This window comes from Bacteroidota bacterium (assembly GCA_016713925.1).
Taxonomy (GTDB): domain Bacteria; phylum Bacteroidota; class Bacteroidia; order AKYH767-A; family OLB10; genus JAJTFW01.
The window spans coordinates 692,057-749,727 of record JADJOH010000002.1 but is presented as its reverse complement, the minus strand read 5'-3'; the positions used below and the strand labels follow the sequence as shown (position 1 = coordinate 749,727).

Annotated in this window: 45 protein-coding genes and 5 pseudogenes (2 of these 50 running past the window's edge); 40 read left to right on the top strand and 10 right to left on the bottom strand. The window is 43.2% G+C overall.

Going from position 1 to position 57,671, the window contains the following annotated elements:
- From IPJ86_03090 to msrA, 6 genes are all read left to right on the top strand, one after another.
- Positions 1-411, top strand: the 3' portion of a protein-coding gene (locus tag IPJ86_03090) for a sigma-70 family RNA polymerase sigma factor (GenBank protein MBK7886305.1). Its footprint begins 189 nt before the window's first position; the window shows 411 of its 600 coding nt (coding positions 190-600); its start codon lies beyond the left edge, outside the window; its stop codon occupies positions 409-411.
- The gene (locus tag IPJ86_03085; protein MBK7886304.1) at positions 386-1,489 is read left to right on the top strand and encodes a trypsin-like peptidase domain-containing protein; all 1,104 of its coding nucleotides are present in this window, start codon (positions 386-388) and stop codon (positions 1,487-1,489) included. The genes IPJ86_03090 and IPJ86_03085 overlap by 26 nt, the downstream gene beginning before the upstream one ends.
- Positions 1,490-1,606: 117 nt before the next feature.
- A complete protein-coding gene (locus tag IPJ86_03080; GenBank protein MBK7886303.1) occupies positions 1,607-3,043 on the top strand; it encodes a TolC family protein in 1,437 nt (478 codons plus the stop codon).
- Positions 3,044-3,073: 30 nt separating this feature from the next.
- Positions 3,074-4,438: an efflux RND transporter periplasmic adaptor subunit gene (locus IPJ86_03075; protein ID MBK7886302.1), complete on the top strand. Its 1,365-nt coding sequence runs from the start codon at positions 3,074-3,076 to the stop codon at positions 4,436-4,438.
- A gap of 215 nt (positions 4,439-4,653) precedes the next feature.
- Positions 4,654-5,352, top strand: a complete 699-nt coding sequence (gene tsaB / locus IPJ86_03070; protein ID MBK7886301.1) for a tRNA (adenosine(37)-N6)-threonylcarbamoyltransferase complex dimerization subunit type 1 TsaB — start codon at positions 4,654-4,656, stop codon at positions 5,350-5,352.
- A gap of 21 nt (positions 5,353-5,373) precedes the next feature.
- On the top strand, positions 5,374-6,039 hold the full coding sequence (gene msrA / locus IPJ86_03065; GenBank protein ID MBK7886300.1) for a peptide-methionine (S)-S-oxide reductase MsrA: 666 nt from the start codon (positions 5,374-5,376) through the stop codon (positions 6,037-6,039).
- A gap of 173 nt (positions 6,040-6,212) precedes the next feature.
- Here the strand turns inward: msrA and lhgO are convergent, their stop codons facing one another.
- Positions 6,213-7,433, bottom strand: coding sequence for an L-2-hydroxyglutarate oxidase (lhgO, locus tag IPJ86_03060; GenBank protein MBK7886299.1), 1,221 nt, complete (start codon positions 7,431-7,433; stop codon positions 6,213-6,215).
- Between the two features lie 241 nt (positions 7,434-7,674).
- On the opposite strand from lhgO, the gene IPJ86_03055 reads away from it, so the two are divergent.
- From IPJ86_03055 to odhB, 4 genes and pseudogenes are all read left to right on the top strand, one after another.
- Positions 7,675-8,895 (top strand): outer membrane protein transport protein, encoded by a 1,221-nt coding sequence (locus tag IPJ86_03055; GenBank protein ID MBK7886298.1) that lies wholly within the window; start codon positions 7,675-7,677, stop codon positions 8,893-8,895.
- Entirely contained in the window at positions 8,819-10,231 is a 1,413-nt protein-coding gene (locus tag IPJ86_03050) for a hypothetical protein (protein MBK7886297.1), read from the top strand. The genes IPJ86_03055 and IPJ86_03050 overlap by 77 nt, the downstream gene beginning before the upstream one ends.
- Before the next feature lie 252 nt (positions 10,232-10,483).
- Positions 10,484-13,235: pseudogene (locus IPJ86_03045) on the top strand (2-oxoglutarate dehydrogenase E1 component).
- 23 nt (positions 13,236-13,258) lie between these two features.
- A pseudogene (odhB, locus tag IPJ86_03040) lies at positions 13,259-14,533 on the top strand (2-oxoglutarate dehydrogenase complex dihydrolipoyllysine-residue succinyltransferase).
- A 137-nt stretch (positions 14,534-14,670) separates the two neighbouring features.
- On the opposite strand, the gene IPJ86_03035 reads toward odhB, so the two are convergent.
- Entirely contained in the window at positions 14,671-16,203 is a 1,533-nt protein-coding gene (locus tag IPJ86_03035; protein MBK7886296.1) for a T9SS type A sorting domain-containing protein, read from the bottom strand.
- 276 nt (positions 16,204-16,479) lie between these two features.
- Positions 16,480-17,133, bottom strand: coding sequence for a NifU family protein (locus IPJ86_03030; GenBank protein ID MBK7886295.1), 654 nt, complete (start codon positions 17,131-17,133; stop codon positions 16,480-16,482).
- Between the two features lie 119 nt (positions 17,134-17,252).
- On the opposite strand from IPJ86_03030, the gene nadB reads away from it, so the two are divergent.
- The 10 genes and pseudogenes from nadB to IPJ86_02980 all read left to right on the top strand — a co-directional run bounded on the left by nadB (position 17,253) and on the right by IPJ86_02980 (position 26,190).
- Positions 17,253-18,833, top strand: coding sequence for an L-aspartate oxidase (gene nadB / locus IPJ86_03025; protein MBK7886294.1), 1,581 nt, complete (start codon positions 17,253-17,255; stop codon positions 18,831-18,833).
- A complete protein-coding gene (locus IPJ86_03020) occupies positions 18,830-19,810 on the top strand; it encodes an acyl transferase (GenBank protein ID MBK7886293.1) in 981 nt (326 codons plus the stop codon). Before nadB ends, IPJ86_03020 begins: the two co-directional genes overlap by 4 nt.
- Before the next feature lie 497 nt (positions 19,811-20,307).
- Complete coding sequence (locus IPJ86_03015; protein ID MBK7886292.1) at positions 20,308-21,693, top strand: undecaprenyl-phosphate glucose phosphotransferase; 1,386 nt, start codon at positions 20,308-20,310, stop codon at positions 21,691-21,693.
- Positions 21,694-21,887: 194 nt separating this feature from the next.
- Positions 21,888-22,774: pseudogene (gene cyoE, locus IPJ86_03010) on the top strand (protoheme IX farnesyltransferase).
- Positions 22,775-22,778: 4 nt separating this feature from the next.
- The gene (locus IPJ86_03005) at positions 22,779-23,363 is read left to right on the top strand and encodes a cytochrome c oxidase subunit 3 (protein ID MBK7886291.1); all 585 of its coding nucleotides are present in this window, start codon (positions 22,779-22,781) and stop codon (positions 23,361-23,363) included.
- Positions 23,364-23,408: 45 nt separating this feature from the next.
- Entirely contained in the window at positions 23,409-24,233 is an 825-nt protein-coding gene (locus IPJ86_03000; protein MBK7886290.1) for a cytochrome c oxidase subunit 3, read from the top strand.
- Positions 24,234-24,266: 33 nt separating this feature from the next.
- The gene (locus tag IPJ86_02995; GenBank protein MBK7886289.1) at positions 24,267-24,632 is read left to right on the top strand and encodes a cytochrome C oxidase subunit IV family protein; all 366 of its coding nucleotides are present in this window, start codon (positions 24,267-24,269) and stop codon (positions 24,630-24,632) included.
- Between the two features lie 10 nt (positions 24,633-24,642).
- The gene (locus IPJ86_02990) at positions 24,643-25,311 is read left to right on the top strand and encodes an SCO family protein (protein ID MBK7886288.1); all 669 of its coding nucleotides are present in this window, start codon (positions 24,643-24,645) and stop codon (positions 25,309-25,311) included.
- Between the two features lie 61 nt (positions 25,312-25,372).
- The gene (locus IPJ86_02985; GenBank protein ID MBK7886287.1) at positions 25,373-25,903 is read left to right on the top strand and encodes a DUF420 domain-containing protein; all 531 of its coding nucleotides are present in this window, start codon (positions 25,373-25,375) and stop codon (positions 25,901-25,903) included.
- Positions 25,904-25,956: 53 nt separating this feature from the next.
- The gene (locus tag IPJ86_02980) at positions 25,957-26,190 is read left to right on the top strand and encodes a hypothetical protein (protein ID MBK7886286.1); all 234 of its coding nucleotides are present in this window, start codon (positions 25,957-25,959) and stop codon (positions 26,188-26,190) included.
- Positions 26,191-26,809: 619 nt separating this feature from the next.
- Here the strand turns inward: IPJ86_02980 and IPJ86_02975 are convergent.
- A pseudogene (locus IPJ86_02975) lies at positions 26,810-27,462 on the bottom strand (metal-dependent transcriptional regulator).
- A 72-nt stretch (positions 27,463-27,534) separates the two neighbouring features.
- On the opposite strand from IPJ86_02975, the gene IPJ86_02970 reads away from it, so the two are divergent.
- Both IPJ86_02970 and IPJ86_02965 read left to right on the top strand, forming a co-directional pair.
- Complete coding sequence (locus tag IPJ86_02970; protein MBK7886285.1) at positions 27,535-29,775, top strand: TonB-dependent receptor; 2,241 nt, start codon at positions 27,535-27,537, stop codon at positions 29,773-29,775.
- A 63-nt stretch (positions 29,776-29,838) separates the two neighbouring features.
- On the top strand, positions 29,839-31,377 hold the full coding sequence (locus IPJ86_02965) for a hypothetical protein (protein ID MBK7886284.1): 1,539 nt from the start codon (positions 29,839-29,841) through the stop codon (positions 31,375-31,377).
- A gap of 58 nt (positions 31,378-31,435) precedes the next feature.
- Here the strand turns inward: IPJ86_02965 and IPJ86_02960 are convergent, their stop codons facing one another.
- Both IPJ86_02960 and IPJ86_02955 read right to left on the bottom strand, forming a co-directional pair.
- Entirely contained in the window at positions 31,436-31,960 is a 525-nt protein-coding gene (locus tag IPJ86_02960) for a hypothetical protein (GenBank protein ID MBK7886283.1), read from the bottom strand.
- 102 nt (positions 31,961-32,062) lie between these two features.
- On the bottom strand, positions 32,063-32,437 hold the full coding sequence (locus IPJ86_02955) for a hypothetical protein (protein ID MBK7886282.1): 375 nt from the start codon (positions 32,435-32,437) through the stop codon (positions 32,063-32,065).
- Positions 32,438-32,594: 157 nt separating this feature from the next.
- On the opposite strand from IPJ86_02955, the gene IPJ86_02950 reads away from it, so the two are divergent.
- The 3 genes and pseudogenes from IPJ86_02950 (at position 32,595) to recJ (ending at position 36,289) form a co-directional block, all read left to right on the top strand.
- Positions 32,595-33,227 carry a DNA alkylation repair protein gene (locus IPJ86_02950; GenBank protein MBK7886281.1) on the top strand — a complete coding sequence of 211 codons (633 nt, stop codon included), beginning with the start codon at positions 32,595-32,597 and terminating at the stop codon, positions 33,225-33,227.
- Positions 33,228-33,341: 114 nt separating this feature from the next.
- Positions 33,342-34,397: a rhodanese-related sulfurtransferase gene (locus IPJ86_02945; GenBank protein MBK7886280.1), complete on the top strand. Its 1,056-nt coding sequence runs from the start codon at positions 33,342-33,344 to the stop codon at positions 34,395-34,397.
- A 164-nt stretch (positions 34,398-34,561) separates the two neighbouring features.
- A pseudogene (gene recJ / locus IPJ86_02940) lies at positions 34,562-36,289 on the top strand (single-stranded-DNA-specific exonuclease RecJ).
- A gap of 16 nt (positions 36,290-36,305) precedes the next feature.
- Here recJ and IPJ86_02935 read toward each other — a convergent pair.
- The gene (locus IPJ86_02935) at positions 36,306-37,223 is read right to left on the bottom strand and encodes a hypothetical protein (GenBank protein ID MBK7886279.1); all 918 of its coding nucleotides are present in this window, start codon (positions 37,221-37,223) and stop codon (positions 36,306-36,308) included.
- A 73-nt stretch (positions 37,224-37,296) separates the two neighbouring features.
- Between IPJ86_02935 and IPJ86_02930 the strand changes: the two genes are divergently transcribed.
- From IPJ86_02930 to IPJ86_02895, 8 genes are all read left to right on the top strand, one after another.
- The gene (locus IPJ86_02930) at positions 37,297-37,737 is read left to right on the top strand and encodes a hypothetical protein (GenBank protein ID MBK7886278.1); all 441 of its coding nucleotides are present in this window, start codon (positions 37,297-37,299) and stop codon (positions 37,735-37,737) included.
- A 42-nt stretch (positions 37,738-37,779) separates the two neighbouring features.
- Positions 37,780-38,343 (top strand): hypothetical protein, encoded by a 564-nt coding sequence (locus IPJ86_02925; GenBank protein ID MBK7886277.1) that lies wholly within the window; start codon positions 37,780-37,782, stop codon positions 38,341-38,343.
- Between the two features lie 141 nt (positions 38,344-38,484).
- Entirely contained in the window at positions 38,485-39,360 is an 876-nt protein-coding gene (locus IPJ86_02920; protein ID MBK7886276.1) for a DMT family transporter, read from the top strand.
- 606 nt (positions 39,361-39,966) lie between these two features.
- Positions 39,967-40,887 carry a fibronectin type III domain-containing protein gene (locus IPJ86_02915; GenBank protein MBK7886275.1) on the top strand — a complete coding sequence of 307 codons (921 nt, stop codon included), beginning with the start codon at positions 39,967-39,969 and terminating at the stop codon, positions 40,885-40,887.
- Positions 40,888-41,283: 396 nt separating this feature from the next.
- Complete coding sequence (locus IPJ86_02910; GenBank protein ID MBK7886274.1) at positions 41,284-44,685, top strand: isoleucine--tRNA ligase; 3,402 nt, start codon at positions 41,284-41,286, stop codon at positions 44,683-44,685.
- A gap of 471 nt (positions 44,686-45,156) precedes the next feature.
- Positions 45,157-45,576, top strand: coding sequence for a TraR/DksA C4-type zinc finger protein (locus IPJ86_02905; GenBank protein ID MBK7886273.1), 420 nt, complete (start codon positions 45,157-45,159; stop codon positions 45,574-45,576).
- 120 nt (positions 45,577-45,696) lie between these two features.
- Positions 45,697-46,374, top strand: coding sequence for a lipoprotein signal peptidase (locus tag IPJ86_02900; protein MBK7886272.1), 678 nt, complete (start codon positions 45,697-45,699; stop codon positions 46,372-46,374).
- A gap of 108 nt (positions 46,375-46,482) precedes the next feature.
- Positions 46,483-47,913, top strand: coding sequence for a T9SS type A sorting domain-containing protein (locus IPJ86_02895; GenBank protein MBK7886271.1), 1,431 nt, complete (start codon positions 46,483-46,485; stop codon positions 47,911-47,913).
- Between the two features lie 145 nt (positions 47,914-48,058).
- On the opposite strand, the gene IPJ86_02890 is transcribed toward IPJ86_02895, so the two are convergent.
- Entirely contained in the window at positions 48,059-49,858 is a 1,800-nt protein-coding gene (locus IPJ86_02890; protein MBK7886270.1) for a hypothetical protein, read from the bottom strand.
- 187 nt (positions 49,859-50,045) lie between these two features.
- A complete protein-coding gene (locus tag IPJ86_02885; GenBank protein MBK7886269.1) occupies positions 50,046-50,759 on the bottom strand; it encodes a Crp/Fnr family transcriptional regulator in 714 nt (237 codons plus the stop codon).
- Positions 50,760-51,007: 248 nt separating this feature from the next.
- On the opposite strand from IPJ86_02885, the gene IPJ86_02880 reads away from it, so the two are divergent.
- The 5 genes from IPJ86_02880 to IPJ86_02860 all read left to right on the top strand — a co-directional run bounded on the left by IPJ86_02880 (position 51,008) and on the right by IPJ86_02860 (position 55,324).
- A complete protein-coding gene (locus tag IPJ86_02880; GenBank protein ID MBK7886268.1) occupies positions 51,008-51,382 on the top strand; it encodes a group III truncated hemoglobin in 375 nt (124 codons plus the stop codon).
- A gap of 84 nt (positions 51,383-51,466) precedes the next feature.
- Positions 51,467-52,186: an iron-sulfur cluster repair di-iron protein gene (ric, locus tag IPJ86_02875; protein ID MBK7886267.1), complete on the top strand. Its 720-nt coding sequence runs from the start codon at positions 51,467-51,469 to the stop codon at positions 52,184-52,186.
- A 21-nt stretch (positions 52,187-52,207) separates the two neighbouring features.
- Entirely contained in the window at positions 52,208-53,590 is a 1,383-nt protein-coding gene (locus tag IPJ86_02870) for a tyrosine phenol-lyase (GenBank protein MBK7886266.1), read from the top strand.
- 4 nt (positions 53,591-53,594) lie between these two features.
- Positions 53,595-54,011: a cytochrome c gene (locus IPJ86_02865; GenBank protein ID MBK7886265.1), complete on the top strand. Its 417-nt coding sequence runs from the start codon at positions 53,595-53,597 to the stop codon at positions 54,009-54,011.
- Complete coding sequence (locus IPJ86_02860) at positions 54,011-55,324, top strand: cbb3-type cytochrome c oxidase subunit I (GenBank protein ID MBK7886264.1); 1,314 nt, start codon at positions 54,011-54,013, stop codon at positions 55,322-55,324. Before IPJ86_02865 ends, IPJ86_02860 begins: the two co-directional genes overlap by 1 nt.
- A 622-nt stretch (positions 55,325-55,946) precedes the next feature.
- Here IPJ86_02860 and IPJ86_02855 read toward each other — a convergent pair.
- Positions 55,947-56,990: a glycosyltransferase family 9 protein gene (locus IPJ86_02855; protein MBK7886263.1), complete on the bottom strand. Its 1,044-nt coding sequence runs from the start codon at positions 56,988-56,990 to the stop codon at positions 55,947-55,949.
- A gap of 115 nt (positions 56,991-57,105) precedes the next feature.
- Between IPJ86_02855 and IPJ86_02850 the strand changes: the two genes are divergently transcribed.
- The gene (locus IPJ86_02850) at positions 57,106-57,576 is read left to right on the top strand and encodes a hypothetical protein (GenBank protein ID MBK7886262.1); all 471 of its coding nucleotides are present in this window, start codon (positions 57,106-57,108) and stop codon (positions 57,574-57,576) included.
- 5 nt (positions 57,577-57,581) lie between these two features.
- Positions 57,582-57,671, top strand: the 5' end (the start) of a protein-coding gene (nusA, locus tag IPJ86_02845) for a transcription termination/antitermination protein NusA (protein MBK7886261.1). 1,146 nt of this gene lie beyond the right edge of the window; 90 of the gene's 1,236 nt are visible here — the first part of the coding sequence; it begins with the start codon at positions 57,582-57,584; its stop codon lies beyond the right edge, outside the window.

The window sequence follows — 57,671 nt, the reverse complement described above, 5'->3', positions numbered from 1 at the left end:
GTAAAGGAAGTTGATTTCGAATTAAAGTGCAGAATTAAAACGTTCTTGTATTCAGTGGCCAGAAGGATATGGCTAAAACAATTGCAACGAAAGAATCGTTTCACGTCTAACCTAAGTGATACAGAAGAATATCAGGAAGTCGCCTGGGAAGAAGTTGGAAAGAAGGAAGATCAGTTCAATGCCATGCATGCTGCACTGGAAGCCATTGGAGAACCTTGCCGGTCGATCCTGAAAGATTTCTACATGAATAATCAAAGTATGGAAGAAATCACTGAGAAGTTTGGATACACGAATGCCGATAATGCCAAGAATCAAAAGTACAAATGCCTGAAACGTCTGAAGAAAATGTTTTTTGATGTGTACGGTACTAATGGAGGAATAAATTATGATGAGCAGAAGGGAAACGGATGAGTTAATTGAACGCTATTGTCTCGGGCAGCTGACGCCGGAGGAATTGCGGATTTTTGATCAATGGAGAGATAGTGATCCGGAGTTGTTACAGGCTATTGAAGATCATCGATTGGTGAGCAGCTCTTTTGATGTATATGCGGAACGTATGCGCTTGCGTAGTAAAATTGCTTCTATTCATGATGAAATGGAGTCGGAGCAATATCGCTTTAAATCTCCATTGAAAGTTGTTGAACCTGAAACCGGTCGTGTCCGGACATTGTGGCGCCGATATAAAGTGATTGCCGTAGCTGCTGTTGTGGCGGTTGTTGCGGTGAGTGCTACCATTTTTACATTTAATATTACCGGAGTAACAGGAAATAAACAGCATAGCGCTTATCAGGAACTCCGTCGTGAAGTGGAAAGCATCAAGCGAAAGCAAAAGGCCATGATTCATGATATCAATGAAAAGCAGGAGCCTTCAACAGATCCTGAACGTACCTTTACTGCTTCCGGTTTTGCTTTAAATAAAGAGGGTTTTGTTATTACCAGTTATCACGTAATCTCTGACGCTAAAGCGATTTATATCAGTAATGAGAAGTATGAGCAGCTTCGGATGAAAGTGGTGTACACCAACCCGAAACTGGATATGGCTGTACTGAAAGTGACTGAAGATTCTTTTTCCGGATTTGGTGAAATTCCCTATACCATGAGAAAATCAGTGGCCGACCCCGGAGAGAAAGTCTATACATTGGGTTACCCCCGCGAAGATATGGTATTTGGAGAAGGATCGGTGAGTTCTTATACCGGTTACGAGGGTGATACCGCCGCCTATCAAATCAGCATTCCTGTGAATCCCGGAAATTCGGGTGGTCCTCTTTTCGATAACCATGGGAATCTCGTTGGTATTATTTCCGGTCGTAATACCTCTGTAGAAGGAGCTTCCTTTGCTGTAAAATCCAAGTGGATTTCTGACGATATCAAGAATCATTCAGAAGAAAAAATCTCCTTTCCGGGCAAAAGAAACCTCAATAACCTCGATCGTACCGCACAGGTGAAGAAATTGCGGGATTTTGTATTTATTGTTAAGGTAATGAACTGATTACCGTTCACTTGAAACGGTTCTTCAAACGTTTCGTCGCCTTTTCTGCCCACTTTATCGTTTTCAGGTCTCCTATTAAGTCTCCTTTGTTACTTTTGGGAGTCTTTAAATGAAGTTATGTATTGTAAATTTAACATCAGTAAATCCATCTTCGCTTTTGCTATCCTGATGGTGGCTAACGTCGCCGGCTATGCGCAGAAAGCCTGGACATTAAGGGAGTGCGTAGACTACGCCCTCGAAAATAATATTACCGTGAAGCAGAATGAACTGAGTTCAGAGTTAGCGGATTTAGCAGTGGTTCAGAACCGATATGCCCTTTTGCCTTCCCTGAATGCTTCCGCGAACAGAAACTGGAATTTTGGTCGAACCATCGATCCGTTCACCAACCTTTTTACGACTCAGCAAGTACAGTCAGATAATATTTCATTGAATACCAATGTGACCTTGTTTAGTGGTTTTCAATTGCGAAATACCTTAAAGCAAAGTCAGTTGGATTATATGGCCGGTTTGTCAGATCTCCAGAAAATCAGAAACGATATTTCATTGAATGTGATTTCAGCCTATTTACAGGTTTTGTTTGCTAAGGAGCAGTTAAAAGTTGCTGCTGCAAGAGTCACACAATCCACCGAACAACGTGACCGTATAAAGCGCATGGTGGATGCCGGCACAATGGTGCAGGGAAATCTCCTCGACGCTGAATCTCAATTGTCGAATGAAGAGCTTTCAAATATCACTGCAGAGAATCAGTTGGCAAATGCTACTTTAAGTCTGACGCAACTCCTGCAATTGCAGTCGCCGGAAGGTTTTGATGTGCAGGAGCCGGATGTTCCCTTGCCGGATGTGAGTGTAGCCGCATTAACCCCTTCCCAGATTTATGATATCGCCTTAAAAACGCTTCCTGAAGTCAAGGCTGCAGATACAAGAATCTCGAGTGCAGAGAAAGGGATTACCATCGCGAAAGGTGGATATTATCCGCGTATCACGGCATTTGGTTCGGTAAGTTCATTTTATTCTTCCAGCTCGAAAAAGATTAGCGGTGTAGATTTTAACGGATACCAACCGGATGGAAGTATTACCGCAGGAGGAGACACAGTTTTATCTCCGAGCTTTTCTTCCCGTCTGGAGGATAATCCTTATAGTGATCAGTTTGACAATAATCTGAACAGAGCAATAGGGCTCAGTTTGAATATACCCATCTTTAATGGTTTAACAACGCGAATAGGTGTCAAGCGCGCGAAACTGAATTATGAAAATGCCCGATACAGTGCTCAGCAAACGAGAAATCAGGTTTATCAAAGTATTCAGCAAGCACATACAGATGCATTGGCTGCCCGTAAAAGATTTGATGCCACAGAAAGAAACCTAACGGCATTTCAGGAAGCTTATCAGTATGCGGAGAAGAGATTTAATGCAGGACTGTTGAATTCCCTTGAGTTTCTCACTGCTACTAACAACCTCACCCGAACAAAAATTGAACTCCTTCAGGCAAAATATGATTTTATCTTTCGTGTGAAAGTTCTTGATTTTTACGCCGGTAACCCACTTACATTTTAATTTTTATCTTAACGTAGCGCAAAATAGTTTATGGCAAATAAAAAATCAATTCGGATCTGGGTCGGTGTAGCTGCACTGGTTATCCTTATAGGGCTCGTTGTTGCTAAGCGGGCCGGCTGGCTCGGAGAAAGCAATCTTGTTAAGGTAAGTGCGGAAAAGGTGATGCGTCGTGATTTGGTGGAAACCGTTTCGGCTAACGGTAAGGTACAGCCGGAAGTTGAAATAAAAATTTCTGCCGATGTGAGTGGTGAAATCACCGAATTGTATGTGAAGGAAGGAGATGTGGTGAAAAAAGGTACCTTGTTGTGCCGCATCAATCCTGAAGTATATGCCTCTAACTATGATCGCGCAACAGCAGCGGTGAATTCTTCCAAAGCAAATTTTCAGAACAGCAAATCGCGTCTCACACAGGCTCAGGCACAGTTTGAACAATCGGAACTAAACTATAACAGGAATAAAAAACTTTTTGATGAGAAGGTGATCTCTCCATCCGAATTCGAAAATATAAAATCATCCTACGAAGTTTCTAAAGCAGAAGTGGATGCCGCCCGTCAGAGTGTGGCCGCCGCAGGATTTAATGTAAGTAGCGCCGAAGCCGGTTTAAAAGAATCCAAAGAAAACCTGAATCGTACGAGTATCTATGCACCTGTGGATGGTACCGTTTCTAAATTAAGTAAGGAGAAGGGGGAGAGAGTAGTGGGAACAAATATGATGGAGGGAACAGAGATTTTACGTCTTGCGAATCTGAATGAGATGGAGGTGAGTGTGGATGTGAGCGAAACGGATATCGTGAGAGTGAGCAGTGGTGATACCGCCGATATTGAAGTAGATGCCTGGCTGGGTCGCACCTTCAGTGGTGTAGTGACCGAAGTGGCGAACTCTTCCAACCTGAGTGGACTTAATGTAACCGATCAGGTAACCAATTATACAGTGAAAGTCCGCATCTTGCGCGACTCCTATATGGACCTGCTGGAAGGAAAACAGCTTGACTATAGCCCTTTCCGCCCCGGAATGTCAGCAACGGTTGAAATCAGAACACGTCGCACAGCCAATGTGCTTACCATACCGATTCAATCCGTTACAACGAGAGATACTTTGAAAAAATCCGACTCTTCAAAAAAAGATTCAAAGGAAAAAACCGAAGTGAAAACAGAAACAGTGGTTTCAGCAAAAGAGACGCAAGAGTTTGTATTTGTTATTGTAGACGAAAAGGTCAGTCTGAGAGCAGTGAAAACAGGTATTCAGGATAGTCAGCATATTGAGATTCTAAGTGGATTGAAAGAAGGTGAAATGGTGGTCTCTGGTCCCTATAATGCCGTATCAAAAACCCTGAAGGATAAAGCAACGGTGAATGTGGTGCCGAAAGAAGAACTTTTTGATAAAGAAGAGAAGTAGTTCGCTTTGCTGCTGGCTGCTTCCGGCTACCGGCTTCCGGCTACCAGCTACAGGCTACTACTGGCTATAGGCTGAGAGCAATGGGTTTAAGATTGTTTTAAACAGTTTAATAATTTTAAATTCATATGAATTAGTATAAATATTAATCCAATAAAAAACAGCCGGTAGCCGTTAGCCGGAGGCCGGAAGCCAATTTTTTTCATAGGTAAATCTCAATGTCAAAAAAACCATTGCTCTTATTATTAGAAACAGCGACCGGAGTTTGCTCTGTTGCGCTTTCTGAGGGTGAGCGTATGCTAGCTGTTCGAACAAGTAAGGAAGAACGGGAGCATGCTTCGATGTTGGCTGTTTATATTGAGGAGGTGATGACAGAAGCGGGAAGGCAATTGAGTGAGATTGATGCGTTGGTGGTGAGTAAGGGTCCCGGGAGTTATACCGGATTAAGAATTGGTATAGCCACAGCAAAAGGTATTTGTTTTACCTTGAATAAACCGCTTATTGCGATCGACACCCCTCTTGCTATGGCCTCCGCTTATTGGCATGAACGCAAGAATGAACTCCCAGATGAAGCTGTTCTGGTGCCCGTTATTGATGCGCGTAGGATGGAAGTATACGGTGCTGCGCTCGACATGCGTCTGGAATATATCGAAGGCATTCGTGCAGAAGTGCTCACTGCAGATAGTTTCATTCGTGTAAAACCATGGCCCCATTTTGTTTTTGGCGATGCAGCGGCGAAATGCGTGGAGGTGTTTAAGAGTGAAAGTTTTGTTAAAGTGGATACCACCTTTAACCTTTCGGCACATGGTTTGTTATTACCGGGACTCCTTGCCTTCAGCCAACAGAAGTTTGAAGATATTGCTTACTTTGAACCTTACTACCTGAAAGAATTTGTAGCAAAGGTGAAGCAGGGATAACCCTAGTTTAAAATTGTAACAATGAAATTACTTCTTCAATTCGTTGCTATGGCAACCGGTCTGGTGTTGATGTCATGCACATCTCCGAAGGCTGAAATAATTCAAAAGAAAAAGAACATGACGGATAACGCAATTCAGGATTCAAATAAGAGTGGAAAAGATACCGTAACATTAGGCGCAGGCTGTTTTTGGTGCATTGAAGCCATCTTCCAGCAATTGAAGGGGGTAGAAACAGTCGCCAGTGGTTATAGCGGCGGACAACGTGAAAATCCAAGCTATGATCAGGTTTGTTCAGGTGCCACCGGACATGCAGAAGTCATACAAGTCACCTATGATCCGGCCGTCATCAGTTTTGTAGAATTACTGGAAGTGTTTTGGGGTGTACATGATCCCACCACCCTCAACCGGCAAGGCGCAGATATAGGCACACAATATCGATCCGTTGTTTTTTATCATAATCCGGAACAACAGAAGTTGGCCGAAGCGTACAAGGAAAAATTAAACCGCAGCGGTGCTTTCCCTAATCCCGTAGTCACGGAAATTAGTCCAATGAAAACATTTTACAAAGCAGAAAATTACCATCAGAATTATTTCAACGAAAACGGTAATCAACCTTATTGTTCCGTAGTTATACGTCCCAAGCTCGAAAAATTTCAAAAGGTGTTTAGTGATAAGGTGAAAAAATAATATTTATCCTTCAAATTAAAATATTTTTCATTTTGCGATGCAATAATCCTTTCGCTAATAGGTAGCTTTATTAGTCATCCATCAGAACTCTGAAGGAGTTCAACATTATAAACTCCGGGTAAAACCCGGAGTTTATAGCGCCAGACACCCCACAACCCCAACGGGGTTGAACATCAGTTCAATTGAAAATACTTTTCCGCCATATCATTCACCGCTTTCCCTATCGCTAATCCGGCCGTTGCTGCAGGGGAAGGGGCATTGAGTACATGCAGGGAGTTATGACTATGTACTATTTTAAAATCATCAATCATATTGCCATCCCTATCTAAGGCCATCGCCCGCACGCCCGCACGACCGGGAACAATATCGCCCATCTCCAGAGAAGGAATAAGCCGGCGTAAACGCTCGAGAAATAGTCTTTTGCTAAAAGCTCTTCGGTATTCATCAAGTCCGAATTGCCAATGTTTGAAGAAGAGTTTCCACGTGCCTCCATAGGCCAATGCATCGATGGTATCATTCATGCTAAAATCTGTTTTACCATAACCCTCACGTTTAAAAACAAAAACAGCATTCGGGCCGCATTCGGTAGGATGTCCAATCATGCGCGTAAAGTGAACTCCAAGAAAAGGGAATTGAGGATCCGGTACAGGATAGATGAGATGCTTCACTTTATGTTGAGCCTGATCGGTGAGTTCATAATAGTCGCCGCGGAATCCAACAATTTTCATGTCGGGATTCAACTTATCTTTTTTGGCAATACGATCACTCTGTAATCCTGAACAGTTGACAATATAGCGCGTATTGAATTTTCCTTTGTTGGTGATAATTGTTGTACTCTCCTCCGATTTTTCAAAATCTAGTACTTCATGGCCGCATTTTACCTCACTGCCATTGAAATTTTCACGGATGAGTCGGCTGAGGACTTCACAAACCGCAGGAAAATCAATAATGCCAGTACATCCTACATGAATTCCTTTAATACCTGTACAAAAAGGTTCAATTTCCTTTATATCCTCCGGCCCCACCATGCGCATATCTTCCACCCCATTTTGAAGTCCGTGCTGATAGACTTTTTCCATATGAGCCAACTCCCGCTCCTGTGTGGCAACGATGAGCTTTCCGCAGATATCATGACCGATCTTATGTTCTTTGGCAAAAGCGACCATCTCCCGTCTCCCGTCTACGCAATTTTTAGCTTTATAACTGCCGGGCTTGTAATAAATGCCGCTATGTAACACACCCGAATTTCGTCCTGTCTGATGTGCCGCTACTTTCTCCTCTTTCTCCAGAACACAGATTTTCAGATGCGGATGATAAAAATTTATTTTGTATGCGGTTGATAATCCAACGATTCCACCTCCAATTACGATGACATCATATGTGGTTTGACTCATGCTGCAAAAGTACATTGTTTCGCAATCAAACGCACCCGGGCCCCTTTTTTCTATCAGAGCAGGATGAGATTTTTCTGTAGGGTATGGCTTATTTAAAATACCGTACCTTTACTATCAGATCGTTTAAAAATCGTTGTATGCTAATGGCTGTTCAGCCCACATTGCTTTGTTAATAATTATAATTCATAGTCATTGACCAGCATTCCTGCGCTGACCTACATTTGTTTACACACCCTGAACTATGAAGCATTGGATGAAATGGAGTTTGCTATTCTTACCTTTTTTGGGTGAGGCAGGTGGATTTCAAGTGAATACGCAAGGTCAGAAAGCGATAAGCATGGGCGGTTCTGTATCAGGATGGGCCATGGATGCTTCGGTTTGTTATTTCAATCCGGGAGGATTAACGGCTTTGAAAAGTAATTTTCTGAATGCCGGTGTATCTTTTTTGTTGCCAAAATCTACTTTTTTAGGCTCAACAGGAAGCAGTGAGAGTATGTCTTCGCAACTCTATACCCCTTTTTATGTCTATGGCAATTATGCCATCAATCAGAAAATTTCGGTAGGATTGAGTGTCAATACTCCATTCGGTTTGGGTACAAAATGGGAAGATGACTGGAGTGGCCGATTTATTTCCAGGGAGGCCAGACTCAATACCATTTTCTTTCAGCCGACAATTGCAATGAAGCTGAACGATAAAATTTCAATTGGTGCGGGTCCGGTAATTGCGCTTGGAAAGGCCAATCTCAAAAAAGCACTGCCTGTAAATGGTACCAATGGTGAAGAGGCTTCTCTGGAACTGGATGGGAAAGGAAATGGGTTCGGTTTTAACGCGGGTGTTTACGTCTCTCTGGATAAATTAACATTGGGTCTGAGTTACCGCTCTAAAGTGGAGATGGATATAGAGGACGGTGAGGCTACATTTACCGATGTTCCGCAATCATTGATCGACAATGGTACATTCCCACTTTCCTCGAAATTTAATTCTGCCATCTCTCTGCCTTCCGTTTTATCCTTGGGTGCAGGATATCAAATCAATGAAAAGTTCACAGCAATTTTTGAGTTGAACTATACCGGTTGGGAGGTTTATGATTCCTTGAATTTCGAGTTTCCTGATCATGCTCAATTGGAATCGAGAAACGGGAAGGAGTATAAAAACAGTATCGCAGCACGTATCGGGATAAATTATCAGCATGCTGAAAAATTGCAGTTAAGAGCTGGATTAGCCTATGACCAGAGTCCGGTGGAAGATCAGCATCTCTCGCCTGAACTTCCGGATGGGAATAAGATTATACTTGGTATTGGTGGTACTTATGCCCTGAAGAAGGGGTGGAGTGTGGAAGCTTCATTAATGTTTGAAGATGTGCGTGAGCGAAAAGAAGTTGAAAATGCAGAAAATAATTTCATTGGAACATATAAATCAAATCTCTATGTTGCCGGCATCGGTGTGCAGTATACATTCTAAACGCTTATTTCGGTATTTCATTGCCGTTATAGTGTTTCTTTCAGCCTGTAAGCCGGAGCTGGAGGGTCCGAAGTATACTTCAGGCACTGCGGATTTCAGCCGGTATGTGGCGATTGGTGCGGATTATACAGCAGGCTATCTGGATCATGCTTTGACCTTAGAAGGGCAGCGTCGCTCGTATCCGGCCTTGCTTTCTTCTTGTTTTTCGGTAGCCGGTGGGGGCACTTTCCGACAGCCTTTGGTGAGTCCGGGGAATGGATATGGATTTGACTTTGTCAAGGAGAAATCCAGAGGGAGAGTGCAGTTGGTGAGTTATATCAATTGTTTATTGCAATCGGATCTGGGTCTTGAGCAGTTGTCGGTGAATGCTGCTGATATAGGATGGATCGGAGATCAGGGGCCCTATAATAATTTAGGAATACCGGGCGCTAAATCGTTTAATCTGAATTCGCAGATTTTTGGAAAAGGAACAATCGGCAATCCTTTTTTCTATCGTATCGCTTCTGATACCGGTGGTGTAGGTGGATTAAGTTCAACGACGCTCGGCGATGCTTCACTGGTGAATCCTTCTTTTTTCACGCTCTGGATCGGATTAAATGATGTATTGCTGAATGCATTGGCAGGTGGTGAAGCCAACGGTAGTCCCACCGTGCAAATTACAAGTAATGCGGTCTTTGATGCTTCTGTGGATACCATCGTTACCAGCCTGACATCGAATGGTGCCCTGGGAGTCATTGCCAATATTCCTGATCTCACGGAGTTCCCTTTCTTCAAAGCGATACCTTATAACGGATTACTACTCGACTCTCTTCAGGCAGATAGTTTAAATGCCACCTCTCCGCCGGGTATCAGTTTTACAGCCGGTGCGAATCCATTTGTTATTTCAAATCCCGGTGGCGGATCTATTCGTCAGATAAAAGAAGGGGAGTTGATTCTCTTGAGCATCACGATGGACTCATTGCGCTGCTATGGAAAAGGTACTCCTCAGAAACCAATTTCCTCAAAGTATGTTCTCGATTCTGCAGAGATCAATGCCATCCGGCAAGCGACACAGGCCTACAATGCGAAATTGAAGAATGCAGCAACATTGAAGAACCTCGCCTTTGTGGATATGAATGCAATTTTCAAACAGTTTTCAGCCGGTTATGTTTTTAATGGCGTTACTTTCAGTAATCAATACCTGAGAAACAGCGTTTTTTCATTGGATGGCATTCATCCCTGTAGCCGCGGTTATGCCATTATCGCGAATGAATTTGTGAAAGTCATCAATGCGAAATACAATTCCAATCTTCCGCTGGTAGATGTGAATGCTTCACCGGGAAATTTATTCCCATAGATCATGACGTTATTATCATTTACCGGAATTACTATTATTCTGTCATCTGATTTTTTGTAGAAAATTATTTTCTTCGGAAAGTTTCCTTTGTCATTTATTCCCGTTTCTTCTTGTGCAAAGGATGATTTAGCCTTAGAAGAGTGCATGGCACTGTTTTTCAGGGAAAAATATATCCGGGAGGAAAACTTTTTTCGCTCTTGATTGTGGTATCTTTGTACCTCTTAAAAAGGCCATTTAAAAGGCATTGTTTACATGGATCAGCATAGTTATATTGGTAATAGTAGTCCTGAAGCCCTCGAGGCGATGTATCTTCAATTTCTTGATAATCCGTCGTCGGTAGAGGAAAGCTGGCGGCAATTTTTTTCGGGTTTTGAATTTGCGAAGCACCGGTATGGTGATGATGCCGGAGCTTCCGGAGCACCCGTAGAGGTGAATAAGGAATTTAAAGTCATCAATCTTATCAATGGTTATCGCTCGCGCGGACATCTCTTTACCAAAACCAATCCGGTCCGGGAGAGGAGAAAGTATACGCCTGATCTTTCGTTAGAAACTTTCGGACTTAGTAACGCCGATCTGGAATCAACATTTCAGGCAGGACAGGAGATTGGAATAGGAACAGCAAAGCTCAAAGATATCGTGGCCATGCTCGAGCAGACCTATTGCCAGAGCGTGGGTGCTGAGTATAAATATATCCGTACTCCGGAAGTGATCGAGTGGATGGAGAAGAAGATGGAGAGCTGCAGGAACAGTTATAATTTTCCATCAGTGAAAAGAAACGGATTCTTGAAAAATTGAATGACGCAGTGGCGTTTGAAAATTTCATTCACACCAAATTTACCGGACAGAAGCGTTTCTCCCTCGAGGGTGCTGAATCACTTATCCCGGCACTTGATGCGGTGATTGATACCGGTGCAGAATTGGGTATAAAAGAGTTTGTCATAGGGATGGCGCACCGTGGTCGATTGAATGTCCTGGCGAATATTCTGGGCAAAAGTTATGAGGATATTTTTTCGGAATTCGAAGGAAAGGAGTTTGATGAGAATGCCTTTGATGGCGATGTAAAGTATCATCTCGGTTTTTCAAGTGATGTGACCACTCCGCACAATAAAAAAGTTCATCTCGGTCTCACACCTAATCCCTCTCATCTCGAAGCGGTGGATCCGATTGTGCAGGGTATCGTGAGAGCAAAGATTGACAATACGCCGGGAGGAGATTTTAATCAGATTGCACCTATTTTGATTCATGGAGATGCGGCCGTTGCCGCACAGGGTATCGTGTATGAGGTGATTCAGATGTCACTGCTGAAAGGATATGGTACGGGAGGAACAATACATCTCGTCATCAACAATCAGGTGGGATTTACGACCAATTATATCGATGCACGATCGAGTACCTATTGTACCGATGTGGGTAAAGTAACCTTGTCACCCGTATTTCATGTAAATGGAGATGATGTGGAGGCCCTCGTGTACACCATTCGTTTTGCGATGGAGTACCGTCAGAAATTTCATCGCGATGTGTTCATTGATATTCTCTGCTACCGCAAGTACGGACATAACGAAGGAGATGAACCACGTTTCACGCAACCCTTGTTGTATAAAGCAATTTCTACACACGCCAATCCTCGGGAGATCTATAATCAGAAATTACTTTCTCAGGGCATCGTGGAGGCGAACCTCGCGAAGGAGATGGAGAAGAAATTTAAAGAACTCCTCCAGCGCAGCCTCGACCTTTCAAAATTACAAACCAAGACAAAGGTAAAATCCTTCATGGAAGGCAACTGGAGCGGATTACGTCTGGCTGTGCCGGAAGATTTTGAGCAATCTCCGACTACAGGTGTAGAGAAGAAGACATTGCTGCAACTCGCTGCTCAACTTTGCGCACTCCCCGGGAGAAAACTTTCTTCAGTAAAATAGTGCGGCTCTTTGAGGATCGCAAGCAGATACTCGCCGAACCCGGTCGCTTGGATTGGGCTATGGGTGAACTGCTCGCGTATGCTACTTTGTTAAATGAAGGATATCCGGTGCGCGTGAGCGGACAAGATGTAGAGCGGGGAACCTTCTCACATCGCCATGCGGTTGTTCGTGTGGAGGATTCCGAAGAACAATATGTGCCACTGAATCATCTCACAAAGGACCAGGCTCCCTTCTATATTTATAATTCATTGCTCAGTGAGTACGGTGTATTGGGATTTGACTACGGTTATTGTTTTTCAGCACCCAATACCCTCGTCATCTGGGAAGCACAGTTCGGCGATTTTGGAAATGGTGCGCAGATCATCATCGACCAATACATCAGCAGCGCAGAGGACAAATGGCGCCGCATGAATGGCATTGTGCTCTTGTTGCCACATGGCTATGAAGGGCAGGGTGCAGAACATAGCAGCGGACGTATGGAACGGTTTTTAAGCCTGAGTGCGGAGAACAATATGCAGATCGTCAATTGCACCACTCCGGCTAATTTTTTCCACCTGCTGCGTCGTCAGCTCAAACGTGAATTCAGGAAGCCGCTGGTTGTTTTCACACCGAAGAGTTTGTTGCGACATCCCAAATGTGTTTCGGAGATTGATGACTTCACAAAAGGTGGATTCAATGAAGTGATAGATGATAACAATGTGCAACCTGAAAATGTGCAACGCGTGGTGTTCTGTTCCGGAAAGATTTATTACGATTTACTCGAGAAGCAGTTGCAGGAGAAATCCAAAGAGGTAGCGATTGTGCGTATTGAGCAATTGTATCCCTTCCCCTACACCAAAGTGCGTGAACTTACCCGAAAATATAAACAAGCCACTGACTTTTGCTGGGCACAGGAAGAACCCGAAAATATGGGCGCCTGGACCTATTTACTCAGAGTGTTCAGGGATCTGCAATTGAAATATATCGGGAGACCGGAGAGTGCAAGTCCTGCCACCGGTTCACATAAGCAGCACGAGAAAGAGCAGCAAGCCATCATCAATAAAGTTTTTACCCTATCGGCGATTCAGCAGCCGGTGACTAACCCCTAGCAGTACCGAAAAAAGAAATCATCATGGCCATTGAACTAAAAGTACCCTCCCCCGGAGAATCCATAAGCGAAGTACAGATTTCCAAATGGATGAAGTCTGACGGAGATTTTGTAGAGAAAGACGAAGAAATTGCGGAGATAGATTCTGATAAAGCCACCTTAACCCTCGTTGCGGAAGCGGACGGCATCTTGAAAATTCTCGTGAAGGAAGGAGAGACGGTAGCGGTCGGCAGTGTGGTAGCTACCATTGACACTAACGGTGCTGCACCTGCTAAAAAAGATAAACCTGCAGTTGTTTCAGCCGAACAGAATAAAACTGCAGCAGTGGTTAAAGAAGATCCGGCGAAAGTGGAATCCGCGGGCTATGCCGCCGGTGTTCCGAGTATCAGTGCAGAGAAGTTGATGAAGGAAAATAATATTGTTGCTGAAAAGGTGAAACCTTCCGGTAAGGATGGACGCATCACCAAGGGAGATGTGCTGGAGGCGTTGAAAGAAGGTCCGGCAGAAAAGAAGGATGCGAAACCGGCTACCGCTCCTGTGTTGAATCAAAGTGTTGCCGGTACAGGAAGCAGGGAAGAGAGACGGGAAAAGATGACCATGTTGCGAAAGAAGGTCGCACAACGGTTGCTGGCGGTGAAACAATCTACTGCTATGCTCACCACCTTCAATGAAGTGGACATGAGTGCGGTAATGAATGTACGGAAGCAGTACAAGGACGTTTTTAAGGAAAAGCATGGGGTGAATCTCGGCTTCATGAGTTTCTTCACCAGGGCCGTTTGTGAAGCGTTGAAAGCTTTCCCCGCGGTAAATGGTCAAATTGATGGAGATGAAATTATATACCACGATTATTGTGACATAGGCATCGCCGTTAGTGCCCCCAAGGGATTGATGGTACCTGTAGTCAGAAATGCGGAGGGCATGAGTCTGGCGCAGATAGAAAGTGCGATAGGAGGTTTAGCCCTAAAGGCCCGCGACGGAAAACTCAGTATCGAAGAAATGACAGGAGGAACATTTACCATTACCAACGGCGGCGTTTTTGGTTCCATGATGTCAACGCCTATTCTCAATCCACCGCAGAGTGCCATCCTGGGCATGCACAACATCGTAGAGCGACGAATGGCCATCCACGGAAAATTATAAATCCGCCCCATGATGTACGTTGCCTTATCCTATGATCACCGCATCATCGATGGCCGCGAGTCGGTCGGCTTCCTCGTCAAAGTCAAACAAATGCTCGAAGACCCCATCCAACTCCTCACCCACGGCCAGGATCCGATGAAAATGCTCCTCGACCTGTAATGAAATTAATGAATTAATGAATTGATGAATGTTTTGAAGTATTTAGAATTCTTGTGTTAAGAAAATTCCTCCGTGATCCTTAGTGCTCTTAGTGGTAAAAAAGGAAAAATTCTTCGAGGACGACGATCTCTATGCAACTAAAATTTGATGGTTTTTGACGAGACACTTTCCGAATCAGTTATTAAATTGACAAAATAAACCCCATTCGCCACCGCATTCATCGGTATCTCTCCCGTCACATACCCTCCCGCTATCACCTCCATTTTTTTCTCGTACACCAACCTTCCCTCAATATCAAACAACCGTAAACTCCCCGTTCTTCCTTTGAGTTTAGAGGCGTTTACGTGAATCATATTCCACTCGCTATTATACCATGCTTGAAAAAACACTTGCTGTGGGGGTTGAAAATCATCCACCCCAACACTCAGCGTATCACAAGGCGAGCCCACCCATGCGCCGAGTTCGTAATCGGGGTTGTTGGGGAGGCCGAAGTACGTACGTGCACCACCAAGGTAAAAGCTAAACGGTTGAAAATCGCAAGCGAGACCGAGTGAATCGGGTTGGTTAATGACGGAGAGGTGGGTATTGTATTGAGTATATGCAGTATCCGGATAAGGATACCAAAAATTTTCATCCATTCCTGCCAGATAAATTTTATTATCAGGTGCTAATTTTAGCATGCCCATCCCGATTGAAGAGTTCGGTAATGTATAAACTGGAGTGCGGGTTGAACCTATATTAGCAGCAGTTAAGTCATACTGATAAAGGGTGTCAAGGGATCCCGGATTAGCATGTGCATAAGAGGTTACATATAATTTAGTTTCATCGGATGATAATGCACAAGAAAAATAATAGGGGTAGGGGCCTTGTAATCTTTCAGGTTCAATTATAAGTGGATTACTAAACAATCCATTACAGCGGTCAAAATCATATTTGAATATTGCTCCCCTCCAATCTATGAAATAGAATAAATTACCAGTAGAATTAAATAAAGCGGCACCTCCTCCTGTAGTGTGAAAGGGACCAATATTCTGAACAGAATCTAAAACAATCCCACTTTGATCAATTTTGTATATATAAAATGAATTGGACGGAGTAAAAGAAACGTTATCCCATTTTTTAAATATCAACCACCAGTCTCTTCCATTGCCATGGCGTACCGCGGTTAACCCATCAAAGGCAGGCTCATATCTGAGCTGAATATTTTTCTGAATTACTATTCCGGAATCATTATTGGCTTTATAATTAATTATTGAATAATGGAGACCGTATGGTACAATTCCTACTATTCCAATTGTAAACACATAAAGAAGTGAATCATTTTGAGAATTTGGAATAGTAATTATTGAATGATAACCATCATCGCCGAAAATTGTATCACCATTAGACATCATTTTATGATATTTGTTATAAAAAACATACCTTATTTGATTTATAGACTTATTATATGCTGCATAAAATTTCAAAGCATTGGTACTATCACTTAACGTTGCAGTACCACTTCTCCCTTTATTGGCTGTCATAAAAAAGGTGGGACTAGTCGGTGAACTCCAATCTATACCAACCGAGTCCCCAAAGCACCATATATCTCCTTTGTATTTTTGCGCTAACACCTTCCCACCCCCAACAGCCGCAGTCATCAACAACAAAGCGCAAAGGAATTTTTTCATCACAATAAAATTACGGAAAATATTCAATAGAACCTGTAAGTCTTTAACTTGTTACATTACAGTCATTGTGGTCATCAATTTATCAATGTGAATGAGATGGTTGTCTCTGAGATAAATCTACCCTAACCCTACCTTCGGTAGGCAGGCGCAAGGAACGCGAGGAATACGCGGGGAACGCAAGGGTTTATCATTATAAATCATAATAATGCCATAAAGCCGGAAGCCGGTAGCCGGAAGCTGGAAGCAAAAAATTTATTACCCACCAAAATCTCATTATTACTCTAAAACAGCCACCACTTCCTTCACTCCCGGTACCATTTGCTTAAGCAGATTTTCAATGCCTGATTTTAAGGTGACAGTAGAGGAGGGACATCCGCTGCAGGCGCCTTTGAGGACTACACTCACCACACCGTTTTTGTAGGAGCGAAAATCAATCGCGCCGCCATCACCTTCTACGGCCGGACGAATATACTCATCCAGCAACTCCATGATCTTCTTTTCTGCGGCAGGATCTGGGGCCGTGTCGATAGTGTTTGTCTCCGGTGCAATGGCTTTCGTGTTTGCAACTGTAGGCGCAGGGTTGTTTTCTTTCTCCAGAGATTTTTTCCCGGGAATATGTCCTTCTTCCAATGGAGAATTCAGGAAAAGTTTTTCATCTGACATCAGAAAGCCACGGATGAATTCGCGAAGGATGTTGGTGATATCAAACCAATCGATGTCGGAGGCTTTGCCGATGGTAATGAAATTGGAAGTAATGAAAACTTTGTTCACGCCGCTGAAAGCAAAGAGCTGTGTCGCCAATGGACAATTGACTGCTTCGGAAGGATGATTGTATTCTACCGCACCGCCTTCCAGGAGCATTACATCGGCAACAAATTTCAGGCTGTTGGGATTGGGCGTCAGCTCAGCGTATATATTGATGGGTCGCATGTTATTTTTATTACGGCAAAGATACGGTGATAAAACAATGCTTCCTGCAGATTGTTTTAACAGGCAATACCGTACTTTTGTAAATCATTGTTCTATTGAATGATGTGTAGATCGCTGACATGCAACAAAAAACAGATTTCCTGATCATCGGTTCGGGTATTGCCGGACTCAGTTACGCGTTGAAAGTAGCGGCTCATGGCAAGGTAATGATCATCACCAAGGCGAATCGGGATGAAACCAATACCAAGTACGCGCAGGGCGGTATTGCCGCAGTTACCTATGCGCCGGATTCAGTCGAAAAGCATATCGCCGATACGCTGGATGCCGGTGACGGACTTTGTGATGAGCGCATTGTTCGCATGGTGACTACGGAGGGCATGGATCGCATTCGGGAACTCATCCACTGGGGAGCCGATTTTGATAAGGATGAGTCCGGGAAGTTTGATCTCGCCCGAGAAGGTGGTCATTCTGAACATCGCATCCTCCACCACAAGGACAGCACCGGCGCGGAGATTGAACGCACCTTGCTGGATCAGATTATTCATCATCCGAATATCGAGTTGCATACCCATTTCTTCGCCCTCGATCTCATTACGCAGCACCATCTCGGAGAAGAAGTCACCAGAAGTTCAGGCGGAATTGCCTGCTATGGTGCTTATGTGCTCAATCTCACCACGAATAAAGTAGATACGATTTTAAGCCGCATCACCATGATTGCAACAGGTGGAGCCGGACAATTGTACAGAACCACTACCAATCCGCGCATTGCTACCGGTGATGGCGTCGCGATGGTGTATCGCGCGAAAGGTACGGTACGCGATATGGAATTTATTCAGTTTCATCCAACGGGTTTGTATCATCCCGGAGAGAGTCCCTGTTTTTTAATTTCAGAGGCAGTGCGAGGAGCAGGCGCTATTTTGCGCAATTCAGATCGCGAAGAATTCATGATGCACTATGACGAGAGAGGTTCACTGGCACCACGTGATATTGTAGCAAGAGCCATCGATAATGAAATAAAAAAGAGCGGTGGAGAACATGTGTATCTCGATTGCACTCCTATTGAGCGAGAAAAATTTGAAGAACATTTTCCGAATATCCTCCGCAAATGTCTGAGCATTGGCATTGATCCCCTGAAGGATTTTATTCCGGTAGCTCCGGCAGCGCATTATATGTGCGGTGGTATTTATGTAGATGAAAATGCCTGTAGCGATATTCAGCATCTCTATGCCTCCGGAGAATGTGCCCGCACCGGTCTGCATGGTGCCAACCGGCTTGCATCGAATTCGCTCCTCGAAGCGGTGGTGTTTTCTCACAGAGCCTATCTGCACAGTATAAAAGCATTGGGCAATGTTTCTTTTAAAGAAGGTATTCCCGACTGGAATGCAGAAGGAACAGGGAAGCCGAAGGAGATGATTCTGATTACGGAGAACCGCAGGGAAGTGCAGGCCTTGATGAGTAATTATGTGGGCATCGTTAGAAATAATACACGACTCAAAAGAGCCCTCGACCGCTTACGCATCATTTACGGTGAGACGGAAGCGTTATACGAACGGACCATCGTTTCTCCCGATTTATGTGAACTGAGGAATATGATTAATATCGGTTATCTCATCACCAAAGCCGCCATGGCTCGCACTGAAAACCGCGGACTCCATTACAATACCGATCTGGAATCCCCTCTTGCACCGGCTAAAAAATGATGGATCCTCTTGCCTGCTTTTCAATTGACGGAGAGGAAGCTTTCCGCCTGCAAGCCATGGAAGTTTTCAGGTATCAGTGTATTCATATTCCCGTCTACAAAGACTATCTAAAAGCCATTCGTGTGGATCCGGAAAAGGTGCAGCACTGGGAAGATATTCCTTATTTACCGGTTTCATTTTTTAAAACACATGACATCTGCGAAGAAGGCGCTACAGCAGATGTTATTTTCTCCAGCAGCGGCACCACCGGACAGATCCCCTCACGGCATCGGGTAGCCGACATTCGTATCTATGAACAAAGTTTTCTAAAAGCCTTTGAATTGTTTTATGGAGACATTCGGGAATATTGTCTGCTCGCCCTCTTGCCTTCGTATCTGGAACGGAAAGGGTCTTCGCTGGTCTTTATGACGGAGCGACTGATTCGTGAGAGCAGGCATGAAGACAGCGGCTTTTACATGCATCAATACGAACAGTTGGCGGAAGTATTAAAACGACAAAGGGATAAAAAACAACGAACCATTTTATTGGGCGTCAGTTATGCCTTGCTGGAGATGGCGGAAAAATTTCCAATGGATTTTCCCGAACTCATCGTTATGGAAACAGGAGGGATGAAAGGGAAGCGTCAGGAAATGATACGCGAAGATTTGCATGAATTATTACGAAGAGGTTTTAATGTCCCTCAGATCCATTCTGAATACGGAATGACTGAACTTTTGTCGCAGGCCTATTCAAAAGATGAAGGTAAATTTCAATGTCCACCCTGGATGAAGGTCCGTATCCGGGAAATCAATGATCCCTTTGCTTATGTTCCCAACGGGTCTACCGGTGGAATCTGCATTACCGACCTTGCTAATGTGCATTCCAGTGCCTTTATCGCGGTAGAGGATATCGGTCGCATGCATGCCGATAACCATTTTGAAGTACTCGGACGTTTTGATAACTCTGAAGTACGCGGCTGCAATTTGATGTATTTTTAATAGAAAATGTTATTTACATAATGAGCGATTGCAGCAAATGAAGGAATTCTTCGCCGGTAATTTGAGGTTATCTTAGTTTTGAATAAAAGAATATTCTGATAACTAAATCATCTGTTTAAACGCAGCGACCGCCGCGAACCCGCCGCGAACGCAGCACCTGCCTGCCGGAGCTTCAGCGTAGGTAGGTTTAAGTTTGGAGTCGTTGCTGTTCTTGATGGTGTTTTAATAACTCTAATTTCCTTTATACCAATCTATAGTGCGGAAAACCATTAATTTAACTGACTGAATTCAGTAAGCTATTAATTTAACCCGTGAATGCAGGTAGAAGTCAGGAATTCTAAGCAGGTAATTTGAAGATAAAAAAGCCTGATTCAAATGACCTTTATCCCTTTTCATCTATGAAAATCACGCTTTCACCCTGTTGAGGAGTTAATTTATACCAATAATCTCCCGAAAGGCCGTAAGAGTGACTAATTTTGCTTACCCTTTATTAAATTATGGCCATCGGCTACTCGCGCTATCTAAAAACGATTTACTTAATCGTTGACTTTTTCCTGCTGAACTTAACGTTCGGTCTGGTGAGTTTGTATTTCAAATGGCCGGTGCTCAATGCGGATATCAACTTCCTTGTTCAGTTTATCTATATCAACCTGTTCTGGGTAATCAGCGTTTCAATTATCAGGGTCCATGAAATTGACCGGGGAATGCGCTTTGAACAAATCGTGGCGCAGTTGCTCAGGGTTATTGGCTTCTTCAGTATTTTATTGGTCTCCTTTCTGTATTTTCTTGACAATTACTTCATTCCCGTATTCCATCTTGAAATTAAAATCATTGTTTGGGCGATCGTTTTCCTGATCTGGAGGATAATCATAGCCCTCTTCATCAACTTTTTAAGAAGGAGGGGAATCAATTATCGGAAAGTAATTATTGTGGGGAATGGACAGCCTGCCAAGGAGATGATGAAATTTTTTGAGAATCACCCCGAAACCGGCTACCGGCTCAAGGGTGTTTTCTGCGATGAATCCACTTTGCTTGAACCTCATCAGGTTTCGGGATCGGTTCAGGATGCGGTTGAATTTGCCCTGGCACAAAAAATTGATGAAATCTATTGCTCTCTTTCCGGATTAGATGCGGATGCCGTCACCCGGATGATGAATTTTGCCGACAATAACATGATCCGGTTTAAAGTGATTCCGGATTACAGAGGATTTTTAAACCGGAAGATAAAAATTGATTTCTACGACCTTGTGCCTGTACTGAGCATTCGTAATGAGCCGCTGCAGAATGGTTTCAATCGTATTTCCAAACGACTTTTTGATATCGCCTTCTCCTTGATGGTGATCATCATCGTCTTTCCTCTGGCCTTATTGATTTTTGCTCCGCTTATAAAACTGAGTTCAAAGGGTCCGGTGTTCTTTAAACAACTACGTACAGGTTTAAACAATCAGGAATTCTATTGCTATAAATTCAGATCCATGAAGCTTAATGACGAGGCCGACACTTTGCAGGCCAGGAAGGGCGATGAACGGATTACTAAGATCGGTGCCTTTTTAAGGAAGACCAGTCTCGATGAATTGCCACAGTTTTACAATGCCCTCATTGGAAATATGTCAATCGTCGGTCCGAGGCCACATCCACTAAAGCTGACGGAGGAATCATCCAAGCTCATCGATAAATTCATGGTGCGCCATCTCGTCAAACCCGGAGTCACCGGTTGGGCGCAGGTGCATGGACTCAGAGGGGAAACCCGCGACAATACGCTCATGGAGAAGCGGGTCGAATATGATGTCTGGTATTTGGAAAACTGGTCCCTGCTACTTGATATTAAAATTGTCATAATCACCGCCTTACAGGTCATCTCCGGAAAGCATAGCGGGGATTGATGAAACGAGGAGAGACGAAACAATATCCCCGGTTTTGTTTCATCCTGTTGATGTGTTTTTCACCACTTTTCATTTTAAAAATACGCTTTTAGGAAACTTTGCTTTTAGCCGTTAAAAAAGAAGTATCAATGCTTCATTAATTCACTCCCTTAAAACTTGCTGGTTGCGCGTGTATCATCTACTTTTGCGCCCTCATGGAACAGACTATCGTACTCGTAAAGCCTAAGTCATTGGGAGCTAAGCTTTCCGACTATGCGCAATTCAGCAAGTTACGATTAGCGGGACTCGTGGTTTTTTCGGCAGCCATGGCCTACTTAATGGGTGCGGATCAGGTCAACTGGAGTAAGTTTATCCTTCTTATCATTGGAGGATTTTTAACCACGGCATCCGCGAACGGATTCAATCAGATTATAGAGCGGGATTTGGATAAAATGATGGCACGTACTTCAGGTCGGCCCATTCCCGACGGAAGAATGAGTGTGCACGAAGGCATTATTGCAAGTGTCATCTTTGGAGCGACAGGTGTTTTTTTACTCGGATGGTTCATTAACTCAGCCAGTGCATTTCTCGGATTACTCTCTATCGTATTGTATACCTTAGCCTATACTCCGCTGAAGCGACGCAGTCCGTTCGCGGTTTTTGTAGGCGCAATTCCCGGAGCCATTCCGCCCTTGCTGGGTTGGGTAGCTGCCACGGGTTCGTTCGGAATGGGCTCTGGCTCTTGTTCAGCATTCAGTTTTTATGGCAGTTTCCGCATTTCTGGGCGATCGCCTGGGTGTTGGATGATGATTATAAAAAGGCTGGATTTAAGATGTTGCCTACAGGGGAGAGGGATAAGGATTCCGCATTCCAGGCCTTGCTTTACACCTTGAGTTTATTGCCCCTCGGTTTCATGCCCTATATTTTTGGTTTGACCGGATGGCTGACCGTGGTGGTGATATCTGCCGTGAGTCTGTATTTTTTATGGCTCGCTTTCCAGCTCTTCATTCGCTGTGATATGGAATCTGCCCGAAAACTAATGTTTGGCTCCTTTGTTTATTTACCTGTAGTTCAAATTATAATGGTAATTGATAAATTGTAAGAAGATGGCAGAGATGGTAGTTGACAACGAAAGTGTAAGTAAGCCCAAAATTCCTTCTGAGAAAATTCTCCTGGGATTAGGCATTGGGAGTATAATTATGTTATTTGCCGGCCTTACTTCCGGATATATCGTTCGGCAAGCGGAGGGAAACTGGAAATTTTTTGAAATCCCTTCGGCGTTTTATATTTCCTCGGTAATTATTTTGCTGAGCAGCGTGACGATGCACCTGGCCTTGCGAGCGGCGAAAAGAGACCAGTTTCAGGAAATCAAAACTTTCCTGATCATCACGCTGGGTTTGGGGCTGGCCTTCGTTTTCACCCAGTTTATTGGATGGAATGAATTGATAAAGAATGGCGTACATTTCGTCGACAAGACCACTCCTTCCGGATCCTTCTTCTTTGCGCTCTCCGGATTACATCTGGCCCATATCGCTTTCGGCATTCTGGGACTCATCATAACCGGTGCAAAATCAATCCGCGAAAAATACAATTCCTCTAATTATCTGGGTATTTCACTTTGTGCAATTTATTGGCACTTTCTGGATGGCCTTTGGATATATTTATTTGTATTTTTGGCCATCTATCGCTAATTAATCAACCTAATATCTGAATAAAGTATGGCTGCAGAAGCTACGATGACCCAGGAAACCGGAACCAAAAGTATGTGGAATGGTGGACGTTCACCCTTCAACGTAAGTTGGGGAAAAATGATGATGTGGTTCTTCCTTGTGTCGGATGCATTTACCTTCTCCTCATTAATTATCGCTTATGGTGCAATGCGTCACCGCTTCGAGGCTGTTTGGCCGAAAGCGAACGATGTCTTTACACACTTTCCTTTTGTAGAAGGACATATCCCCCTCGCTTATGTAGGTTTAATGACCTTCATTCTGATCATGAGTTCGGTGACCATGGTGCTGGCTGTAGATGCCGGACATCGTCGTGATAATAAAGGTGTCGCTGTTTGGTTGTTTCTCACCATCATCGGCGGATTTATGTTCCTTGGCTCACAGGCCTGGGAGTGGTATCACTTTATTCATGGAACGGAAGTAGGTGCTTATCTGGCGCCTGATGGTTCTGTTTACAGAGATGTCTCCAATGCGTATCAGTTACACGCCAGTAATCCTCCTGCCGGATCGCTCGTTGCTCCTGACTATACTTTGATCTCTGATAAGTCAGCTATAGAAGCCATTAAAGCCAAGTCTGAACATATCCATGGTGCCAACCTGACGCATAACGAGTACGGACATCCGCTCTTTGCCGATTTCTTCTTCTTTATTACAGGCTTCCACGGATTCCACGTATTCTCCGGGGTGATGATTAACATTATCATCTTCCTGAATGTACTGGCCGGTGTGTATTCCCGCCGCGGACATTATGAGCATATTGAAAAAACAGGATTGTACTGGCATTTCGTGGATCTGGTATGGGTATTCGTGTTCACCTTCTTCTATCTCGTGTAATTAAAATTAAATACTACAGCTTAAAACCTTCGTATGTCAGATAATCATTCAAAGCCTCACGGCTACTATACCGGCGATATACACAATCAGTTCGTTGAAGAACATTATGATCCAAAGAACCGTTCGGTTATCTGGAGAACATTCTGGATACTCTTGTTCATTACGATTTTTGAAGTAGCCATCGCCTTCGCCCCCATTGCACATGGTATTCTTGTGATTACCTTCATTGTGCTCACTATCGTAAAAGCGTACTTTATCGTTGCGTTCTTCATGCATCTTAAGCATGAGAAGTTGAGTTTTGTCTATACGATTATTCTGCCCTTCGTGCTGATTGTTTATCTGATTGGTATGGCGCTGGCAGAAGGTACATATCTGAATATCTGGGATAGCATATTCTGATCCTCCCCGAGTGAAAAAATTTCTGATTCTTGCTTTACTGTTTATTATTCCTTCCGCCCTGTATTTGTTGCTGCAGACAGGAGAGAATAAATATGAGAAGATGGAAATATTTGGTCCGAAGGAGCCGGTAAAAAAGATCATTAATGGTAAGGAAGTCATCGACACGGTTTATCATACCGCCGGTGACTTTTCTTTATATGATTCGGATAGTAACCTTGTCACCGGAAAGATTACAGATGGAAAAATTTATGTAGTGGATTTTTTCTTCAGTACGTGTAAAACCATATGTCCTAAAATGTCGAATCAGCTCATGCGGGTTCAGCATAATTTTAAGAAAGACGATGAAGTGGTCATTCTTTCGTTTACTGTCGATCCGGGTAATGATACCCCTGCCCGCTTAAAAGAATATGCAGCCAAACACAATGCCATTCCGGGGAAATGGTATTTTCTTACCGGTGATAAAGAGCAGATTTACAGTCTCGCGCGAAACAGTTATTTTCTCAATGCGCTGGAGGGAAGTGGAGGTGAAGATGCTTTCCTGCATTCCGAACAGTTTTTGCTGATGGATAAGGAAAAGCGCATTCGGGGTATTTACGATGGCACCAATCATTTTGAAGTGAAGAAGCTGATGGAAGATATTGCTGCACTGAAAAATGAATATGCAAATCCTTCGCGCTGATTTAAAACCCGCAAGCGTTTAAATTTGTTTAGCAATTAAAATTATGGCAACTATTGATCAGGTGAAAGAAAGAACGGTCTTCCGGATAGTGATGGCGCTTTCCATCTTCGTTTTTCTACTTGTACTGGTTCTGGATAGCAAAATCTTACCCCGACCGCAGCCGATGCCTGCATTTGCCGCCTACCTGCCCATGCTGAATGCCATCATTAACGGCTCATGTACCGTTCTGCTGTTGCTCTCCTTAAAAGCGATTAAGAGAAAGGATGTAGCCCGTCACAAGCAACTCAATCTTCTCACTTTTGTCTTGTCCAGTTTGTTCCTCATTTCCTATGTTACTTATCATTGGCTGAGCGAAGAGACAAAGTTTCCGGCAGAGCATCCCCTACGTCCCCTCTATATTACTATTCTGATTTCTCATATCATCCTGGCCGCTCTCGTATTGCCCATGATTCTGGTCTCTTTCTGGTATGGGTTGAGCAATCAGGTGCAAAAACACCGAAAGCTGGTGAGGTGGGCCTTCCCGATCTGGCTGTACGTCACCAGTACCGGGGTGATTGTTTACCTGATGATTTCCCCTTATTATAAATTTTAAACTTGCAAATCAGAGGTGGTGTTACTTACCTTTGTGAAAGATAAATGGAAGCCATGAAAAAGTTAATCGTCATCAGCATCTTCTCGGTATTTCTAATGCTTCAGCAGGAGGCTTCTGCTCAATGCTCTATGTGCAAACGTGTGGCAGAATCCGGATTGGAGAACGGGGAGAAGAAAGGTCGTGGGTTGAATACCGGCATTTTATACCTGATGTCGGTTCCCTATTTGATGGGTGGTGTCGCCGGTTATATCTGGTGGAAGAATAATAAGAAGGAAAAAGCTTCCTGATTTTTTAGAGGTAGTTGCGGTTATTTTACTTTTAGATTTTCAGCAAGTTTTTGAGAGACATTATGTCCTGACTTGTACCAATTAGTGCGGTGTGTTCAATTTCAATCTAGCAAATGATATAGATAGACAAGGAAATAGTGTTTACCGCTTTAACCCTACCAGCGATACAGCTTCGTTCGGTAGCCTTACCTTTTTGAGCTTCGGTCAGTTGGCATGGATAAACGGAGAATACTTCTATAAAGCTTCGAAGTCCAAAGGGAATACGTTGCGTACAATGAGCTTGACCGAAAACTTGACGCATCTTTTGGAAGATGTATATTTTCGCTTTTTCCCCTAAAATCGACTTTATTTTTAACCGTAAATAATCTTAGTTTTAAATAAAAAGAATATTCTGATAATTAACCCTTCTGTTTAAACGCAGCGATCGCCGCGATTCCGCCGCGAACGCAGCGTTTAAGTTTGGAATCATTACTGCTCAGGATGGTGTTTTAATCACTCTAATTTCCATTTTACCTGCTCTTAGTGCGGGTAAGTTAGAAAACCATTCAATTAATCGGTTGAATTAAGATGACTTTATTTTCATCAGTGAATGAAGATGTAAGTTAGGATGTAATAGCACTTATTTGACGAGTAGATTTTCTGCGAATTTTTGAGAGACATTGTGTTGCTTCCTGTTTACCTCAATGCGCAGTGAGCCGTCAAAATCCATTTTGAAATTATTTTAATTTTTGTTTTTAATCCGATCCCCAGTTCAGAGACATATTGCAGAAACATCGCTGAATTGTCCTTTACCGCGACCAACTGACAGATACTGCCCACAGGAATTTCAAGAAGTGATGTTTTCTGATACGTTTTCATTTCTCCCTTTGCATCCGGTATCGGGTCGCCATGTGGATCTGCCTGAGGATAACCTAAAAATTTCTCTAATTTCTCAATGAGTTTTTCAGATTGAATATGCTCCAACTGTTCCGCGACTTCATGAATTTCATCCCAGGAGAACTGTAGCTTTTCGTATAAAAAGGTCTCCCATAAGCGATGCTTTCTGATCACCAGTAAGGCTTGTTTACGCCCATCTTTGGAGAGTTTGATTTTCCCGTATTTCTCATACATGACCAGCTTCTTCGTCTTTAACTTTTTCAGCATGTCGTTCACCGTAGCCGGTTTTATGCCCAGATGCTCCGCCAGTTTATTGGTTCCCGTTTCGTTATTCCCCGATTGCAGCATCAGGTGTAACAGGGCTTTCAGATAGTTTTCTTCAGTGTTGGTCAGCATTTTACAAATATAGAAAGGATTTTCAAACAATAAAAGTTAGGTTGATCTAACAAAATAATGTATATTTGCCTTATGACACGGATGATTTTACTGGTAGGAGTTTTCCTCTTACCATCAATTCAGTTTTTATATGGGCAAGGAAGCTTGCGTGGTCGTGTGTATGACGATGGCAAGCCTGTACCCTTTGCTACGATTGGGATTCCTGCATTGGGAATCGGAGCGACATCGGATAGTAATGGATTTTATGTCATGGATGATTTGCCTGCCGGGGTGCAGAAGATCGAAGTAAAAGCACTGGGCTTTCAAATCTACCGGAAGGAAGTGAAGGTGGTGGATGGCGTGAAGACATCACTTGATTTTTACCTGAAAGGAGAGACCAGCGCTTTAAAAGAAGTGGTGATTAGCGGAACATTGAATCCCGTGGAGCGTCTGGAGTCCGCGATACCGGTAGAAGTGTATCATCCTTCTTTCTTTAAACGAAATCCCACACCGGGTGTCTTCGAAGCCTTGCATATGGTGAATGGAGTACAGCCACAAATAAACTGCAACGTTTGCAATACAGGCGATATTCATATCAACGGAATGGAAGGTCCTTATACGATGGTGTTGATAGATGGAATGCCGATCGTGAGTAGTCTGAGTTCTGTTTATGGCCTGAGTGGAATTCCGAATGCTATTATTCGTCGCATAGAGATTGTAAAAGGTCCTGCCGGTACACTCTATGGTTCAGAGGCGATGGGCGGACTCATCAATATTATCACGAAGGAGCCACATGCTGTTCCGCGCTTTTTTACGGAGCTGAATGCCACTTCAACAGGTGAGGTGAATCTGGATGTGACCGGGAAGTGGAAAGCCGGGAGATGGAGCTCATTACTGGGAGTGAACACCTTTCATTTTTCCAATGCGCGTGATATCAATGATGATAATTTTACGGATGTTACCTTGCAGAAGAGAGTTTCTGTTTTTAATAAATGGTCATATAGCAGGAAGGATACCTTGCCGGTTCAAATCGCATTGCGCTATCTTTATGAAGACCGCTGGGGAGGAGAGATGCAATGGTCGTCGGAGTGGAGAGGATCGGATTCGATTTATGGAGAGTCGGTGTATACCTCGAGGGTGGAGGCGATCGGGCAGTATGGTTTTAAAATAAAAGATGAAATTATCACCACTGACTTTTCCTTCAACCGTCATGTTCAGGATTCCTGGTATGGTATCGTTTCTTTTGATGCGGTACAAGCGGTGAGTTTTCTTCAATTCCGGTGGACGAAGAAGATGGGACGACATGAGCTGATGACGGGGCTGCCTGTCCGTTATACCTTTTATGATGACAATACTCCGGGTACTGCTACCGGCGATTCCCTGCAGATGACCAATGCACCGATGAAGAGTTTACTGGCCGGAGTTTTTATACAGGATGAATTCAGCCTTACCGATCAACTGGCATTACTGGGTGGGATACGTTCGGATTTTCACAAAGAACATGGCATGGTGCTCTCTCCGCGATTGGCAGCCCGGTATAAGTGGAGTGCCTCTCATTCGATGCGTTTGAGTTCCGGAAACGGTTATCGTGTAGTGAACCTCTTTACCGAAGACCATGCTGCCTTGAGTGGTGCGCGTGATGTGGAAATTGTAGAATCACTAAAGCCGGAGCAGAGCTGGAATATAAATCTGAATTATACCGGACAATTGCAACCGGTTTGGGGCATCATGAATATAGATGCTTCTGTATTTTATACTTATTTCTCTAACCGTATCACCGGTGATTTTTTAACGGATCCGCAGCGCATCATCTACAAAAACCTGGATGGCTATGCGATCAGTAAAGGGGCGAGTCTGAACCTTGATTTTGCATCAACGGGAACTTTGCGCGGGAACGTCGGCGTGACTTTTCTGGAGGTCTATCAGGTGGAGAGGGAACACCGTACAAAGCAATTGCACGCGCCGTCGTGGAGTGGAGTAGGCGGGTTGACCTGGACAGCCAAAGGAGGAAGATGGTTGATTGACATTACCGGAAAACTAACGGGCCCTATGTATCTGCCCGTCGTGCCGAATGATTATCGTCCTCAGAAATCACCCTGGTTTGCTATCATGAATGTACAGGTCACCAGAAGAAGCGGCCCTTGGGAATTCTATACCGGACTAAAGAACATGTTGAATTTTATTCCGGAAGACCCCATTTTACGACCCTTTGATCCCTTTGATAAATTTATCGATGTGAATAATCCTTACGGGTATACCTTCGATCCCTCTTACAACTATGCGCCAATAATGGGTACCAGAGTTTTTATAGGTTGCAGGTATACTTTGGGGTGATTTTTTTATAGAAGATATACGAAACCGGTATGTCGGTTCGTTTTTTCTGCAAACCTACACACCATGAACACCCACTCTACCAGCGGAACGGCATTGCTTTGTCTTATGATATTGGCAGCCTGTAACAGCAACAAGGATCAGGAGAAGAAAGACGAAATCTTGCCCGATGTTGTCACTGTTTCTGAACAGCGGCCTACGGAAGAAATCGTCACTCCGGAACAACTTAACAACAGGCAGGATGTTTCATTTACACGCGAGCCGGCGCCATCCCCTGTTTCTCCGGTTTACCTCCGTGAACCAGCCGTACAATACAGCGAGTTTCTGCTGCCGGATATCATGCACCATGAGATCAGTGCTGAACGTGATACCATCCTTTCAAATCATCAGGGACTTGAACTTGCGATTCCTGCCGGAGCGTTTATTCACGATGATGGTTCTGCTCCTTCAGGAAAAATCATGTTCCATTTGCAAAGTTTCCATGATGATCTCTCTATTTTAAAGGAGGGATTGACCACCACCTGTAATGGAGAAATGATCGAGACTGCCGGGATGTTTTACTGCGATGCTTCTTCTAATGGTAAACCGTTGAAACTTCGTAAATCCATTAACGTTAGTTTCCGGACAGAGGAAGTGAAAGAGGGCATGCAAATATTTTATGGTGAAAAACAAGCCGATGGTGTTGTCAACTGGATTCCGGAATCCGCCGACAGGGCAGCTGTAAGTACAAGTTCAACCCGCGGTCAGACCGGTACCGTTTCGCGGTCAGGCACTACGGTCTTGTCTTCAGGATCGGGCCGAGGGGATGAACTTAAGGTCTCCGGTTATATATGGGATGTAACCAGTGCAACTAAACGGGAACGATTTCGTCATTTGGAACAAGGTCGTCCTGCTTCATGGACAAGTTTTGTTTACGGTGATTTAGTGAAGGCAGATAAGTTGTTATGGAAAAGTGTATTTGATATTACACGCGTAGAAGTGAATATGAGACTATTGGAGAATGCCCGATATGAATTGGTCATTATCCCCTCTGATAATGTCGTACTCGATTCTTTGATTCGTTTATCTACAAAAAACTTCTGGGATAAATCACGATATCCGAAGCACATTGATGAACACGATGATATACGTTATGCCAGTACTTTTTATCTGCGACTGGCAACGAAAGGCCATAACTTCATCGCAGCCCTGAAAAAGAAAGGTAAAAATCAGACAGTCATTGCATCAAATGCGACAGAGATGAGTATGGTGACCAATTATGCATTGCAGATGACACGAATGGGCTGGATTAATTGTGATCGATTTGTCAATTTGGAAGAAAGAAAAGATGTTATTGTTTTTTTGCCCGAAGGATTTAGAGGTAGTGTGCAGCTTGCAACAAGCAGCTTTCGTGCATTCCTTCCCGGTGTTCGACATCCGGACCGCATGGTGTTTAAAGGAGTACCCGCTAATGAAGCATTTAATGTATTGTTTTTCGATTACAATGCGAAAGGGGAGTTAATGGTTGCTAAATGTAAAGGAGTAGCCGATGGAACGCCCGTGTCGGGAACAAAATTCTCAACTGTAACGATGGACCAGCTGCAGAGTTTTGTGGCAAGTCTTTGAATGAAAGTTCGATTTAAAAGGGCTGCATGATGTTTCAATGCAGCCCTTTTGTTTTTTGTTAATCGTCATCTTCGGATGATGAAGCAGGTGTTTCACCCGGTGCAGGAGAGCTATTATACTCTCCAGCCGGTATAGCGGATGTTATGCCCTGCAATTCCGTATGTCTGATTTGTCCGCCCAAATACCCGGTACGCGCCATTGCTGCGAAGACAACCAGTGAAAGCACGAAGGCCGGTTTTGTAAACAGGCTCGCTTTGTTTGCATCTTTGTTTTTAAGGAGGAGTCCTGCAAGAGAAACAATGCCGAGTGTGATCATAAGCCATAACGCGAGTTCTGCCGCTTCTTCATGAGCGTGAATGCTTGCTTCAGTAATGCCGGCTATGTTTTCTACAGTTTCTTCGGCTTCTTCACCGGTTTTCATAACCGGTATAGTAATGATCGCCATGGCTACCCATATAGCCAATACAGCGTTTTGAATGATCCTTTGTTTGCACAATAGCGCATAGACCATGAGCGCAATTCCTATAATAGTTCCTATGATGGGGAAGTGATTTAAGAGGAGATGAAGATGTGTTAAATCCATTTTTTTGTTTTTTAATTGTTTGACTTCCGGGAATAGACGAATACAGGAAGTAAGCTTCCCTTTAGAAGTGCTAAATTTATTGTAAATTTTATTGGTGAAAAATCAGCAACGTGGAGGTTGGAAAATATCGGATTGAAGTTGTTGACCTTCATCCGTGGTGACTCTGACTAAAAGCAATAGTTGTGCAGGGGTATGAATTACCACCTCCTGACGATTCTCCGGTGGGGAAGAATTAAAAGGCTTTTCCCCTGAGACAGATGACTTGAATGGCAGGGCATTGTCGGCAGCAAGATCCTTGTCGGTTTCATCTTCCCTGGTGTTATAATGTAAATTCAGAAATTCAAAAAGAGTGAGTGCATCGCTTTGGAAATGCAATTGATAATGATTGTTCAGATCAGGAAACTTTATAACCTGCAGTAGAAAAATATTTCCCATACCAAAATAGACAATCAGCCAATAAAGAAATATTTTTTTCATGTGTTCCAAAATTAAGCATTGCCGGAGCAATTATCAAGTTGTTTGTAATGATAATTGTCAGTTTTACTCGAGATCTGCTTATTTCATGAAAGTTTAATCCTATTGGTATTTTTGCCTCATGAAAAAGCATCCATTTGTACAGTCAGTTGAAGAGGAAATGCATCGTTTCAGTGACGAAGAAACAGCAATCGGTATGAAAGCCTATATGCGTGATCAGTTTGAATTTTTAGGGGTGAAGAAACCGTCAAGAGAAATCGTCCTGAAAAAATTTACATCTGAATTCAGATCGATTCCTGATAGGGAATGGGTGCTCATCGTTCAGCAATTATGGAAACTTCCCTACAGAGAGTTTCAGTATATGGCGATGGAGTTTTGCAAAGTTAAAAGCAAGAACTTTCAACCGGAACACCTCCCCGTTTTTGAGCACATGGTCACTGATAAATCCTGGTGGGATACCGTCGATTTTTTGGCGTCCAATCTTATTGGAGAATTGTTTCGCCGTTATCCCGAATTGATAGCACCGACCATTAAAAAGTGGACGGCGACTGACAACTTCTGGCTGCACCGCACGGCAATCATTTTTCAGTTGAAGTATGGAAAGAATACCGATGAAAAGCTCTTGTTTCAACTCTGTTCACGCTATGCGAAGGAGAAAGAATTCTTTATTCGCAAAGCTATTGGCTGGGCCTTGCGTCAGTACAGTAAATCAAACCCGGCTGCGGTAAAGTCCTTTCTTGAAAAACAGCAATTGTCACCCCTTAGCGTGAAGGAAGCTTCAAAGTACATTTGATCAGGGGGAGAAGTTTGATACAGTTGAACGGATAGATTTGTCGATAGCTGATTTTTCTCAATTTCCAGTTTCTTGTTTGCATTCAATAGGCCAGTCGGTGTATCTTTGCCCTCCATGATCCTTCACAATAAATACGACAAAGCGACCTTGCGTCAACGTCTTGAAAACGAGGACTTTAAACGTGTTACTTTGTCTTTTTACAGGTATGTGATCATTGAAGATCCTGCGCTCTATCGTGACGATTTATACCTGAGAATGGAGCGTTTAGGGATTTTAGGTCGTATTTATGTTGCCCGTGAAGGGGTGAATGCGCAGATCAATGTTCCGGAACATCATTTTGATGCTTTTAAATCACTCCTGAACGAAGACCCGCATTTGGTCAATATGCCCTTGAAAATTGCAGTTGAAGACGATGGGAAATCGTTTATCAAATTAATAGTCCGACAGAAGAGAAAGATTGTCGCGGATGGGCTGGATGATGATGCCTTTGATGTCACCAATGTCGGAAAGCACCTCAATGCAAAAGAGTTCAACGAAGCACTGGAACAACCGGGAACCATCGTGATTGATATGCGCAATCATTATGAAAGTGAAGTGGGCCATTTTGAAGGAGCTCTTTGTCCGGAAGTGGATACTTTCCGTGAGGAGTTGGAGAAGAGTGTGGAGATGGTGGCTGATAAAAAGGAGAATAAAATTTTACTCTATTGTACCGGTGGAATCCGTTGTGAGAAAGCCAGCGCCTGGTTCCGTCATCATGGTTTCAGTGACGTGAATCAATTGCATGGAGGCATTATTCAATATGCAAGAGAAGTGAAAGAGCAAGGACTGACACCTAAATTCATTGGGAAGAATTTTGTTTTCGACGAGCGATTGGGAGAGCGCATTACCGAAGATATCATCAGCGAATGCCATCAATGTGGAGCGCCTTGTGATGATCATGTGAATTGTGCCAATGATGATTGCCATCTTCTTTTTATACAATGCACTTCCTGCGGTGAAAAATTTGATCACTGCTGTACACCGGCCTGTCAGGAAATTTTTCATCTCCCCATAGAAGAACAACGCCGCCTCCGAAAAGGTAAGATCAAGCAGGATACCTTGTCGGTTTACCGTTCCCGCCTGCGTCCTGACCTCCGGAAGATCCTCCGGGAGGGTCTTGAAAAGGCATAACCGGAAGCTTTCAGTTTAGCTATTCTGTTGATTATTTGGCTTTTCCGTTTTTTTCCTTAAGAATTTTACGATTCCACCCTTTCTTGTCAATAACTTACGTAAATTGCTGTGTAGTCGCCCTCAAGTGACTATATATTTGTTTAGATTTTTTAACAGCCGACCAAATGGATAAAAGATGGATTTTGAAGACTCAAGGTGATACTGATGTAGTCAACCGGTTGGCGGCTGAATTGCGTATCAATAAAATCCTCGTTAATTTGATGGTGCAAAGAGGAATCACCACCTACGACGAAGCGAAACGATTTTTCAGACCTTCACTGGAAGATCTCCATGATCCTTTTTTAATGAAGGACATGGACAAAGCCATAGCAAGAATAGGAGAGGCACTGGCAAGTAAGGAGCATATTTTAATTTATGGTGATTATGATGTAGACGGCACAACAGCCGTCTCGTTAGTTTATACCTTTCTGAAAGGATATTCCGGAAATGTGTTTTACTATATCCCTGACCGTTATAAGGAAGGGTATGGTATCTCCAGACAAGGTATTGATTGGGCGAAAGAAAATAAATATTCGCTGATCATTGCTTTGGATTGTGGCATTAAGAGCGTCGATAAAGTGGCCTATGCTAAGGAACTCGGGATAGATTTTATTATCTGTGATCACCATCGTCCGGGTGTTGAATTGCCGGATGCTGTCGCTGTCCTGGATCCCAAGCGAAATGATTGTGATTATCCCTACAAAGAACTCTCAGGCTGCGGTATAGGATTTAAACTCATTCAGGCTTTTGCACAGTTGAATCATGTCCCCTTTGTTCAACTTGAACAGTTTTTGGATTTGGTGGCCATCAGCATTGCCGCTGATATTGTTCCAATCACCGGAGAAAATCGCATACTTGCTTTCTTCGGATTGCAGAAAATTAATAAAGAACCACGTCCCGGTATAAAGGCGATTCTTGAACTGGGAGGAATCAAGAAAGATTTAACCATCAATGAAATTGTTTTTACCATTGCCCCGCGCATCAACGCCGCCGGACGAATAGAACATGGTGTAAAAGCGGTGGAATTATTGATTCAGAAGAAAGAAGATTTGGCCAATTTTCTTGGCGATGATATCAATGAACAAAATACCACACGCAAAAGCCTCGATGCATTAATTACCGATCAGGCTTTGCAACAGATTGAAAACGATGAAAATTTCATCAAAAGAAAATCTACTGTTGTTTATCACCCGGAATGGCACAAAGGCGTGATTGGTATCGTTGCATCGCGACTAACGGATAAGTATTACCGCCCCACCATCGTCCTTACTAAGAGCAATGGACATGTATCCGGTTCCGCATGATCAGTGAAGGATTTTGATGTGTACAATGCCATCGAAAGCTGCAGTGATTTGCTCGAGCAGTTTGGCGGACATATGTATGCCGCCGGACTCACGATGAAGGAAGAAAATGTGGAGGAGTTTAGTCGTCGCTTTGAAGAAGTGGTGCAAGCTACCATTGAAGACCGAATGCTGACCCGTGAGATTGAAATTGATGCGGAACTGAACCTGAAGGACATCACTCCATCTTTTTTCAGAATATTGAAACAGTTCGCCCCCTTCGGGCCCGGTAATATGGCTCCCATTTTCAGAACCAGTGGTGTGCGTGACAACGGGCGCGGCAGAGTAGTAGGGAACAATCACCTGAAGTTAAGTCTGACGCAGGAGGAAATCCATAAAGGCATGTTTGACGGTATCGCCTTCCAGTTAGGTCATCATCATCCAAAAGTAGAGACGCAGGAATGTTTTGATGTGGTCTATCATGTGGAAGAAAATACGTTTAATGGACGCACTACACTTCAGTTGAATATTAAAGATTTAAAATTTCTAAAGCAGGAAGTGCTCGCTTCTTAAAATTATCCTGCTGAACTCATTGTACTGTTGAAGCAGGAGTGGAGAAACTTTTATTCAACACCACTCTCCAGACTATTGCCGCACGAAGAATGAATCCATCTATTTCTTCGGCCTTATCTTTTGAAAACCGTGTTGCCTCATAGGCTGTAAATTTTCGGGCGATGCTATGTCCCACATCCACTGTCATCATCAATCCTGTTCGCGGAATATAAAAATCATTGGACCATCTCAACTGACCTTCCACAATGGAAAACCAATCCTCCTCCGGGAGGCGATAAGAATCGGTGACCCCTTTATAATTGATGCAGGAATGCCAATAAGGTGTAATGGTGTAATCCATCACTGCATAGCGCGGAAGTATACCCCAACACCATAGGCGGTCTGAAATCTTCCAGTCGAATCCCACAAGAGGCAGCCAAAGATTTCCGAAAAACTCCTTGCTGTAATAGGCTCCCAGTTTCCAGGCAAAGCGCTGACTTGTTCTTTTCGAATACAGCAATGCGAATGCAGGCGTAAGTGTATTCTCTGCCGGAGACAGCCGGATGTCGGCATAATGTCGTATGGCTGCAGCTGCGAGTAGCTGAGCGGTTGTATCACTGAAAGTATGCTGATTCGAAACAGTAAATGACAGGGATTGAACGTCCAGTTCTTTATAGGTAGGTCCGTGAGGCGACAGTAAGTTGTTGCTGCCTGTATTTATCCTTCTTCGTTCATAAGATGGATTCAACACCAACACATCCCGCGGGCTGATTTTTACAGGCAGATTCGACTGACTCTGAAAAAAATTCAAAACTGCATCCTGACCTTCTGGTTTATTTAACAGCGTAGTAGGGTTAGAATACTGATATTGAAACTGAAACACATCAAAAACAGGCTGAGCTTTTAGAGAAGCCGAAAGGAAGCATAGCGCAACGATGAATAATCGGAATTGCATTTTTCAAACATAATTAAAATTTTCTTTACCGCCGGTTTATATCAAATGCATAATTTCGGGGAAGAAATCTGCTATGAAAATCCTGCCTGTATTCTTTCTCCTTGTATTGCTTGTCTCCGCCTGTTCCTCGGGCGATGTCAAAGAAAAAATTAATCAGGCGGGCGATGTGGCAGGGCAGACCGTAGGTGAGTTTGCCTCCGGTATCAGCAGCGGAGTAGAACGGGCGTTTGAAGTGAAAATGGAATTGAGTGCACCGCTTCAGGCTGCCGGAATTTCGCTGGGAAAAGTCAGCCTCAATGATTCCAGTGGTCATGATAATATCTTAACCGTGTACATGATTTTCAATACCGACTTTAATGGAATGATTACAGCAAAGGCATTCGATAAAAAAGGTGCGGAGATGGGCAGGGTGAAAGTGCCTGTCGACAAGAAAAAAGAGGAAGCCGGATTTGTAGAATTCAGATTTGACCCCAGAACGAATATTGATACCGATAGTAAAATTATTCTCGAATAGTGCAGAGCGAGTAGTAAAAAAGAAATGCAAAACCATTGAAATATGATTCACCCCCGTTTAAAATTCTTTGTTCTGATTTTACTTTGTTCCGTCAGCTTCATTTATTCCGGTCCGGCGGCACTCGGCGACTGGAAGATTCTGCCTTCCGACACTGTTCGCATTGGAGATCAGGTATGGATGAAGAAGAATATAAGTATTCCTGCACCCAATAGCTTTTGGTACGAACGGGATTCTGTTGCCAACAAGGAGCAGGGGCGGTTGTATTTTTTTAGCAGCGCGATGGCCGTTTGTCCGAAAGGATGGCATCTCCCTACAGACGAAGAATGGCAGGCATTGATCGATCATTATGGAGGAGATTCGCTCGCAGGCACAGCGCTCATGAAGGGAGGGAAGTCGGGAATGGAACTCACCTTGCCGGGTTACCGAAGTGCCAACAGTGCGAGTGATCTTTTCGGAAAAAAAGGTGAACAGGGTTTTTACTGGACCTCCACCGTAAAAGGAGAACAAACCGCCTACGCCCGTATGTTTTCTGCCAATAGCCCGGTGATCACCAATATATATTACCGGAGAGCGAATGCATTTTCAGTGCGGTATGTTAAAGATTAATACATGTGTTTATTTGAATTGCGGCTGCTTGCACAGAGCGGCTTTAGACATTTTGAAACCGCATGGCAGGAGTTGTATTTATGACAGCGTAATGTTTCGACTCCTGACCATAAACGCTATTTCATTTTAATGAAAAGTTCCTTGATGTCTTCCGGTGTAAAGCATATGCTCTATGCTACCTTTTGGTTTGCACTCATGAATGCTTTTGTTAAATTGTTGGCCCACTTACCTACTATGGAACTGGTGTTTTTCAGGTGCGGCATCGCCACCGTGATTGGATTTATAAGTCTTTACCGTGCGAAAGTAGATTGGATAGGTAGTAACAGATTGTTATTATTCCTGCGCGGGACATTTGGGACGATTGCTTTGTTTACTTTTTTTTATACGCTACAACATATGCCGTTGGGTACAGCAGTCGCCATTCAATATTTATCACCTGTCTTTACGGCCATCTTCGCTATATTTTTATTGAAAGAAAAAGTGAGACCGGTACAATGGTTTTATTTTGCGCTTTCATTCAGTGGTGTTCTGCTGATCAAGGGAATTGACACAAAAATCAGTTGGGAATTATTAGCGGTGGGAATTATTTCCGCTATTTTCTCCGCGCTCGCCTATAATATGGTGCGCACCATGCGGGAGCGGGAACATCCGTTGGTGGTGGTGCTGCATTTTCAGTTGTTGGGAGCGGTAGCAGGAGGACTTGTATCCATTTTTGACTGGCAAATGCCCGAAGGAATGGATTGGGTCTACCTCTTGCTTGTCGGCGTTTTTACACAGTTGGGACAAGAACATCTGACGCGTTCATTACAACTGGAGCGAATTGCCAAAGTTTCGATTTTAAATTATCTGGGCATTGTATATGCGTTGTTATTTGGTTGGATTTTATTTGATGAAATACACCCGCTGGTAGAATTACTGGGCATCGTGCTTGTCATTGCCGGTGTAGTTTTAAATGTTTTTGTAAGCTCCGGCAAAGTCAATCCTGTAGACGGGAAAAATGAGGTAGAAATTAAATAGAATGTAGTTGAGATTCCGTTCGTGATAAAGAATGTTTGGAAGCATTATCTTTTATTGTTTTAGGAAAAGTCCTCCGTGATACCTTAGTGAACTTTGTGCCTCAGTGGTAAAATCGGCAATTTTTATGTAGACGAGATCTTTATTTACTAAAAGTTTCAAAACAGTATTTTCCGATATTGCTCGCGACTTCCATCAGGAACACAACAGAAGAAGTTTCTCGCAGAGTCACAGAGCCGCAGAGTAGTTTTAAAGAAGCGCAGTAAGTTGAATTTAATCAATCAATTTTGAATCCCACCTGTTTTCGTCGCTGAGACAACCTAAAATCATCTATAAATATTACATTTAAGTCATTACCACTGTGGTAAAGAGCGTTTCAAGTAACGTGTCGAAAGCAGGAGATGTTTTTCTGATTATATACGATTTGAGTATGCAAAGGAGGTTTTTGAAAGAATCATACCCCAATACGGTAAAAGCAAAATTTAAAGAATGTTTCAACATCTATATTTTCTCATTCAAACCTACATTTCGCCTTCTTCAATTTCTTTTAGTTGACTTTAACATGGAATAGGTGTTCTCTTTGTGTAACAATTTAAAAACATAAACTATATGAAAACAATTATCAAAATTTACTGGGCTATCTTACTCGTAGCAGGTATCCTTATCAGTTCCATAACCAATGCGCAAAATTGTGGAGTTCCCGGAGGATTAAATGTCACTGTTGTTTCGGCGACATCCATGCAGTTAAACTGGAATGCAGTTCCGGGCGCGATTCGTTATGATCTTGAAATACAAAATGCCACCGGCAATCCGGTTCCGTTTTTATTGAAGCCTGTTTCAACCACCACTTCCTATACGTTAAACGGAATTACAGCAGCAGCCAATTATAAATTTAAAGTGCGTACCCGTTGCAATGGTGACAAGTCTTCCTGGTCACCCTATTATTTCTTCACCAGCGGATCAGGACAAACACAATGTACCGTTCCTTCCGGATTATCAGCCGGAGCCACTACTGCTACCTCTGCCACTATTTCCTGGACTGCAGCACCCGGTGCATTGAGTTATCGATTGCGTGTTGAAGACGGACAAAATAATCCTGTCGCCTTTTTGTTTGCAACAACTACAGCACAAACCTCCTTCAATGTAACAGGGTTATCAGCTGCAACTAACTACAAAGCGAAAGTACGCAGCAACTGTGGCGGCCTTCTTCACAGCGCCTGGACGGCATGGTTCCCCTTCACGACTGCCGTGTTTCGTACTGCTGATCTGGCAACAGCTGAGGTAAAATTATTCCCGAATCCTGCTTCAGAAATCGTTTACCTTGTATTGCCGGAAGAGTGGACCAACGATGTACAGGAAGTTAGCCTCACCGACATGACCGGTAAACAAGTGTATAGCTTCGTTCCCGAAAACAGCGAGCAGGCCGCGCAATTTGAAGTTCCGGTAAATCAATTTCCGCAGGGACTGTATGTGCTCAGCGTGCGTTCATTGACGATGGAGCACCATCAACGATTGAGTGTGGTACATTGATAAAAACAGAGTAAGAAATTTGCGCAGGACCCGGTTAACCCACTATCCATTTCTATAGTGTTGAATACACCGGTTGCGCTCAAGGAAAGGTTGTATTTTTCGTTCACCGGATAGACGTCCTGTAAGATGTCCCTTCCGGAATAATCTTCCCGCCTTTTGTACTTCAAACACAATCAAACCAAATAATTACCAGGATGGCCCCTGTAAGGTCATCTTTTTTTTTGGATAGAATTCAGTATTGGCCAACCCTGAAATTAAGGAACTACGGCCTTTTTTTTAATGCATCTGCCCAGTATGGAGAGGATTAGAAAGGCCTTCATTACTTTAGGAAAATGGTGCCTGTTTTTATTCCTGTAGTCCCTGATAATTTCCCTACCTTTGCACCCTTCAAATCCTATGTCGCAATATCCTGAGTATAAATCTTTAAATCTGCCCGGTCTCGCGGAGAATGTGCTCTCCCGCTGGCTGGAGAAACGCATCTTCGAACGCTCCATTGAAGAGCGCGAAGGAGCACCCGCGTTTACCTTTTACGAGGGACCACCCTCAGCGAACGGCCTTCCCGGTATTCATCATGTGATGTCCCGCTCGATAAAGGATATTTTTTGCCGGTATAAGACACAAAAGGGCTTCCAGGTGAACCGCAAGGGTGGCTGGGATACGCACGGACTTCCCATCGAAATCTCTGTAGAGAAGACGCTGGGAATCACCAAGGAGGATATCGGGGAAAAAATCTCCATAGAAGACTATAACAAAGCCTGCCGCCGGGAGGTGATGAAGTATAAGTCGGTATGGGACGACCTGACCCGTAAAATGGGCTATTGGGTCGATCTTGAACATCCCTATATCACTTTTGAGAATTCGTACATCGAAACTTGCTGGTACCTCCTGAAAGAGCTGCATAAAAAAAATCTCCTCTACAAAGGATATACCATCCAACCCTATTCACCCGCTGCGGGAACCGGTCTCAGTTCGCATGAATTGAATCAGCCCGGGACGTATAAGCTGGTGAAGGATACTACTATCGTGGCTCAGTTCAGCGTTATCCGCGATGCGAAGAGTGAAGCTTTGTTCGCGGCTACCGATGCGCCCGTTTTTTTCCTCGCCTGGACCACCACGCCCTGGACCTTACCGGCCAACGCTGCCCTTGCAGTAGGCGCTTCCATTACCTATGCACTGATACGCACCTTCAATCCGTACACCTTTGAACCGGTAAGTGTCGTGGTGGCGAAAGAGCTCGTGGGAAAATATTTCTCTCCGAAACAAGCAGAGCTGAAGCTGGAAGAATATCAACCGGGAAATAAATTGATTCCTTTCCGCATAGAGAAGGAATGGAAAGGTGCTGAACTAACGGGTATACACTACGAACAACTACTTCCCTACGTACAGCCGGAGGGCGATGCATTCAGAGTGATCGCGGGTGACTTTGTAAGTACGGAAGATGGTACAGGAATCGTTCATATCGCGCCTACTTTTGGTGCGGATGACTTCCGGGTAGCCAAACAGAATGATGTTCCATCGATCATGGTGGCGGATGATAGCGGTAAGCCTATGCCGTTAGTGGACAAGCGGGGAAGATTTGTGAAAGAAGTAACCGATTTCGCGCTCGAGTATGTGAAGGAAGAATACCTGAACGGAACGGAACTCGAGGAAGAGAAGGAAAAGCAGAGCAGGGAGAAATACCTCAACGTGGATGAGCGCATAGCCATCAAACTCAAACAGGAGAACCGTGCTTTCAAAGTAGAAAAATACGAACATACCTATCCCCATTGCTGGAGGACCGATAAACCGGTTTTGTACTATCCATTGGATAGCTGGTTTATCCGTACCACTACCTGCAAGGAGCGGATGATTGAACTGAATAAAACCATCAACTGGAAACCGGAGAGTACAGGAACCGGCCGTTTCGGAAACTGGCTGGAGAACCTCGTCGACTGGAACCTGAGCCGTTCTCGCTATTGGGGAATTCCATTGCCGATATGGAGAGCAGAAGACGGAGAGGAGAAATGCATCGGCTCTGTTGAAGAACTCAACAATGAGTTGAAGAAAGCTGCTGCCGCCGGACTGATGGACCCTGCAAAAATGGAACATCTGGATCCGGAAAAAGGTGATTTCGATTTGCACCGCCCCTATGTGGATCATGCTGTGCTGGTATCCTCCAAAGGGAAACCGATGTACCGTGAGCCCGACCTGATTGATGTATGGTTCGACAGCGGTGCGATGCCTTATGCGCAATGGCATTATCCCTTCGAAAGAAAAAATCTGGACAATGTGTACCCTGCTGATTTTATCGCTGAAGGGGTGGATCAAACCCGGGGATGGTTCTTCACACTCCATGCATTGGCTGTGATGTTATTTGATTCTGTTGCATTTAAAAATGTAGTTTCCAACGGACTCGTGCTCGACAAAAACGGAAACAAGATGTCGAAGCGCCTGGGCAATGCTGCCGATCCTTTTACGACACTCGATACCTATGGCCCTGATGCTACGCGCTGGTACATGATCAGCAATGCGCAGCCCTGGGACAATCTTAAATTTAATCTCGAAGGAATAGGAGAGGTGCAGCGTAAGTTTTTCGGTACTCTCTACAATACTTATAATTTCTTCGCCCTCTATGCGAATATCGATGGCTTCACATTTGAAGGTCCGGAAATTCCATATAAAAACCGCACCGAGCTGGATAGATGGATTCTCTCCTTGTTGAATTCGCTCGTCAAGGAAGTGGATGCCTGCTATGCGGATTATGAACCCACGAAGGCGACCCGTGCTATTCAGGATTTTGTCACGGAACATCTCAGCAACTGGTACATTCGTCTGAGTCGTCGTCGTTTCTGGAAGGGAGATTATTCGGATGATAAAAAGGCTGCGTATCAGACCTTGTACACTTGTCTCGATACTTTATCGCGGCTGATGGCTCCGGTAGCGCCTTTCTTCGCCGATCAGTTGTTCAGTGATCTCAATAACTGTTCAAAGAAGGATCGCAACGAGAGCGTGCATCTGGCGAATTTTCCTGAAGTAAATGAGGAGCTGATTGATAAGAATCTGGAAGAGCGGATGCAGTTGGCGCAGGAGATAAGTTCCATGGCGTTGAGTTTACGCAAGAAGGTGAATATCAAAGTACGTCAGCCCCTTCAAAAAATATTATTGCCTGTTTTTGATGAAAATTTCAGGAAAAAGATTCAGGCGGTGGAGGAACTCATCAAGGCGGAGGTGAATGTGGAGGAGATTCAGTTTCTCGATGAGTCCAACAATGTCCTCGTTAAAAAGCTCAAACCTAATTTCAAAGCCCTTGGTCCGAAGGTCGGTGGCTTGATGAAACAATTGAGCGCCAGGGTGGCGGAGATCAGTCAGGACGAAATAGCTTATCTCGAACAGAACGGCATTTTGCCCATGAAGCTGGGAGAGGTGCTCTTCGATTTGCTTTTGGAAGATGTGGAGGTGCTGAGTGAAGATATCCCCGGCTGGCAGGTGATCAGTCAGGGAAAGCTGACGGTGGCCCTCGATATTACCTTAACAGACCATCTGAAAGACAAGGGACTGGCGCGGGAACTCGTCAACCGCATTCAGAACATACGGAAAGACAAGGGGTTCGAAGTAACGGACACCATCAGCGTGAGAATACAGGGACCGGAGTCGGTTCATCGTTCAGTAAAGAATAATTTCGACTATATTCGCAGCGAAATTTTAGCAACACAATTGGAGTTGGTTGACCATGTTGACGGATCGGAAGCGATTCCGGTGGATGTGGATGATGAACTTCAAGTAATTACATCTGTAAAAAAATATTCCAATGGCCAGTAAAAAAACATTTCTAAATCAAAAAAGGCCGCAGCTAAGAAACCTGCAGGTAAAGCGACCGGCGGTAAAGTCGTGAAGAAGGCAGCACCTAAGAAGGCTGCGAAAAAAGCTCCTGCTAAAAAAACAGTTGCTAAGAAGTCTTCAGCAGCGAAAGCTCCTGCTAAAAAAATAGTTGCCCCTAAGAAAAGCGCTAAGAAAGCAGTAAAGGTGGTGAAGAAGTCCGCTGTTAAACCGGTAAAGAAAGCCGCTGTAAAAAAGACAGTAGCAGCACCTAAAAAGGCGGTGGCGAAGAAGGTGGCGAAAGCCCCGGCTCCCAAAGTAAATAAAGTGGAACCTAAGAAGGTGACGAAAGTGGTGAAGGCTGCTCCCGTTGCTTCAAAGGCAAATACTAAGCCTGTCCTAAAGGAACAACAAGTCACCCGTCCCGCCGTTCATATCCCTGTAGTGCCAAGTGTGAAAATTGAGTCAAAACCTATGATAGAGAAAAAAGCAGAAACGGAAGTTAAAAAAGTAGTGACTACACAGCGTTATAACGATGCCGATCTGGCAGAGTTCAAAGTGTTAGTGGTGAATAAGCTCGAAGAAGCAAGACGTGAGTTGATCAATCTGCAGGCGCAAATTATCAATGCCAATGAGAATGGTACGGATGATACCGGCGCTTCCTTTAAAATGCTGGAAGATGGTTCTGAAACCCTGGCGAAAGAAGAAGCGGCTAACCTCGCTGCCCGTCAAAAGAAGTTTATCGAGCAACTGGAAGCAGCCTTGATTCGCATTGAAAATAAAACCTACGGTATTTGCAGAGTCACCGGTCAGCTGATTCCTAAAGAACGCTTGCGTGCTGTTCCGCATACCACGCAGAGCATGGAAGCAAAATTGAAACAGTACAGAGATTAATGCAACTTCTGATTGAATAGTACCCTTGCAGCCAAGTGTCTTTTCACTTGCTGCCAAAATAAAAAAAACAAAATCGAAGCTTGCAGTATAATCCTGCAGGCTTCCTTTTTTTGAAACCCCATCTTGCCCTTGAAACGTCCGCTGTTAATTATATTCTCCGTCTTGTTCGCCGATCAGCTCTCGAAGATCTGGATCAAAACGCATATGTATCTGGGGCAGGAGTATAAAGTGGCCAATTGGTTTTATATTCACTTTACCGAGAACAACGGAATGGCTTTCGGGCTGGAGTTGGGCGGTGATTATGGCAAATTATTTTTGAGTGTATTTCGCATCATTTTTGTGAGCGGTCTGGCCTGGTTTCTCTGGAAGATGGTGAAGGAAAAAGCAGGGAAGCTTTATATTTCAATCTTATCGCTGGTCTTTGCCGGAGCTATTGGAAATATAATTGATTCCGTTTTTTATGGAGTTTGTTTTTCCACGAGTGATTTTGGGGGTGTAGCAGCACTGTTCCCTCCCGAAGGCGGCTATGCGGAGCTGTTACATGGGAAAGTCGTGGATATGCTCTATTTCCCGATCATCAGCGGACAATTTCCGGCATGGCTTCCGGTATGGGGGGGAGAGTCGTTTCTGTTTTTCCGTCCCGTATTTAATATTGCCGATGCCGCCATCAGTTGTGGGGTAATCCTATGGATCGTTTTCCAAAAGAAAATTTATCCGGAGGAATCTGCGCAGGTGAAATCTGAAATTAAAAGTATAGATATCCAAACCGAATCTGGTTCAGAAGATCAACAGCAATGAAACGCAGATAGAAAGCCGGTTTAAATCTTACCCGTTTTCAGAAATTATTAAAATTCATTTGCTACTGCTTTCAAAAATTTTAACTTTACATTTCAAAATTCTTTCTTCATGAAATCTATCCTTCTCTTTGTCCTGGCGGTATTTTTTACTGCAGGAACGGCTACCGCACAATGTCTCACAAGTTTGCAGTCAGTAGGGGAGTTGCCCTCTGTATTTACTCAAAGTACTTTTACGGTAAGAAAGGATAATACCGGACGACCGTTTATGTACGTCGCTTCGAAGGAAGGAGGATTGAAGATTGCGGATATCTCCAACCCTGCATTGCCTGTTCCCATTGATACAATTCCCGCGAGTGCTTTCAACGGATATCATGTGATAAGTCTGACACAGGTAGACAGTCAGTTGTATCTCGCGTTGGGAAATATCTATGACACCCCTGCACAGGGAGCAGCTTTGGCCATCATCGATATCAGTAATCCTTATAATGCATTTATCACGGATACATGGTATTCTCCTTTCCCGATAGGAGGTTGTGGTGCTGTGGAGATAGAAGGCAGTTATGCTTACCTGGGCGGAATGTACAATGGATTGATCATTCTCGATATCAGCGATGCGAACAATGTTTCCTGGAAGTCCACCTATCTTCCTTCCATGTCCTTCCCGCATGGCGTTCCTCCGACAAGTAATGATTCGGTGAAATTCAATGTGCGGGGATTAGCAGTACGTAACGATACCGTCTTTGCCTGCTTCGACAGAGGAGGTTTTCGGGTGATTGATGTGACGAATAAAACGGCTCCGGTACAAATCGCCCAATTTTGTAATCCTTCGATGGTGGGATTTGCTACGGCTTATAATAATGTGGTGCTGCATGAAGGCCTGGCCTATGTCGCTGTGGATTATCAGGGTTTTGAAGTACTGGATATCTCCAATGCGGGCGCTGTGGGCCTTACCGGTTCCTGGAAAGGTCCCTCGTGGCCGGCACCGACCAATAATCCTTTTATATGGGCGGCTTCAGAGGGGCATGCGAATGAATTACGGTATGATGAGCAGCAGCAGTTGGTGTATTCATCAACAGGGAGAGGGGATTTGCTGGTATTAGATGTTTCTGATCCCACACAACCCGACTCCTGTTCCTTTTACGGTGGAGTAAACAACAACATCGGTACCTGGGGATTGGATTTCAGCAATGATACCGTTTACCTGGCGTATATTGTTACGGCTATCCCCTTTTCATCCAACTGGACCGGCATTAAAATTATTGCCGTGAATCCTGCTACGACCGGACTGACAGAAATTTCGAATGAAGAAATGTTCATATACCCCAATCCGGTACAATCGACTCTAACTATTCATCTTCCCGCAGGACAAGATGTAGCTGTTGTTGAACTGTTTGATGTATCCGGAAAATTAATCAACACTCCAAACAGTGGTAGATCACAGACGATTGACGTATCAGGTATTCATTCAGGTCTGTACTTTATTAAAGCCACCGATAGCTCCGGTCGTAATTATTTCGCTCGCTGTGTGGTAGAAAAATAATTATACAGGTTTGTTTTAGAAAGGTAGGCCGCAGATTTTTTATGCTTGTCCTCCGAACCTTTAGCGAAGGAGGACCTGTTAAGATTTGTTATAATAATCCATTGTAACGATAGTTTAGAATAGAATGAATCCGTGTAAAATTATTTTAACCGATCACAAACGCTTCTTCATTCTGGAGTTGTTCTTCAAATTCCCGTAGTTGAAGAATCATGTTTTCAGTTGTACTTACAGTCAGGTTCTGAATTGTTAAAAACAGATTTTTGTAGTAGTCAATTCCTTTCAGAAGATTGTTTTTGAAATTGTTCAGATATTTTAATTCCTGATTTGATAAGGGATTTGAAGCCATCTGCCTTTTAAAGTAGTCAACATACAATTTAAGCTCGTTGATAAATAAATGCGGACGTTTTTTACTGATGAGATTGGTTCTTCCATAGATATGTCCGCACATTTCTTCTAAGGTGGCAATTCGACTAAAAAAAGCCATATTGGGACCGGGGCAGATACTCACTGATTTCAGTTTGTGTGAGAGTGGTAATTTGTTCTTTAGCAAAGTGGCTGTTGAAAGTCCTTCACATAAACATTCTTTTTCAGTGATCCTTTTAATTTGTGCTGCTTTTTCTTCTTCAGAAACAGCGCTTTCAGTGACGGATTTTATTTTTAGCTGCTGGTACTCCCGAGAAGCAGTACAGATTGTTTCGGTAGTAAATTCAGTATTGGACGCCAGATGTTTTTTATAGCAAGGGGAGCCGGGGCGATTTGCCTTTATGCGGTTTATCCTTTCCGTATTGGCACTTGATAGCCTGAAGTTGTAAAACGGAACGCCTAACGGTGAGGCATAGCTTAAATAGTAGTCAGAAGGTTCAGCTTGGGTAAGTTTCTTCAATGTTTCTTCATCTACATTGGTACATTCAGGCACTAAAAGAAAAGGACTTCCCCAACCGGTATAATCAAGTTGGTAGTGTTTCCTGAGAAAGGTATCTTCTTCAAAGGTACCGATGCCGCCCTGCGCCGAATAAGTAATTTCATAGTTGAAATGGTCATGAGGAATGCCCAATCCTTCCCATGCTGTATTACATTGATTCTTCAATGCTTCCCTCAGGCTTTCTTTTTTTTCCTTAAATTCTTCCAGAATGGGTCCTGTAAGCAGACCTTCAGTAGGGAAGGCATGTCCGCCACAGTTTAACCCTGATTCCACTCTGAATTCTGATACCCAAATTCCTTTTTTAGCCAACAGTAATCCCTGAATCTGTGCCGAGCGATAATCACTTACTTTTAAAACTATTTTTTTCGTCAGCATTCCATTTTCATCCGGAAAGAAATCTTTAAATTGACCGATGTATGAATACAACCGGGGATTATATCCTGCGGAGATAACCAATGAAGATTTTAAATCACTCTTTGCAAATCCTCTCAGGGACGAAAGTGCGTTAGAAAACTCCGGTAATAACTCCTTTCCATCTTCTGAGTATCCCAACCGATCGGCCTTTGCCATGATATTTACATCGATAGATCCGGGTTTCATTGCGCTTCTTAATTCCTGCTGAACAGAAGTCTTTTCTATTCCTTCGGGCATTGCGCACATGGCGATAAAACGTTTACGCAGAGGGGAAGAATCGGGAAGTAATTCAAAGTATCTGCTGAGTTCTGAATCCGGTGAGAAGGATGATTTCTTCAGGGTTTCAAACTGTATGTTCACCACCTGATTGATTGTATTCAGATAGGCTGTAATGCGTCGCGCCCGATAATCTTCTTCATTTTGTTTAATCGGCTGGTACGTAATCCCGTAAGCCTTGCAATAGAAAGCCCGCATACTTTCAATTAATTCATCTTCCATAATGGAGATGACCGATGAAATACCGTATTTGGCGATTTTCGCCGGACTGTCAATCGTAAAGCCTAAGCCCATTACCGGAATATGAAAAGTATGTTGATGGTTGGGAATCATTCGTTTTGTTTTTCAGAAGCAGGCAAAATTACGAAGATTGTTTCTCGGTTAAAATGATGATCATCACAATTCACAGTATATTTTAACATTAAAAAGAATATTTCTTTTAGCAAAAGACGGAAAGCAGTTTAAAAAAAAACATTAAACTGCATTATTTAATTTGACAAATTCTAAAGGTGACAGGTTATTAAGATTCCTTTCTTTGTGCAGCCTGTATTAGTTTTTTTTGATCTTTGATCTGTATTCTCTTCCCGGAAAAGTCTATTATTTGTTCTTCTTTCAAAGTAATCAAAGTTCGGATAAGTGTTTCCGTTGCCGTTCCAACCAATGATGATAAATCGCTACGGGATAAAGTAATATTAATAGTGATATTATCTTTTTCAAAACCGTATTTTTCTTTAATATACAAAATCATATCAGCCACTCTTGCCCTTACTGACTTAAAATGATTTTCACAAAGCAATGTTTCGGTGTGATCCAGTTCTTTAGTCATTAATTTAAGGATGTTTTCATTGACACTGTTGTTGTTTTTCATGATGTCCATGAATAAATCCTTACTTAAAAAACAAACAACGGTTTCTTCAATTGCTTCAGCAGTGGATGAATAAGGCCTGCTATTTAATAATGCGCGGTAGCCAATAATGTCTCCCGGTTTAGTAAGTCGCACAATTTGATCTCTACCGTTTCCTGCATATTTATAAATTTTAACTTTTCCTTTTTCAATGATGAAAATTCCGAGCGGAAGTGTGTCTCTGTGGAACAAAATGTCCCCCTTATTATAAACGAAACGGTTCTTATTAAGGTTGACATTCAGTACATCATTGTCACTTATCTTGCAAAAAACAGAATGTAACCTTGATTCGCAATTAAAGCAGTCCATATTTATCGTTTTCTTCCTCATATTTCTTTAGGTTTTAAGGGAGGTCTCTTTAAGTTTTCCTATAAATGTGGATAATATTTCTTAAAATTATATAGCAATGTCAATTATTACAAAGTTAGTATTTATGAGGCAATAGTGCGATGAATATGATATTGATCATTTTTTTGACGATGGATACTACGAACCTTTGTGCTTGTAAAAGAAGGAAGATTGTTGCCTTACAGGCTATTTGCTGTCTGGCGATTAGTTAATCTGAAGGTGAACCGCTTATGAAAGATATTACCGATCTGAATGATATTAAATCCTTTGTTGATTCGTTTTATCTCAAGATACGCGAAGATGACCTGCTTGGAAATATATTCAATGGCGTGATCAATAATAAATGGGATGTTCACCTGGAAAAGATGGTGCGTTTCTGGCAAACTTTATTGTTTAAGGAGCGGACCTATTTTGGTCAGCCATTTCCTCCACATCAGTACATGTCACTGACAAAGGAACATTTTGAAAGATGGATATTTCTTTTTGAAAAAACGATTGATGAATTGTTTAAGGGTGATATGGCAGACGAGGCAAAGTTGAGAGCAAGGTCGATTGCAGGCATTTTCAGTGCTAAACTGTGTTCTTCAGAACATCTGTCCGGTTAATTTGAAGGGGGATTCAACTTCAGCCTGTTATCCGGACTGTGAATTATAAATAAAGAAAGTAACAAAATAAAAAATAAATTAAATATGGGAAAGATTAATGATGAGTTAACTGTTGGAGCTATCGTGGCAGGTGATTACCGGACTGCTGGTGTGTTTAATGCACATGGAATCGATTTTTGTTGTAGAGGTAACCGTATGCTGCGTGATGTATGCAGTAAAATGAATATTGATTCAAATAGTATTTTGGAAGAGCTTAATTCCGTAGTCGCAGTACCTGATACTGAGGACGGGTTCAATGAATGGGATCTGAACCGTCTCATTGATTATATCTTGTCAAAACATCATCAGTATGTCCGGACGCAAGTTCCGGTGATCGGTGAATTTCTTGAAAAGCTATGCAGGGTGCATGGGGGAAATCACCCTGAACTGTTTGAGGTGAATGAATTGTTCACACAAGGTGCTGCCAATCTTATGGATCATATGATGAAAGAGGAAAATATTCTGTTTCCGCTTGTAAGACGATTGGAAGATGACCAGCGAAACGGCGTCCCTTTTTCAGCAGGTGGATTTAGTGTGCAGGCACCTATTCGTGTCATGGAAAGCGAGCATGAAACAGAGGGTGACCGGTTTGCGCGGATCGGAGAAGTGACGGATGGATATTGTGTTCCCGATGATGGTTGCACTACTTACAGAGTTGCCTATTCCATGCTCAAAGATTTTGAGATAGATCTGCATAAACATATTCATTTGGAAAATAATATTTTATTTCCAAAGGCTATTGAAATGGAGTACGAATTGAGATAATTTAAAAATGAATTTGAGCTTATGAAAGCAGGAAGAAGGGGCGTCTGGGCGGAACCTTATAAAATGAAAATGGTGGAGTTGTTAAAAATGACAACATCCGCCCAGCGCAAGAAGGCGATCAGAGACGCCGGATATAATACCTTTTTGCTCAAATCGGAAGATGTTTATATCGACTTGTTAACCGATAGCGGCACCTCTGCGATGAGTGATGTGCAGTGGGCCGGCATGATGCGTGGTGATGAAGCTTATGCCGGCAGCAGAAATTACTATAATCTCGAGCGGGCAGTGAAAAAGTATTATGGTTATAAATACCTGATCCCTACTCACCAGGGTAGGGGAGCAGAAAATATCCTTTCGAAGATACTGATTAAGAAAGGAGATGTTGTTCCCGGCAATATGTATTTCACGACGACACGACTGCATCAGGAATTGGCCGGTGGAACCTTCGCGGATATTATTATTGACGAAGCGCATGATCCTGCCAGCCTGCATCCTTTTAAAGGCAATGTGGATATAAAAAAGCTGGATGTTCTGGTGAAGAAGTATGGCGTCAAGCGTATTCCTTATATAACGATAGGCGTTACCGTAAATATGGCGGGAGGTCAGCCGATTAGCCTTAAGAACCTGAAGGAACTCAGAGCGTATACAAAAAAACATAAGCTGAGAATCATTCTGGATATGACACGCGTTGCTGAGAATGCCTTTTTTATTCAGCAACGGGAAAAGGGATATGAAAAGAAATCCATAAAAGAAATCGTAATGGAAATCTGTTCGCACACCGATGGTGCCACCATGAGTGCGAAAAAGGATGCGCTGGTGAATATCGGTGGATTTATGGCTACCAATGAATGGGATGTTTTTGAAGAAGCCCGGAATCTGGTAGTGGTGTATGAAGGGCTCCACACGTATGGCGGTCTGGCCGGGCGCGATATGGAAGCAATGGCCATTGGTATTGAGGAAAGTTTGAATGATAAACACCAGCAGGCCCGTGTTGGACAAGTAGAATATCTCGGGAATAAATTAAAGGAATGTGGAATTCCAATCGTATTGCCCATTGGCGGTCATGGCATTTTTATTGATGCCAAGGCCTTTTTACCGCATGTAAAACAAGGTCAATTTCCTGCCCAGGCTTTAGCTGCCGAGTTTTATATTGATTCCGGCGTCCGAACCATGGAGCGCGGAATTGTTTCAGCAGGACGTAAAGCGGATGGGAATAATTATTATCCAAAGCTCGAGTTGGTCAGGTTCACCATCCCACGCAGGGTATATACACAGGCACATATGGATGTAATTACCGAAAGTGTGCTGCGTGTTTATGATCGCCGCGATAAGATAAAAGGACTCAAGATGATATATGAGCCCAAATATCTGCGTTTCTTTCAGGCAAGATTTGAAAAACTATAGATAGATGAAAGCGCAGTACGCCCGGTATACGATGTTGGTTTTCTGTTTGCTTTTCATTTCATTCAGTATGCATCTTTATACCGGAACTGTTTGCGCCACAACAACAGAAAACGAGGAAAACGTAGCAGCGGGCCGACTTATATGGCAAAACTACAATTGTCAGGCTTGTCATCAATTGTACGGATTAGGCGGTTATTTAGGTCCTGACCTGAGTGATGTATATTCTAAACCCGGTAAAGGGCCCGGTTATATAGCAGCCATGATAAAATCAGGTTCAGGACAAATGCCGGCATATGCCATGACAGAGGAGGAGCTGAAGCTACTGAACGAATTTCTATTTGCGGTGGATAATTGTGGTAATGCTGATCCACGATCTTTTGAGATCGGCAGGGATGGGATGATTTCTCAATCCATGCGCTGATGTGGAAAGAATCGATTGATCGGAACTTTTTTATCCTTGCACTCATTTTGATGATTGTCGGACTCAACTTCGGTGTGTTGGCTGTACATAGTTATACCAATCCCGGTTTATGGAAAGAGAGCCTTGGTTTTGTAAAACTACGTCCGCTGCATGTGTCAACGATGTTATTCTGGATTTTAACAGGAGCAACGGGTGCTGTTTTTTATGGGTTGAAAAATCTCGGACTCCCCATTCGTTATCCACAGCTCTCCCGATTGCAACTCCTATTGTGGGTCATTCCTATTGCCGGTGTTTTCTATTCGTATTTTAATGGTAAATTCGGAGGAAGGGAGTACTGGGAATTTCCAAAGGAATGGTCGTTATTCATACTGGCAGCCTGGTTGTTGATGGTGGTGAATTACTTTTCAAGTATATGGAAATTGAAATCTCCTCCCGTTTATATCTGGATGTGGGGAACAGGTATTGCTTTTTTCCTTTTCATTTTTATTGAAAATTATTTATGGGTGATTCCCTATTTCAGGGAAAATTTCATTCGTGATACCATTGTGCAATGGAAGGTCAATGGTTCTCTGGTAGGTTGCTGGAATCAGATGATTTATGGGTCAGCTATTTATTTGATGGAGAGGATCAGCGGCGATAAATCAGTCGCTAAATCCAAACTTACCTTTGGCATGTATTTTTTAGGACTTTTTAATTTAATGTTCAATTGGAGTCACCATATTTATACACTTCCTACGGCACCATATATTCGTTACATAGGCTATGCTGTTAGTATGACCGAATGGGTAATTCTTCTGCGGATAATATCTAATTTTAAAGCTTCACTTTCAGAATCCCGAAAACATCTTCATTATTACAGTTATCGTTTTCTGCTGGCAGCGGATCTATGGGTTTTTCTAAATCTTTTTATGGCTTTGCTAATGTCTATCCCGGCTATTAATTTATATACACACGGCACGCATATCACCGTAGCACATGCGATGGGAACTACCATAGGCATCAATACGATGATTTTACTTGCCGTAATTTTTGATGCCGTTTATGTACAAAAAGATGAAGGAAAAATATCAGGATGGCTTCGTGGTTGGTTTTATCTCGTGCAGCTCTCGTTGCTGGTATTCTGGATTTCACTCATTGGGGCCGGAGTTAAAAAGGCGATTATTCAAATGCAGGAGCTAGATGTCCCGCACTCGAAAATGATGTTGCAACTTCAGCCATGGTTTCATGTTTTCAGTTGGAGTGGAGCTTTTTTAATGTTAGCCTTAGCTGCGTTGGCGATTATTTTGGTGAAAAGACTATTGATTTCAAAATGAACATAGACCTCAGAATGCCTGCCTACCGATAACTTGACGCAGGCAGGTTTAAAATGAAATTTTCTACTGGCTATATACTTCCTTGAAATTGATAAGTAGTGAATTATTGTCCTGAAACACCGGGATGATATGGAATGAAAATCGACTTTCTGGATGACCACTAACTAAGGTTTGTAGAAAATGAAAAAGTCCTCCGTGTTCCTACGTGTCCTGCGTGCCTCAGTGGTTAAAAAGGAAAATTCCTTCGAAGACGACGATCGTCATTCAACTAAAATCAATTAATTCTTTTCGGGAACATAAATATTTTCAAATTAAAAGCATTGCTATTCGTCGCAATCTTAGGTTTGAATTTACAGATATAATTTGAAAAAACCGAATGCTCAATGCTATTTTGATAGGCCGCAGATTGCTTATGATTATTATGATTTATTATGATATTTCCCTGCGAACCCCGCGTCGCGAATTCTCGCGATCATCCATCTTCAAATCAACACATTTTCAAATTTTCAAATTAAAATTTGACTAACTTCGACGAAACACTTTCTACATCAGTAATTATATTCACAAAATAAATCTCATTCACCACCATCATTAAATCATCCATCTTCAAATCAACCCATTTTCAAATTTTCAAATCAATTATTTTCTCACGAACTTCATCAATAGTTATTCGCTCTATGCAAGGATACTCTTTGTATTTACAATGTACCTGATCACAAGGATTGCATTCGAGAATATGGTGTAAAAAACGGGAATTGGGAAGTCGAGGATGAAAGATGGGATCGCCCGGACCGTAGAGCCCGATGGAAGGTGCTCCCATTACGGTGGCGATATGCAGGGGTCCGCTATCGTTGCCGATGTAGATGTCGGCCTTCTCGCAGAGCGCGGCAAAGACGAGCAGATTCACTTTTCCTGCTGCCTGGTGAATGGGAATATTGGTGAGTTGTCGTAAGGCTTCGGCATCTTTCGCGTCTTCCTCATCTCCCACTACAATACAGGAAAGTCCATGTTCTGTATAGAGCCATTTCATGATTTCCGCTACACGTTCCAGCGGCCATTTTTTGAGTATTCTTCGCGCACCGGTGTGGAAGAGGGCGTACTTCGAAATGTTTTTTTCTTCAAGAAATTTCCTGGCTTCTTCTCTCTCTTTTTCGCTTATGAAAAGTGTGGGTTTTAAGATTTTATTTTTGGCGTCGAGTACCGGAAGTATGATTTCCAGATTGGCTTCCGATTCATGCGAGTGGACGCCCTTTTTTCGGTTTTTATAGCGGAGGCTGCCTCTGTCCAGGCGGATGACCGGGGGATGTTTGAGGGCGTAAAAAGTGCTGGGAATGGTCCCTCGCAGGTCAATAATGAGGTCATATTTTCCTTTTAAATCCGTGTATTCACTGAAAACCGCGTTCACATGGGGGCAATATTTTAAGATTTGTTTACCAAAAGGTCGGCAAAGTACCGTGATTTGGGCCGCCGGAAATTGCTTCCGCAGCATCTCGTAAACCGGCAGGGTGTAAATAAAATCGCCTATTTCATCTTCCTTGATGCAAAGTATATTACTGAAAGACAGGCTTTTAATGTCTTTTCTCCTATTGATAAAGGTCGTAAGTGCCATCGAGGTCAGGTATACCCCTCTGTCGAGCCACTTCTTTGCGGTCATTGACTTTTCCACGGGCGCAATGTTAACGATTCCTTACTTCTCCTTGCAGAGAACTTGGTAAATCATTAGAATTTTATATCTTTGCAGGGAGAATGAGAGGGGACAGATGTCCCCTTCTTTATTTCAAATGACTGAAAAAGAGGACATAAGGAACCTGGTTAAGGAGTATCTCAAAGAAACGGAATGTTTCCTTGTGGATGTGAAATTATCTCCCGGAAAACTCACGGTGGCTATCGATAAGCCGGAAGGAGTGAAGCTGGAGGAGTGCGCCTTGCTGACCCGCTACCTGCTGAATCATTTCGAGACCTCCGGTTTTCTGGAGAGTCATGAAGTGGAGGTAGGGAGTCCGGGAATGGATGCGCCGCTGATGGTGCCCCAGCAATATGAACGTCGCATTGGTAAAGAATTAAGGGTGCTGCGTGTTGACGGCATAGAGCTAAAAGGTATCTTGCAGGAAGTTCATCCGGCCGGAATTGAAGTGCTGGAAACGGTCTCGAGAAAGGAGAATAAAAAGAAGATTATTACGGAAGTGAAGCATACCATTCCCTTTGAAAATATTAAAGAAGCGAAATTGATTATTAACTATAAATTCAAATAAGTCCAATGGACCATCAAGTATTGATAGAATCCTTCTCGGAGTTTAAGGAGGTAAAAAATATCGACAGGGCTACGATGATGAGTATCCTTGAAGAT

What these genes read in the sequence shown, in the direction of transcription:
- IPJ86_03085 (MBK7886304.1), top strand. Translation starts at nt 386, where the DNA reads ATGATGAGCAGAAGGGAAACGGATGAGTTAATTGAACGCTATTGTCTC.
- IPJ86_03080 (MBK7886303.1), top strand. Translation starts at nt 1,607, where the DNA reads ATGTATTGTAAATTTAACATCAGTAAATCCATCTTCGCTTTTGCTATC.
- IPJ86_03075 (MBK7886302.1), top strand. Translation starts at nt 3,074, where the DNA reads ATGGCAAATAAAAAATCAATTCGGATCTGGGTCGGTGTAGCTGCACTG.
- tsaB (MBK7886301.1), top strand. Translation starts at nt 4,654, where the DNA reads ATGTCAAAAAAACCATTGCTCTTATTATTAGAAACAGCGACCGGAGTT.
- msrA (MBK7886300.1), top strand. Translation starts at nt 5,374, where the DNA reads ATGAAATTACTTCTTCAATTCGTTGCTATGGCAACCGGTCTGGTGTTG.
- lhgO (MBK7886299.1), bottom strand. Translation starts at nt 7,433, where the DNA reads ATGAGTCAAACCACATATGATGTCATCGTAATTGGAGGTGGAATCGTT.
- IPJ86_03055 (MBK7886298.1), top strand. Translation starts at nt 7,675, where the DNA reads ATGAAGCATTGGATGAAATGGAGTTTGCTATTCTTACCTTTTTTGGGT.
- IPJ86_03050 (MBK7886297.1), top strand. Translation starts at nt 8,819, where the DNA reads ATGCAGAAAATAATTTCATTGGAACATATAAATCAAATCTCTATGTTG.
- IPJ86_03035 (MBK7886296.1), bottom strand. Translation starts at nt 16,203, where the DNA reads ATGAAAAAATTCCTTTGCGCTTTGTTGTTGATGACTGCGGCTGTTGGG.
- IPJ86_03030 (MBK7886295.1), bottom strand. Translation starts at nt 17,133, where the DNA reads ATGCGACCCATCAATATATACGCTGAGCTGACGCCCAATCCCAACAGC.
- nadB (MBK7886294.1), top strand. Translation starts at nt 17,253, where the DNA reads ATGCAACAAAAAACAGATTTCCTGATCATCGGTTCGGGTATTGCCGGA.
- IPJ86_03020 (MBK7886293.1), top strand. Translation starts at nt 18,830, where the DNA reads ATGATGGATCCTCTTGCCTGCTTTTCAATTGACGGAGAGGAAGCTTTC.
- IPJ86_03015 (MBK7886292.1), top strand. Translation starts at nt 20,308, where the DNA reads ATGGCCATCGGCTACTCGCGCTATCTAAAAACGATTTACTTAATCGTT.
- IPJ86_03005 (MBK7886291.1), top strand. Translation starts at nt 22,779, where the DNA reads ATGGCAGAGATGGTAGTTGACAACGAAAGTGTAAGTAAGCCCAAAATT.
- IPJ86_03000 (MBK7886290.1), top strand. Translation starts at nt 23,409, where the DNA reads ATGACCCAGGAAACCGGAACCAAAAGTATGTGGAATGGTGGACGTTCA.
- IPJ86_02995 (MBK7886289.1), top strand. Translation starts at nt 24,267, where the DNA reads ATGTCAGATAATCATTCAAAGCCTCACGGCTACTATACCGGCGATATA.
- IPJ86_02980 (MBK7886286.1), top strand. Translation starts at nt 25,957, where the DNA reads ATGAAAAAGTTAATCGTCATCAGCATCTTCTCGGTATTTCTAATGCTT.
- IPJ86_02970 (MBK7886285.1), top strand. Translation starts at nt 27,535, where the DNA reads ATGACACGGATGATTTTACTGGTAGGAGTTTTCCTCTTACCATCAATT.
- IPJ86_02965 (MBK7886284.1), top strand. Translation starts at nt 29,839, where the DNA reads ATGAACACCCACTCTACCAGCGGAACGGCATTGCTTTGTCTTATGATA.
- IPJ86_02960 (MBK7886283.1), bottom strand. Translation starts at nt 31,960, where the DNA reads ATGGATTTAACACATCTTCATCTCCTCTTAAATCACTTCCCCATCATA.
- IPJ86_02955 (MBK7886282.1), bottom strand. Translation starts at nt 32,437, where the DNA reads ATGAAAAAAATATTTCTTTATTGGCTGATTGTCTATTTTGGTATGGGA.
- IPJ86_02950 (MBK7886281.1), top strand. Translation starts at nt 32,595, where the DNA reads ATGCATCGTTTCAGTGACGAAGAAACAGCAATCGGTATGAAAGCCTAT.
- IPJ86_02945 (MBK7886280.1), top strand. Translation starts at nt 33,342, where the DNA reads ATGATCCTTCACAATAAATACGACAAAGCGACCTTGCGTCAACGTCTT.
- IPJ86_02935 (MBK7886279.1), bottom strand. Translation starts at nt 37,223, where the DNA reads ATGCAATTCCGATTATTCATCGTTGCGCTATGCTTCCTTTCGGCTTCT.
- IPJ86_02930 (MBK7886278.1), top strand. Translation starts at nt 37,297, where the DNA reads ATGAAAATCCTGCCTGTATTCTTTCTCCTTGTATTGCTTGTCTCCGCC.
- IPJ86_02925 (MBK7886277.1), top strand. Translation starts at nt 37,780, where the DNA reads ATGATTCACCCCCGTTTAAAATTCTTTGTTCTGATTTTACTTTGTTCC.
- IPJ86_02915 (MBK7886275.1), top strand. Translation starts at nt 39,967, where the DNA reads ATGAAAACAATTATCAAAATTTACTGGGCTATCTTACTCGTAGCAGGT.
- IPJ86_02910 (MBK7886274.1), top strand. Translation starts at nt 41,284, where the DNA reads ATGTCGCAATATCCTGAGTATAAATCTTTAAATCTGCCCGGTCTCGCG.
- IPJ86_02905 (MBK7886273.1), top strand. Translation starts at nt 45,157, where the DNA reads ATGATAGAGAAAAAAGCAGAAACGGAAGTTAAAAAAGTAGTGACTACA.
- IPJ86_02895 (MBK7886271.1), top strand. Translation starts at nt 46,483, where the DNA reads ATGAAATCTATCCTTCTCTTTGTCCTGGCGGTATTTTTTACTGCAGGA.
- IPJ86_02890 (MBK7886270.1), bottom strand. Translation starts at nt 49,858, where the DNA reads ATGATTCCCAACCATCAACATACTTTTCATATTCCGGTAATGGGCTTA.
- IPJ86_02885 (MBK7886269.1), bottom strand. Translation starts at nt 50,759, where the DNA reads ATGAGGAAGAAAACGATAAATATGGACTGCTTTAATTGCGAATCAAGG.
- IPJ86_02880 (MBK7886268.1), top strand. Translation starts at nt 51,008, where the DNA reads ATGAAAGATATTACCGATCTGAATGATATTAAATCCTTTGTTGATTCG.
- ric (MBK7886267.1), top strand. Translation starts at nt 51,467, where the DNA reads ATGGGAAAGATTAATGATGAGTTAACTGTTGGAGCTATCGTGGCAGGT.
- IPJ86_02870 (MBK7886266.1), top strand. Translation starts at nt 52,208, where the DNA reads ATGAAAGCAGGAAGAAGGGGCGTCTGGGCGGAACCTTATAAAATGAAA.
- IPJ86_02865 (MBK7886265.1), top strand. Translation starts at nt 53,595, where the DNA reads ATGAAAGCGCAGTACGCCCGGTATACGATGTTGGTTTTCTGTTTGCTT.
- IPJ86_02860 (MBK7886264.1), top strand. Translation starts at nt 54,011, where the DNA reads ATGTGGAAAGAATCGATTGATCGGAACTTTTTTATCCTTGCACTCATT.
- IPJ86_02850 (MBK7886262.1), top strand. Translation starts at nt 57,106, where the DNA reads ATGACTGAAAAAGAGGACATAAGGAACCTGGTTAAGGAGTATCTCAAA.